The organism is Streptomyces sp. NPDC055962, assembly GCF_042270185.1.
Classification (GTDB): Bacteria; Actinomycetota; Actinomycetes; order Streptomycetales; family Streptomycetaceae; genus Streptomyces.
On sequence record NZ_JBHJYN010000002.1, the window covers coordinates 171,019 to 228,689 of the forward strand.

At 69.9% G+C, this 57,671-nt stretch carries 42 protein-coding genes and 2 pseudogenes (2 of these 44 only partly in view); 17 read left to right on the forward strand and 27 right to left on the reverse strand.

The features are described 5' to 3' along the window. The 3 genes from ACFC51_RS06130 to ACFC51_RS06140 all read right to left on the reverse strand — a co-directional run. Nucleotides 1-672 carry the 5' portion of a cellulase family glycosylhydrolase gene (locus ACFC51_RS06130; RefSeq protein WP_376527173.1) on the reverse strand. 1,008 nt of this gene lie to the left of the window's left edge, so only the first 672 of its 1,680 coding nucleotides appear in the window; its start codon is at nucleotides 670-672; the stop codon falls past the left edge of the window. A 223-nt stretch (nucleotides 673-895) separates the two neighbouring features. Then, nucleotides 896-1,588: a hypothetical protein gene (locus ACFC51_RS06135; RefSeq protein ID WP_376367292.1), complete on the reverse strand. Its 693-nt coding sequence runs from the start codon at nucleotides 1,586-1,588 to the stop codon at nucleotides 896-898. 339 nt (nucleotides 1,589-1,927) lie between these two features. Next, complete coding sequence (locus ACFC51_RS06140) at nucleotides 1,928-2,647, reverse strand: hypothetical protein (RefSeq protein ID WP_376527175.1); 720 nt, start codon at nucleotides 2,645-2,647, stop codon at nucleotides 1,928-1,930. A 165-nt stretch (nucleotides 2,648-2,812) separates the two neighbouring features. Here ACFC51_RS06140 and aac(3) point away from each other — a divergent pair, with 165 nt between their 5' ends. Beyond that, nucleotides 2,813-3,667: an aminoglycoside 3-N-acetyltransferase gene (aac(3), locus tag ACFC51_RS06145; protein ID WP_376527997.1), complete on the forward strand. Its 855-nt coding sequence runs from the start codon at nucleotides 2,813-2,815 to the stop codon at nucleotides 3,665-3,667. A 20-nt stretch (nucleotides 3,668-3,687) separates the two neighbouring features. Here the strand turns inward: aac(3) and ACFC51_RS06150 are convergent, their stop codons facing one another. After that, nucleotides 3,688-4,554: a GyrI-like domain-containing protein gene (locus tag ACFC51_RS06150; protein ID WP_376527177.1), complete on the reverse strand. Its 867-nt coding sequence runs from the start codon at nucleotides 4,552-4,554 to the stop codon at nucleotides 3,688-3,690. 330 nt (nucleotides 4,555-4,884) lie between these two features. Between ACFC51_RS06150 and ACFC51_RS06155 the strand changes: the two genes are divergently transcribed. Further along, nucleotides 4,885-6,024 carry an FAD-dependent oxidoreductase gene (locus ACFC51_RS06155; RefSeq protein WP_376527179.1) on the forward strand — a complete coding sequence of 380 codons (1,140 nt, stop codon included), beginning with the start codon at nucleotides 4,885-4,887 and terminating at the stop codon, nucleotides 6,022-6,024. Here the strand turns inward: ACFC51_RS06155 and ACFC51_RS06160 are convergent. Continuing rightward, nucleotides 6,021-7,160: a MerR family transcriptional regulator gene (locus ACFC51_RS06160; protein ID WP_376527180.1), complete on the reverse strand. Its 1,140-nt coding sequence runs from the start codon at nucleotides 7,158-7,160 to the stop codon at nucleotides 6,021-6,023. The two genes, ACFC51_RS06155 and ACFC51_RS06160, sit on opposite strands and share 4 nt — an antisense overlap. 6 nt (nucleotides 7,161-7,166) lie before the next feature. Then, the gene (locus ACFC51_RS06165; RefSeq protein ID WP_376367282.1) at nucleotides 7,167-7,835 is read right to left on the reverse strand and encodes a HEAT repeat domain-containing protein; all 669 of its coding nucleotides are present in this window, start codon (nucleotides 7,833-7,835) and stop codon (nucleotides 7,167-7,169) included. Between the two features lie 253 nt (nucleotides 7,836-8,088). Between ACFC51_RS06165 and ACFC51_RS06170 the strand changes: the two genes are divergently transcribed. Further along, nucleotides 8,089-9,162 (forward strand): tyrosine-protein phosphatase, encoded by a 1,074-nt coding sequence (locus tag ACFC51_RS06170; RefSeq protein WP_376527182.1) that lies wholly within the window; start codon nucleotides 8,089-8,091, stop codon nucleotides 9,160-9,162. 20 nt (nucleotides 9,163-9,182) lie between these two features. Here the strand turns inward: ACFC51_RS06170 and ACFC51_RS06175 are convergent. After that, nucleotides 9,183-10,200: pseudogene (locus ACFC51_RS06175) on the reverse strand (MarR family transcriptional regulator). Nucleotides 10,201-10,692: 492 nt separating this feature from the next. On the opposite strand from ACFC51_RS06175, the gene ACFC51_RS06180 reads away from it, so the two are divergent. Further along, a complete protein-coding gene (locus ACFC51_RS06180; protein WP_376527184.1) occupies nucleotides 10,693-11,355 on the forward strand; it encodes a M15 family metallopeptidase in 663 nt (220 codons plus the stop codon). Nucleotides 11,356-11,382: 27 nt separating this feature from the next. On the opposite strand, the gene ACFC51_RS06185 is transcribed toward ACFC51_RS06180, so the two are convergent. The 3 genes from ACFC51_RS06185 to ACFC51_RS06195 all read right to left on the reverse strand — a co-directional run bounded on the left by ACFC51_RS06185 (nucleotide 11,383) and on the right by ACFC51_RS06195 (nucleotide 16,029). Next, nucleotides 11,383-12,504 (reverse strand): IS630 family transposase, encoded by a 1,122-nt coding sequence (locus tag ACFC51_RS06185; protein WP_376527186.1) that lies wholly within the window; start codon nucleotides 12,502-12,504, stop codon nucleotides 11,383-11,385. Between the two features lie 90 nt (nucleotides 12,505-12,594). Next, nucleotides 12,595-15,516, reverse strand: a complete 2,922-nt coding sequence (locus ACFC51_RS06190; protein ID WP_376527188.1) for a M48 family metallopeptidase — start codon at nucleotides 15,514-15,516, stop codon at nucleotides 12,595-12,597. Next, nucleotides 15,517-16,029 (reverse strand): hypothetical protein, encoded by a 513-nt coding sequence (locus ACFC51_RS06195; RefSeq protein ID WP_376527190.1) that lies wholly within the window; start codon nucleotides 16,027-16,029, stop codon nucleotides 15,517-15,519. A 576-nt stretch (nucleotides 16,030-16,605) separates the two neighbouring features. Here ACFC51_RS06195 and ACFC51_RS06200 point away from each other — a divergent pair. Beyond that, nucleotides 16,606-17,352, forward strand: coding sequence for an SAM-dependent methyltransferase (locus tag ACFC51_RS06200; RefSeq protein ID WP_376527192.1), 747 nt, complete (start codon nucleotides 16,606-16,608; stop codon nucleotides 17,350-17,352). Between the two features lie 119 nt (nucleotides 17,353-17,471). On the opposite strand, the gene ACFC51_RS06205 is transcribed toward ACFC51_RS06200, so the two are convergent. The 3 genes from ACFC51_RS06205 to ACFC51_RS06215 form a co-directional block, all read right to left on the reverse strand. Next, complete coding sequence (locus ACFC51_RS06205; RefSeq protein WP_376528000.1) at nucleotides 17,472-19,685, reverse strand: HelD family protein; 2,214 nt, start codon at nucleotides 19,683-19,685, stop codon at nucleotides 17,472-17,474. A 198-nt stretch (nucleotides 19,686-19,883) separates the two neighbouring features. Next, a complete protein-coding gene (locus ACFC51_RS06210) occupies nucleotides 19,884-20,681 on the reverse strand; it encodes a VOC family protein (RefSeq protein ID WP_376527194.1) in 798 nt (265 codons plus the stop codon). A gap of 102 nt (nucleotides 20,682-20,783) precedes the next feature. Continuing rightward, the gene (locus ACFC51_RS06215; protein WP_376367265.1) at nucleotides 20,784-21,344 is read right to left on the reverse strand and encodes a TetR/AcrR family transcriptional regulator; all 561 of its coding nucleotides are present in this window, start codon (nucleotides 21,342-21,344) and stop codon (nucleotides 20,784-20,786) included. A 166-nt stretch (nucleotides 21,345-21,510) separates the two neighbouring features. Between ACFC51_RS06215 and ACFC51_RS06220 the strand changes: the two genes are divergently transcribed. Together ACFC51_RS06220 and ACFC51_RS06225 are read left to right on the forward strand one after the other, a co-directional pair. Next, complete coding sequence (locus ACFC51_RS06220; RefSeq protein WP_376367263.1) at nucleotides 21,511-22,752, forward strand: MFS transporter; 1,242 nt, start codon at nucleotides 21,511-21,513, stop codon at nucleotides 22,750-22,752. Between the two features lie 240 nt (nucleotides 22,753-22,992). Further along, on the forward strand, nucleotides 22,993-23,808 hold the full coding sequence (locus tag ACFC51_RS06225; protein ID WP_376527196.1) for a hypothetical protein: 816 nt from the start codon (nucleotides 22,993-22,995) through the stop codon (nucleotides 23,806-23,808). 312 nt (nucleotides 23,809-24,120) lie between these two features. Here the strand turns inward: ACFC51_RS06225 and ACFC51_RS06230 are convergent, their stop codons facing one another. Together ACFC51_RS06230 and ACFC51_RS06235 are read right to left on the reverse strand one after the other, a co-directional pair. Continuing rightward, nucleotides 24,121-24,780, reverse strand: a complete 660-nt coding sequence (locus ACFC51_RS06230) for an NUDIX domain-containing protein (RefSeq protein ID WP_376528001.1) — start codon at nucleotides 24,778-24,780, stop codon at nucleotides 24,121-24,123. 74 nt (nucleotides 24,781-24,854) lie between these two features. Next, nucleotides 24,855-25,238 (reverse strand): DUF4406 domain-containing protein, encoded by a 384-nt coding sequence (locus ACFC51_RS06235; protein WP_376527198.1) that lies wholly within the window; start codon nucleotides 25,236-25,238, stop codon nucleotides 24,855-24,857. A 50-nt stretch (nucleotides 25,239-25,288) separates the two neighbouring features. Between ACFC51_RS06235 and ACFC51_RS06240 the strand changes: the two genes are divergently transcribed. After that, on the forward strand, nucleotides 25,289-26,047 hold the full coding sequence (locus tag ACFC51_RS06240) for a DeoR/GlpR family DNA-binding transcription regulator (protein ID WP_376367257.1): 759 nt from the start codon (nucleotides 25,289-25,291) through the stop codon (nucleotides 26,045-26,047). A 115-nt stretch (nucleotides 26,048-26,162) separates the two neighbouring features. On the opposite strand, the gene ACFC51_RS06245 is transcribed toward ACFC51_RS06240, so the two are convergent. Continuing rightward, a complete protein-coding gene (locus ACFC51_RS06245; protein WP_376527199.1) occupies nucleotides 26,163-26,795 on the reverse strand; it encodes an NADPH-dependent F420 reductase in 633 nt (210 codons plus the stop codon). Nucleotides 26,796-27,175: 380 nt separating this feature from the next. Continuing rightward, nucleotides 27,176-27,379: pseudogene (locus ACFC51_RS06250) on the reverse strand (IS5/IS1182 family transposase); the annotation flags it as partial. 17 nt (nucleotides 27,380-27,396) lie between these two features. On the opposite strand from ACFC51_RS06250, the gene ACFC51_RS06255 reads away from it, so the two are divergent. The 3 genes from ACFC51_RS06255 to ACFC51_RS06265 all read left to right on the forward strand — a co-directional run bounded on the left by ACFC51_RS06255 (nucleotide 27,397) and on the right by ACFC51_RS06265 (nucleotide 29,231). Continuing rightward, the gene (locus tag ACFC51_RS06255) at nucleotides 27,397-27,813 is read left to right on the forward strand and encodes a hypothetical protein (protein WP_376527201.1); all 417 of its coding nucleotides are present in this window, start codon (nucleotides 27,397-27,399) and stop codon (nucleotides 27,811-27,813) included. Nucleotides 27,814-28,310: 497 nt separating this feature from the next. Then, a complete protein-coding gene (locus ACFC51_RS06260; protein WP_376527204.1) occupies nucleotides 28,311-28,859 on the forward strand; it encodes a DUF6313 family protein in 549 nt (182 codons plus the stop codon). 3 nt (nucleotides 28,860-28,862) lie between these two features. Then, nucleotides 28,863-29,231 (forward strand): hypothetical protein, encoded by a 369-nt coding sequence (locus ACFC51_RS06265; RefSeq protein ID WP_376367249.1) that lies wholly within the window; start codon nucleotides 28,863-28,865, stop codon nucleotides 29,229-29,231. 9 nt (nucleotides 29,232-29,240) lie between these two features. On the opposite strand, the gene ACFC51_RS06270 is transcribed toward ACFC51_RS06265, so the two are convergent. Further along, nucleotides 29,241-29,729 (reverse strand): ATP-binding protein, encoded by a 489-nt coding sequence (locus ACFC51_RS06270; RefSeq protein WP_376367247.1) that lies wholly within the window; start codon nucleotides 29,727-29,729, stop codon nucleotides 29,241-29,243. A gap of 201 nt (nucleotides 29,730-29,930) precedes the next feature. On the opposite strand from ACFC51_RS06270, the gene ACFC51_RS06275 reads away from it, so the two are divergent. Together ACFC51_RS06275 and ACFC51_RS06280 are read left to right on the forward strand one after the other, a co-directional pair. Beyond that, a complete protein-coding gene (locus tag ACFC51_RS06275; RefSeq protein WP_376527206.1) occupies nucleotides 29,931-30,791 on the forward strand; it encodes a helix-turn-helix domain-containing protein in 861 nt (286 codons plus the stop codon). After that, nucleotides 30,788-30,979, forward strand: a complete 192-nt coding sequence (locus tag ACFC51_RS06280; protein WP_376527208.1) for a DUF397 domain-containing protein — start codon at nucleotides 30,788-30,790, stop codon at nucleotides 30,977-30,979. Before ACFC51_RS06275 ends, ACFC51_RS06280 begins: the two co-directional genes overlap by 4 nt. 127 nt (nucleotides 30,980-31,106) lie before the next feature. Here the strand turns inward: ACFC51_RS06280 and drmB are convergent, their stop codons facing one another. From drmB to ACFC51_RS06300, 4 genes are read right to left on the reverse strand one after another with little or no spacing between them, the layout of a single operon-like run. After that, nucleotides 31,107-32,972, reverse strand: coding sequence for a DrmB family protein (gene drmB / locus ACFC51_RS06285; protein WP_376527211.1), 1,866 nt, complete (start codon nucleotides 32,970-32,972; stop codon nucleotides 31,107-31,109). Next, the gene (locus ACFC51_RS06290) at nucleotides 32,969-36,214 is read right to left on the reverse strand and encodes a helicase-related protein (protein WP_376527213.1); all 3,246 of its coding nucleotides are present in this window, start codon (nucleotides 36,212-36,214) and stop codon (nucleotides 32,969-32,971) included. Before ACFC51_RS06290 ends, drmB begins: the two co-directional genes overlap by 4 nt. Beyond that, on the reverse strand, nucleotides 36,211-38,115 hold the full coding sequence (locus tag ACFC51_RS06295; RefSeq protein ID WP_376527215.1) for a UvrD-helicase domain-containing protein: 1,905 nt from the start codon (nucleotides 38,113-38,115) through the stop codon (nucleotides 36,211-36,213). Before ACFC51_RS06295 ends, ACFC51_RS06290 begins: the two co-directional genes overlap by 4 nt. Further along, nucleotides 38,112-42,863 carry a DEAD/DEAH box helicase gene (locus tag ACFC51_RS06300; RefSeq protein WP_376527218.1) on the reverse strand — a complete coding sequence of 1,584 codons (4,752 nt, stop codon included), beginning with the start codon at nucleotides 42,861-42,863 and terminating at the stop codon, nucleotides 38,112-38,114. Before ACFC51_RS06300 ends, ACFC51_RS06295 begins: the two co-directional genes overlap by 4 nt. A 678-nt stretch (nucleotides 42,864-43,541) precedes the next feature. Between ACFC51_RS06300 and ACFC51_RS06305 the strand changes: the two genes are divergently transcribed. The 3 genes from ACFC51_RS06305 to ACFC51_RS06315 are packed head-to-tail and all read left to right on the forward strand — an operon-like array spanning nucleotide 43,542 to nucleotide 47,554. Further along, entirely contained in the window at nucleotides 43,542-45,680 is a 2,139-nt protein-coding gene (locus ACFC51_RS06305; protein ID WP_376527220.1) for a helix-turn-helix domain-containing protein, read from the forward strand. 3 nt (nucleotides 45,681-45,683) lie between these two features. Next, nucleotides 45,684-46,679, forward strand: coding sequence for a hypothetical protein (locus tag ACFC51_RS06310; protein WP_376527223.1), 996 nt, complete (start codon nucleotides 45,684-45,686; stop codon nucleotides 46,677-46,679). Continuing rightward, entirely contained in the window at nucleotides 46,676-47,554 is an 879-nt protein-coding gene (locus tag ACFC51_RS06315; protein WP_376527226.1) for a DUF6339 family protein, read from the forward strand. Before ACFC51_RS06310 ends, ACFC51_RS06315 begins: the two co-directional genes overlap by 4 nt. Before the next feature lie 9 nt (nucleotides 47,555-47,563). Here ACFC51_RS06315 and ACFC51_RS06320 read toward each other — a convergent pair whose 3' ends face one another. Genes ACFC51_RS06320 through ACFC51_RS06340 form a run of 5 tightly spaced genes read right to left on the reverse strand, consistent with a single transcriptional unit; the run spans nucleotide 47,564 to nucleotide 55,109 of the window. Then, on the reverse strand, nucleotides 47,564-49,102 hold the full coding sequence (locus ACFC51_RS06320) for a DNA cytosine methyltransferase (protein ID WP_376527229.1): 1,539 nt from the start codon (nucleotides 49,100-49,102) through the stop codon (nucleotides 47,564-47,566). Continuing rightward, the gene (locus ACFC51_RS06325; protein WP_376527231.1) at nucleotides 49,099-50,130 is read right to left on the reverse strand and encodes a DNA cytosine methyltransferase; all 1,032 of its coding nucleotides are present in this window, start codon (nucleotides 50,128-50,130) and stop codon (nucleotides 49,099-49,101) included. Before ACFC51_RS06325 ends, ACFC51_RS06320 begins: the two co-directional genes overlap by 4 nt. Further along, nucleotides 50,123-50,617, reverse strand: a complete 495-nt coding sequence (locus ACFC51_RS06330) for a very short patch repair endonuclease (protein ID WP_376527233.1) — start codon at nucleotides 50,615-50,617, stop codon at nucleotides 50,123-50,125. Before ACFC51_RS06330 ends, ACFC51_RS06325 begins: the two co-directional genes overlap by 8 nt. Nucleotides 50,618-50,631: 14 nt before the next feature. Then, nucleotides 50,632-53,538, reverse strand: a complete 2,907-nt coding sequence (locus ACFC51_RS06335; RefSeq protein ID WP_376527235.1) for a Z1 domain-containing protein — start codon at nucleotides 53,536-53,538, stop codon at nucleotides 50,632-50,634. A 41-nt stretch (nucleotides 53,539-53,579) separates the two neighbouring features. Continuing rightward, nucleotides 53,580-55,109, reverse strand: a complete 1,530-nt coding sequence (locus ACFC51_RS06340) for an ATP-binding protein (protein WP_376527238.1) — start codon at nucleotides 55,107-55,109, stop codon at nucleotides 53,580-53,582. 558 nt (nucleotides 55,110-55,667) lie between these two features. Between ACFC51_RS06340 and ACFC51_RS06345 the strand changes: the two genes are divergently transcribed. Continuing rightward, a protein-coding gene (locus ACFC51_RS06345; protein WP_376367240.1) for a SpoIIE family protein phosphatase crosses the window boundary here: on the forward strand, nucleotides 55,668-57,671 show its 5' portion. Its footprint extends 342 nt past the window's final position; only the first 2,004 of its 2,346 coding nucleotides appear in the window; the start codon lies at nucleotides 55,668-55,670; the stop codon falls past the right edge of the window.

Sequence of the window (57,671 nt, forward strand, 5' to 3'; positions counted from 1 at the left end):
GGCGTTGGCGCGCATGACGCCCTGCCAGTCCTGGCCCCAGTTGGGCGCGTCCACCATGATCGTGTGGGCGAAGCCGGCGCCGCGCAGCTTCTTGACCGCGGCGGTCGTGGGGGCGGTCCAGCCGGCCGGGTCGGTGTTGCCCCAGGGCTCGTTGCCGATGTTGATGATGACGTAGTCCTCCTGGCCCGCGAGGACGCCCTTGAGGCTGATCCAGTAGTCGGCGGCGTGGTCGAGCGTGCCCGCTGCCGCGTCCTCGCCGTAACCGGTGGTGTCGTGCACCTCCAGTACACAGATCAGCCGGTTCTTCTTGCAGTCGGCGATGATGCCCGCGACCTCGTCGGGGCCGTTCCGTGTCCAGCGGTGGCCGTCGGAGAGGACCACGCGGACGGTGTTGGCGCCGAAGGCCTTGATGTCGGCCAGCGACTGCGTCTCGCCCGGGTACCAGGTGTGCGCGTGGTTGACGCCGCGCATGACGAAGTCGTTGCCGTTGCCCTCCAGCAGACGGCCGTCGCTGATGTGCAGGCCGGTGGCGGCGGCCTCCGCCCGTACGGGACCGGCCTGCGCCGCGGCAGGGCCGAGCCCACCCAGCAGGACGACGCCGAGAAGGGTGGCGAGGCCCTTCAGCAGGACCGTTAAGGGGCTCTTTCGTGCCGTGCTCGTTGCTGATCTCACTGCGACTCCAGAAAGGTGGGTGCCGGTGAAGCAAACATCGGATGGCTGGATGGGAGCGCTCCCATAAAGCCATCTAGGCAGGGGCACGTCAAGACATCGCGCAGAGTTCGGCGCCGCGGCCGGGCGGCGTGCCGTGACGCGGGGCCCGCACCCGTGGGCGCGGGCCCGCCGTCGTCACGTCAGCCCTTCCGGGGCCCGGCCGGGCCCGGCGTGAAGGGCCGGGTCAGGCCTTGCTGGTGCAGATCGCGTCGTACGGACGCCCCGGGCTCGGGAACAGCTCGATCGGGTTGTCCGCGGCCGCCGGGCACTCCTCGGCGGTCTTGGCGAGGGCGAGGACCTTGTTGCCGCCGCTCGCGCAGGCGACCTCCTTCGCCTGGTCGTCCACGCAGTCGCCCACCACCAGCTGGCCGCCGCCCGCGCCCGCGTCGCCGGGGTGGTCGCCGGAGAGGTTGCGGCCGCAGATGGTCTTGCTGGGCAGGCCGGCGCTCGCGTCCCCGCCGAAGGACACCTTCACCGAGATGATCTCGTCGGTGCCGGCCGGGCACTCGACGGCACCGGCGAACATCTCGCCGTCCTTGACCTGGAGCGCCTTGATCGTCGCCTTCGGGTCGTCGCAGTCGAGGGGCTGGAAGCCGTCCTTGGACTCGCTCGTGTCAGGCCCGGCGCAGTCGCCGACCTTCCAGTCCTTCGCCTCGTGACTCCCGCCGCCGCCCGACGAGCCGCCGCCCCTCTTCGAGGACCCGCTGCCGCTGTCCGAGAACGGCCCGCACGCGGTGGTCGCCCCGAGCGCGAGCGTGAGGACCAGGACACCCTTCGCGCAGTTCCGAAGGGCCCTGCGAGTGCCGCGAGATGACGGGGAGGCGGCGGCGCCGCCCGTGCGGCTGTTCCGGGGTCTGGTGCTGCCGTGGACGGCCATGCTGCTCCTTGGATACCTGGCGTGTCCCGCGCGGCACCCGCTGTAGCCGTGCGGTTGTTCGGGCGTGAGGACGGCCGAATCACGCGGTGCGGTTCCCGGAGTCTGTGGAGTCTCTGTGAACGGCGGGGTGGCCGGAACTGGCCGTTGCCTGCGGGGCCCTGCCCTCCGGCGCGGGGCTCCGGGAGGGGCTGCCGGCGGCGAGGGAGCGGGAGGTCGGCGCCGACGGTGGCCGGTTCCGTGCGGTCCGGGCTGGACGTGGCCGGCCCGGTGGGGGCTTGTCCCGGGTGCTCGTCGCCGGTGGGGGTTTGTCCCCGGGTACCCGTCGCCGATGGGGGCCGGTTACGCAGGGTCCCCGCCGGTCGTGTCCGGCCGCGCGTGGGTGAGTTCGGTCCAGCGCCGCAGTTCGTCCGCGTGACCGCCGTCCGCCGTGGCCCCGGCGACGGCCGCGGCGTCCACCGCGCTCGGATCGCCCCGGCGGGAGAGCAGTGCCAGTGGCCAGGCCGGGGCGCTCGGCTGCCCGCCGTCGAAAGCGTGCCAGCACCAGGCCGCGTCGAAACGCCAGGCGCGCCCGTCCCCGTCGGCGACCTCGTCCCCCGGTTCGAGGAAGGCGTACGGCCGGAAGAGCAGCTCGATCCGTATCGGTTCCCCGCGGCCCGGGGAGATCGTGTGGCCCTGCTCCGGGAGCCGGGGGTCGTGGCTCTCGCCCTGCGGCAGGACCTCCACGTAGGACGCGGGCCGGGGCAGCATGCCGGTGACCAGTGGCGGGTCGAAGTGATGGACCGCCTGGACGTGCATCACGGTCGCCGGGATCCCGATCCTGCAGGTGTCCCCGGGCCGGAGCTCGGTGACCGGCGGGTGCGTACGGAACATGTCCCACTCGCGGGACTCGGGCGTGGGTAGCGCCCGTGCGCCGTTCCATCCGAAGCCCTCGGCCTGCGGGTCGACCGTCAGCCACGGGCATCGTACGGACACGTGGAACCGGTCGGCCCCGGTGACGACGGTCTCGGTGAACGGGCACTCCAGCGACAGCACGTCACCGGGGCGGTGGTCATGGTTCATGGGGGCATCTTCCCGGCCCGCCGAGGCGCGACCGCACCCCGGCCGCTGTCCCGGGGTGCCTGCCCCGCCAGGCCGGCGCGGAACGCGGAGCGGTGGAGGCCGTACCGCCGACCGCCTGACGCCCGGCCACGGGACCGATAGCGTCGTCCCATGGACGAACCGCCCTTGGACGAGGCCGCCCTGCTCGCGCGCTCCGGCGGTCCCGTCACCCGGGGCAGGCTCGTCCGGGACCTGGCCGCGCTCGGTCTCGCCGAGGGCGACACGGTGATGTTCCATACGCGGATGTCCGCCCTCGGCTACGTGGCCGGCGGCTCGCAGACCGTCATCGGTGCTCTCGCCGAGGCCGTGGGCGCGTCGGGGACCCTCATGGTGACCTGCGGCTGGAACGACGCCCTGCCGTACGGCTTCGCCCGCTGGCCGCAGCCCTGGCGGGACGCCGTACGCGCCGAACACCCGGCGTACGACCCGTTTCTGAGCGAGGCGGACCACGACAACGGCCGCCTTCCGGAGGCGCTCCGCCGGTGGCCGGGAGCCGTCCGCAGCCGGCACCCCGACGTGAGCCTCGCGGCGCTCGGGCCGGCGGCCGCCGAGCTGACGGCCGACCACCCGTGGGACGACCCGCACGGCCCCGGCAGCCCGCTCGCCCGGCTGGCCGCCCTGGGCGGGCGGGTGCTGATGCTGGGCGCGCCGCTGGAGACCCTCACGCTCCTGCACCACGCGGAAGCGCTCGCCGACGCGCCGGGCAAGCGGTTCGTGGAGTACGAGCAGCCGGTGCTGGAGGGCGGGCGGCGCGTCTGGCGCCGGTTCCGTGACATCGATTCGTCGAAGGGCGCCTTCGACTACTCCTCCGTCACACCTGCCGGCCAGGACCCGTTCGAGACGATCGGCCGGGACATGCTGGCCGCCGGGATCGGCCTCCGGGGCAGGGTGGGCGCCGCCGACAGCTGTCTCTTCGAGGCCGGCGAGGTCGTGGAGTTCGGTCTCGCCTGGATCCGCGAGAAGCTGGGCGGCGCCCCGTAACCGGTCTTCTCCGGTTCCGCTCAGACCGGGGACCGCTCCACGGGGATCCACAGCTCCGCGTCCGCCTGCGTCCCGCCCTCAGAGAGCCGCACGCTCAGGATCTCGGGGCCGGGGCGGCTTCCGTAGGGGTTCGAGGGGAACCACTGGGTGAAGACGTCCCGCCACAGGTGCTGGAGCGCCTGCGGGAACGGGCCGGAGTGGTCGAAGACGGCCCACAGGCCGGCCGGGACGTCCAGGGCGTCCATGTCGTCGGGCACCTCGGCACCCGTCACCACCCCGTGGTAGTAGTCGAGTTCGGTCCCCTCCGCCCGGCTCGGGTCGAGCTGGTCGCTGACTCCGACGATCCCCGCCGGCTCCTGGTCGCCCAGGGCGGCGATGCGCTCCACCGTGTCCTTCGGGAGGGACCGGATGAAGTCGGCGATCGCCGGATTCGCCCCCTGGTGGACGAGAGGTACGCGGGCCTTCCGGCCGACGACGCGGAACGCGTCCTTGTCCACGATCCTGTACCGCATGCTGCTGCTCCCTTCGATGACGAGACGGAAGGACATCCGGGGCTGGGAGTGCAGCACCGCACCGGTCCGCCTGGCCTCGCCCGGGCCCACCCCGTGCATGGCGCGGAACGCACGCGCGAACGCCTCGCCCGAGCCGTAGCCGTAGCGGGTCGCGACGTCCAGCAGCGTCCGCTCACCCGCGAGCACCTCGGCGCCCGCCACGGTGAGCCGTCTGCGCCGGACGTACTCCGACAGCGGGAGACCCGCCAGCGCCGAGAACATCCGCCGGAGGTGGTACTCCGACGTCATCGCGATGCGTGCCAGACCTGCCACGTCGATGGGCCGGTCGAGGTGGGACTCGATGTGCTCCATGGCCTGGTTCAGCCGGTCCAGCATCCCGGACTCCTTCCTGGTCGCGTCTCACGTTAGGAACCGCCCACCCTGCCGGACCCGACTTCCTGTGCCCGATCCGGTCGGGTGCCGAGTGACGGGCGCCTCGGTTTTGACACGACTGGAACGTTGTTCCAACATGATCGTGGAACGACGTTCCAAGATGTTCCGGGACCCCGGACCCCGGACCCCGGGACCCCGGACCCCGGGACCCCGGACCCCGGGACCCCGGACCCCGGGACCCCGGACCCCGGGACCCCGGACCCCGGGACCCCGGGCCCCGGGGCCGTTCCGGGATCGTTCCGGTTCCGTTCGGAACGTCGGAAAGGAAGCAGCATGACCACTCCAGTCACGATCGTCGGTGCGGGCCTCGGCGGCCTCACCCTCGCCCGCGTGCTCCACGTCCACGGCATCCCGGCGACCGTCTATGAGGCCGAGGCCTCGGCCACGGCCCGGACGCAGGGCGGCCAGCTCGACATCCACGCGCACGACGGCCAGGTGGCGCTCGAAGCTGCCGGCCTCACCGAGGAGTTCCGCGCGCTCATCCATGAGGGGGGCGAGGCCCTGCGCGTGCTCGACCTCCACGGCACGGTGCTGCACGAGGAGTCCGACGACGGCACGGGCGGACGTCCCGAGGTGCTCCGCGGTGACCTCCGCCGGATCCTGCTCGACTCCCTGCCCGACGGGACGGTCCGGTGGGGCCACAAGGTCGCCGGTGTCCGGTCCCTCGGCGACGGCCGGCACGAGCTGGCCTTCGCCGACGGGGCGACCGCGACGACCGGCCTCCTCGTCGGTGCCGACGGCGCCTGGTCGCGGATCCGCCCGTTGCTCTCCGACGCGAAGCCCGAGTACGTCGGCACCATGTTCGTGGAGACGTACCTGTACGACGCCGACGAGCGGCACCCCGCGGCCGCGGCGGCGGTCGGGGGCGGCTCGCTGTTCGCGCTCGCCCCGGGGCAGGCGATCGCCGCCCACCGGGAGGCCGGGGGCGTCCTCCACACGTACGTCCAGCTGAAGCGCCCCGCCGAGTGGATCGCCGGCATCGACTTCACGGACGCCCCCTCCGCGGCCGCCAGGGTCGCGGCCGAGTTCGAGGGGTGGGCGCCGGAGCTGACCGCGCTGATCACCGACGGTGAAACGGCACCGGTCCCGCGCGTGCTCCACGCGCTCCCGGACGGCCACCGGTGGGACCGCGTGCCGGGGGTGACGCTCCTCGGCGACGCCGCACACCTCGCGCCCCCGGCCGGGGAAGGTGCGAACCTGGCGATGTTCGACGGCGCCGAGCTCGGGAACGCGATCGCCGCACACCCGGGCGACGTCGAAGCGGCGCTGACCGCCTACGAGGCGGAGCTGTTCCCGCGCAGCCGGTCGTCCGCCGTGGACGCGCACGAGATCCTGGACCTCTGTCTGGGCGACCGCGCACCGTCCGGATTCGTCGACTTCCTCGCCGGCACATCGGCCGTCCAGGGGGACTAGGGGCGGCCGTCGTCCTGCCGGGCGCCCCGCAGCGTGAGGACGTACGCGGCGGTGAGCGCGACGGCGCGGTCCTCGTCGTGGGACAGCTCCGCCAGGGTCCGGTCCGCCGTGGCGCCCGGGATCTCAGCGAGTGCCTGCGTCAGCCGCCGGCGTACGGACGAGCCGGCCGCGCGACGGGCCAGGCGGTCGACGAGCGCGGTGGCGATCCGGTCCGCCGATGCGGGACCGTCCGCCCGCATGGGGCCGTTCGCAAGAGTGCGGAGCGCGTCGGCCGCGTCGACGTCGTTCGCCCCGTCGACGACCATGGCGACGAGCGTGGTGACCGCGTCGGCCACGCCCCGGGCACCGAGTGCCAGGGCCGCGCATCTGCGGACCACGATGTCGGAGTCCGTCAGGGCGCCCCGCAGCAGCGTGGTCGCCTTGCCGCCGGGGATCTCGGTGACGGATCGGACCGCACGTCTGCGCACGGCGGCCGCCGGTGAACGCAGGCCCTCCGCCAGCAGCACCAGCCCGTCGTCGCCCGACTGCGCCAGCGCCCATCGAAGAGCTCCGGCGACGTGCGGGTCCGTCTCGCTCAGCGCCGCCTCGACCAGGGCCTCCACCGGCACGGAGACCTCCTCGGCCGGGGGCGCCGACGACGCTGGGGGCGACGGGGACGACGGGGACGACGGGGGCGACGGGGACGACGGGGATGCCGGCGAGGCGGGGGACGGCGAGGACACCGAGGCCAGGGCCGCGCGCTGGCGCTTTCCCGCGCTCTCCGACCCCAGAGCCTGGAGCAGCGCGACGACATGGAGCACGTCCTCCCACCCGGCGGGCTCCGCGGCGTCGATCCGGCTCAGGCGCGTGAGCAGCGCCGTCTCGGCCGCGATGCGTTCGCGCGTCCGCCGGATGAGGTCGTCGACGAGCTTCGACGGGGCGAAGCCGGGATCGTCCAGGGCACGCCCGACCTCCTGCAACGACAGTCCCAGTGACCGCAGGCTCTCGACGTGGAAGATCCGTCGGATGTCGTCGTCGGAGTACTCGCGATAGCCGCCCCCGGTGCGTCCCGTCGGCCGCACCAGGCCGAGTGCGTCGTAGTGCCTGAGCATGCGGGCGCTGACCCCGGACCGTCGTGCCACCTCACCGATCAACACTGCCTGTCACTCCCGCCGGCCGTCCGTTCCCAGGGCCACGATGCGCTTCGCCTCCTCGATCGCGCACTCGAACCCGGCATCCGGGTCGCGAAGCAGCCGTTCCGTCGCCTCCGCGTGCAGGCGCACACCCGGGTCGGGGTTCGTCGCCGCAGCGCGCAGGAACTCCACGATCACCTCCCCGAGGGCGGTCAGCGCCCTGCTGAGGCTCAGCTGCGTCTCACGCCCGCCGCGCCCGAGCTGGGTCGCGAGCGCCTCGGCCAGTCCGGGCTCCTCGCCTTCGGGCACGAGCGCGACCGCTGCCCGCCAGGCGCTGCGCGCGACCTCGCCGTCGGCGTCGGTCAGAAGCGCCCGGGTGATCGCCGGCCACGCCTGCCGGTCCCCGATCTTGGACAGCGTGTGCAGCGCCTGGCTCCGCGCCTGTGCCCGCTCCGAGCCGAGCTCGGCGACGAGCGGCCGGACCGTCAGGGACGACGGGTGACGGGTGAGTGCCCAGGTGAGCAGCTCGCGCACCTGGAAGTCGGGCTCCACCGCGCACCGCCCGACGAGCGTGCCGACGAACCGGGGATCCGGCGACGTACCGACCGCCATCGCCGCCCGCAGCCGTACGGACGGGTCGCCGTCCTCCAGCGCGGTCATCGCCCGCGCAGCATCCGAGTCCAGTTCCGTCATGGTCATCGGGACCACCTCCTCGGCCACAGTGAAGACCTTGTCACGGTGTCAAGGTCAAGGAGCGGGGCCGCCGGACCACGCCCCGACCGCGATCCACGCCCCCGACCGCCGATCCACGCCCCCGACCGCGGAGCACGCCCCCGACCGCCGATCCACGCCCCCGACCGCGGAGCACGGTGTTCGGTTCGGCTTCCGGCGCTGTTCACCGGCCATTACGGCGGCCACCGCCAAGCCCTCAGAAGATCCGTGCATGACGCACATGACTCGTGTAAAGGCCTCCTCCTGCGCCCTGGCCGCCGCGCTCCTCGTCGGGATCACCGCGCCCGCGGTCTCGGCCCACGGCGCTCCCGCCTCCGCCGACCGCTCGTCCCACGCGCGCATCCCGTTCACGCAGGCCGAGGTGACCGCCCTGGACGACGGCTCGTACACGGTGGAGTGGGCGGCGCCCGGCGTGCGCCGCGTCGCCGTCAAGGCGGGCGGACGCACGGTGGCGTCCGGTGGGGCGACCGGCAAGGTCACCGTGCGCGGTCTGGGGCACGCCGACCGCCAGTGGTTCGACCTGGTGCCGGAGCGCGGCGGCTCCCTGCATCTTGCGGACCGGCTCATCGCCCTCGAAGGGTCCGTCAACTTCCGTGACGCGGGCGGCTACCGCACCACCGACGGCCACTGGGTGAAGATGGGCGAGATCTACCGCTCCGACGCCCTGGACAAGCTCACCCCCGCCGACCTGGCGAAGCTGAGGCGGCTGTCGATCCGCACGGTCTACGACCTGCGCATGGAGTCCGAGCGCTCGGCCGCTCCGGACCGCGTCCCGGCGGGCGCCACGCACGTCGTCGCCGACGTGCTGGCGGGCTCGCCCACCTTCACCGCCATGCCGACGACTCCCGACGAGGCCGTCGCGATGATGGTCGAGGGCGAGAAGTTCATGGTCAGCGGCGACACGGCCAAGGCCGCCTACCGCACCGTCTTCGGCGGGATCACCGACGACTCCTCGCGCGCCGTCGTCTTCCACTGCACGGCGGGCAAGGACCGTACGGGCTGGGCGAACGCGGCCCTGCTCTCGGCGCTCGGCGTCCCGCGCTCCACGGTCATGGCGGACTACCTGGCCTCCAACGACTACCGCGCCGAGGCCAACGCCGCCGCCCTCGCCTCGATGCCGGCGGCGCAGGCCGCCGTCTACAAGCCGCTGCTGGACGTGCGCCCCGAGTACCTGAACTCCGGCTACGAGGAGGTCGGGAGGAGCTTCGGCTCGTTCGGCGCGTACGAGAAGGAGGCGCTCGGCCTGGACGCCAGGGACCTCCGCGACCTGAAGCGGGACCTGCTGGTGGGCTGACGCGCTCAGTACGCCGCCGGTCAGGGGGACTTGAGCAAGGTTCTCAGTCCGGCGGTGAACGCGCGTACGTCCTCCTTGCCGGGCCGCCCCGCAGGAGCCTCCGGCGTCTCGTCCCCTCCGGGCAGGCGGCACGGGCGGCAGAGGCCGTCGGGAAGGGCTTCCGGGCGGCCCGGGGTACCGCACTTGGTGCACTCCAGCATCACGCGGTGTACGGGAGCACCCGGTGCGGGCGGCGTCGGGGCGATGTCGACGAGCGGCGGGATCTTGTCGGTGAGGCGGCGGCGTACGAGGCCGACGGGGGAGCCGACCCGGGTGGGGAGCCCGGCGGTGAGGGCCTGCGTGAGGTAGTCCGCGTCCACGCCGCGCGCGAACCACGCGGCGGCGAGGGGCTCCAGGGCCGCGCAGTCGGCGGCGGACAGGGCGAGGCGGGAGTCGACGCGGCCGAGCTGGGCGAGGGCGAGGTAGGCGGGGGAGGGCCCGGCGGGGATCGAAACCGGGGCCGGAACCGGCCGGAACCGCAGCCGGGGGCCGCTGCTGCGGTACTGCGGGCGCGGACCCGGCGGGCATGGGGGGATCGGCGGGCGCGGGCTCGGGTTCGGGTGCTGCCGTGACCGGGTCCTCCGTGGGGACCCGCGCAGATGCAGACGCGGTGGCGGGTCCGGGGGGCGGGGCAGCGGAGACCGACGGAGGGAGCGCCGCCGTGCTGACCTCGGTGGCGGCCCACCACTCGTTGTCGCGTGCGGTGCGCGACCAGAACGTCCGGGACACCCAGCGCACTTGGCCCAACTCGCCGACCAGGCACCGTACGCGCCGCGGATGTCCGGCGGCCGCCAGGGCCTTCAGGGCTGAGGCGACGGCCTGCTGGCCGTACAGCGGAAGCTGCTTGGCGAGGCTCTTGACGTCCATGGAGGCACCGTCGGGCAGGTGGTCGATGTACCCGGCGACGTAGCGCTCACGGGTCGGCAGCAGGGCGAAGTCCGACGCCCCGGCTGGCAGTTGACCGGGCATGGAGCGCTTGCCGTATCCGGGCTTGGCCATCGGGTACGGGCGCGAGGATGCAGGGGTGCGCAGGGCGGGGCTAGGGTGCTGGATAGCCACGAGATCGGGGGTCCTTCGATCTTGAGGTGAGACCCCGGCCTGGTGCTTCTACACCGCGTCGGGGTCGCTTGGTTCTCGCACCGTAGGCAGTCGCCACGCTGCGCCGCAAGTCGGTCACATTTAGTCATACTTGCTGGCCGTGGAGGGTCAGGGAGGGCGGGGAGGTTTCCTTGAACCCCCTTCCTTCCTCCCCGGTCAAAGGCATCGCTCGAATCCCGGCCCTCGGGTCCCGACGCCCGGGTCCCGAAGCTCAAGCGTCGGTCGGAACCCGTGATTCCGGGCCCCGAAAGGCTGAATCGCCGGGGTCGGCGCTCGGACCCCGGGACTCGGGACTCGGGCGCCGGCCAAGCCGTGCCGAGCAGGTACCGTCGGGCCTTCCAGTGCTGTGACCGCATAGGTTCGCCGGTGTGAGCCTTGCGGGATGATCGCCTCATGAGTGAGATCGTGTTGATGTCGGACCCGAAGGTCGCTGCCATACCCGTTGCGGAATGCGGGGAACCTCTCGTCGATGTCCGGCGTGGTGGCTCGTTGCTGGTCGATACGCGCAGGCAGGATCCAGTCCATGCCTTCGCGCACCTGCGGGAAGGTGTGCTGGAGCGGCTACTCAAGGCCCAGGCGATGCTTCCTCCGGGCTTGAGACTGCTGTTCGTCGAGGGGTACCGGCCTCCTGCCCTTCAGCGGGAGTACTTCGAGGAGTACGCCGGTCAGCTGCGGGCCGACCACCGTGAGTGGTCCGCCGCGCAGATCCACGCGGCGGCGAGCCGGTATGTGTCACCTCCCGAGATCGCTCCGCACAGCGCCGGGGCAGCCGTCGATCTCACCCTGGCCGACACCGACGGGCACGAGCTGGACTTGGGCACGCGGATGAACGCGGACCCCGAAGAGAGCGAGGGCGCCTGCTACACCGACGCCGGCAACATCAGCGAGGAGGCCCGCGCCAACCGGAAACGGCTGGACGCCGTGCTCACGGCTGCGGGCCTGGTGAACTACCCCACGGAGTGGTGGCACTGGTCCTTCGGGGACCGCTACTGGGCCCTGATCGCGGGGAAGGCCGCGGCCCTCTACGGCCCGAAAGAGATCGACTCGCACGGCTGACCGGCTCAGCCCTGCCGGACTGACCGGTCACACGACGGCGACGGCAGGGCGCCCGCCCCGGCGGACGCCTTTCTCGCTGCGGACCCGGGCACGTTCGCGTCGCTGGGCCGCCAAGACATCGGGGTGCCGGGCGTTCTGGTTGCGCCGGCGCAGGTAGCGGTGCAACTCACGCGTCTGAACGGTGTGGTTGGGGTGGTTCGAGTTGGCGAGGGTGAACTGTCGCAGCGGTCCGAAGTGCGCCTCGATCGGGTTCGCCCAGGAGGCATTCGTTGGGGTGAAGCACAGTTCAACCTGGCTCTTCGCCGCCCAGCGGCGGATCTTCGCGCCGGTGTGGGCGGAGAGGTTGTCCAGGATGACGTAGATGGGGGCGCCGTCCGGGCGCGTGGCCCGGATCGACTTCAGTGCCGCCAGGGTGTTGGCCGTGCCCTTGCGGCGCCGGTTGACACCCCACAGGGTGTCGTCGACGACCGAGTAGCAGCCGTGGAAGTAGGTGGTCCCGTGGGGGCGGTGGAAGGTCGCCGGCAGCCGATCCGGACGTCCCTTCCTGGCCCAGCAGGACCCGGCGGTCGGGCGGATACCGAGCGGCCCGAACTCGTCGAAGGCGAAGGTCAGGTCGGGCCGCTCGTTGATCGCGTACTCGAACCGGTCCAGCTTGGCGTCGAAGTCCGGGTCGGTGGACTCCTTCCACGTCTTGGTCCGCTGGAACGTCACGCCACGGCGCACGAGCAGGCAGCGCAGGGCCTTACGCCCGATCCGTATCGGACGGGCGATGTTGCGCCGCAGGTGGTCGGCGAGCTTACGGATCGACCAGCGGGTGAAGGGCTTGCCGAGCTTGGTGGGGCGGGTGGTGGCCGTCCGGATGACGAACTCCTCGTCGTCATCGCTGAGCAGGCGGGGACGGCCTCCCGCCCACCGAGGGTCCGGACAGGCCAGCCCGATCTCGTTGAACTTGTGGATCACGTCGCGGACGGTGTCCTCGTCCGCCCGCATGAGCCGGGCGATCATCGGGACGCTGGTCCCGCCCGCCGAAGCCAGCAGCATCATCGCCCGCCGGAACCGCACCGTACTGGTGCTGCCCCGGCGCACGATCCGTTGCAGCTTCTGCCCCTCCTGCTCGATCAGCCTGCGGACCCTGACCGGTTGCGCCACCGCGCCTCCCGCGCTGATCGGACGTGTCGTCACATCCAACGGGCCCGAGGACCACGAACACCACCCCGATGATCGTTTGCGGTCACAGCACTAGGTGTGGTCGCAGATGGCCGTGTGACCCGTCGCGGCCGGGCGTGAGGTGCCCCGATAGCCGCCCTCACGAAGGATCCCGTCGATCCTGGCGTTGGCAGATTCGGCACAGAAGGCCGCCGCTCTCAGGTCGCGCAGGGCGTTCAGCAGGGCGCTGTTGTCACGGGTGTCCAGCGCCTGGGCGCAGCGTTTGCTTCCTGCGTCCGCCAAGGAGGCCATCCGGTGCCAGTCGGCTCGTACGGCACCCTCGGCGGGCACGCGGAACCACAACGTCTCGAACCAGGCAGCCGTCTTCCAATCGCTGCAGACCGACGGAAGTTGCCGGTACAGAACGCCCCAACGGTCGTCGGCGGACTGCGCTGCGCGGAGGGCGGCGGTCAGCTGACGGTCGTACAGGATTGCTACGTCGATGAGCTCGTCACCACGGAGGCGATACCAGGCCCGGATCTGCCTGAGTCGGGTCTTCTCCGAGAGTCGCGGGTCCGGGAGGCCCCATGTCTGCACCAGATCGCGCTGGTACGTGAGGGCGTCGGTCGTGAAGCCGAGCTGGTACCTCCTGACTGCTCCGTCCGTGGCGGTGGCCACGACAGCCGTGGCGCACAGCAGCCCCACGGTGAGGAGCTGAGTGCGAGTCCTGAGGGTCCGTGCGTCCGCATGAGGGGTGACGGGTGCATTCGGTGCCCGTCGTCGGTGGAGAACACAGGCGATCAGTGCGGTGGCGACGGCGGCGAGCGCGGAGAGGACCAGAGCGTTGCTCAGGACATACGTGAACGGGAACAACGGCCGCCACCAGGCCGGCCGCCAGGCGCAGCTGTCCGACAGGACGTTGAGGGGAGTGATGCAGCCGTCCACGGACACGAGAAGGGTCGTGGCGGTGAGCCCTGCGAGAGCTGCTATCTGACCGGCTATCAGGCCACTCAGCAAGCGGTAGCGCCGGTCTGCGGCGCACGCCACGGCGGCGGCCATGGCTGCGGGCAGACACACTGCCGACAGCAGAAGCCAGGTGTACCTCAGGGCATACAGGCCACCCCGCGCCTCCGGTGCCGGTTGCCCGGTGTGGACGTACGCCTGGATGCCCACTACGGCCAGGCACGCGAGTGCCCCAGCCACCAGCCCGGGGCGTACGACTTTGCGCAGCGACGCCACGGGGGCTTCCGCAAGGGCGGCCCGGGTAGGCTCCCAGTCCGGGCTGCTCGCTGCCGGGCCCTTCGCCCAGGCGATCATTGGCAGGACCCACAGGAGCGTGACCGCGAGGGCGCTCATCGGCGTATCGGCAATGTTCCCCAACTGTGGGTGCACCGTGGCGATACCGGGAACCCTGGCCAGCTCACCGACCGCTTCTGTGGAGGGAAGCCAGCGGAGGATGCCGCGGGCGATCATCTCGGCGCTCGGGCTGTCCCTGTTCAGGCTCGTGACCCCGGCAAGCATCCACCAGGTGAGCCACGACATCATGGCGACGGACGAGACGGTGACGCAGAGCGCGAGAGCGGGGCGCAGAGTTTGGCCGCGCGAGGTGCCGATCCATAGACGCGCGCACTGCGTGACCCACCATCCGAAGGTCGCCCCCGCGGCCACGGGTACGAGCAGGACCAGAGGCCGCTCCGGCTGCCAGGACCAGCCCGCGCCGAAGCCGCTCATGACCAGGCCGACCGACATCCCGGCCCCCAGCCAACCTCCGGCCCGGGCTCCGGAGGGCACCCGGGAACCGGTCACCAGGGCGTACGCAACCGCCCGCCACAGGGCGACCACGATCACCCCGGCCACCAGCGCACCGGGGACGACGACGAGGATCGCCATCAGGTTGTTGGTGAAGTTGACGTGATAGAGCGCGATCTGCCGGATCACCTGCGGCACGGCCATGACGGGCACGACGCCGAGGAGGAAGAGCGGCAGGACTGCGGTCCGGAACAATGGCGCCGGGTCGGTGAGTGCTCCCTGACGCAGCCCCCAACGAGGGTGGGTGCGCCACAGGTCCAGGAACGAGTCGAAGGCGCTGCGAGCCGCACTCCGGTGCGGTGCGGCGGTTACCGACCAGCCGTGCGGGTCCGCGCCCCAGCGCACTGCGGTCAGATCTGCGTAGATCTCCCGGCTCCGCAGCGTGTCGGAGCGGGCGAGGTAAAGCAGCACGACCATGACGACGGCCAATGCCCCCGCCCGGTCCAGTTGCGGCACGCCGCCGTCCGCGGTCACCCCGTACATCACGTATCCCAGGCAGAGCACGTACGGCAGCAGCACCAGAGCGAGGAACACCCGCCAGAGGGCCACCGTGAGGTAGGTCAGCGTGATGTCGCGGTTGGCGACATGGGCGAGCTCATGCAGCAACACCGCACGGAAGCGCTTGGGATCGCTGCGGCGCAGAGCGAGCAAGCCGCCGCGCAGACAGATGACGGGACGGCGGGTGCTGCCGAACACCACCGCGCTGACCGAGGTGGACGCGGGGTCGACCACGACCCGGGGCAGTGGCGTCACACCCGTAGCAGCACCCAGCTCACGGAGCTGGGCAAGGACCTCACCCGCTGGATCGACCGATTCCAGCGAGACGGCACGGCTGCCACGGGCCTTCCACCGCGGGAGAACGGCGAAGAGCAGCCCGGCCACGACCATGAGCAGCAGAGGCCAGCAGGCCAGCTGCCACCACGTCGGCGCGGGTGCCCAGGTGGACATGCAGTAGCGGAAGGCTATGCCCTGGCCGGTGATGCTGAGTGATGTGTTCCAGTAGCCTCCGTCAGCAGGATCCACACCTGCCGCAAGGGTGCATCCGGTCACGTCCCCGTCGGCCATGACTCTGAAGACCTCCAGGATCATGGCACCGCCGGCGGTCAGCATCAGAAGCAACAGGGCAACGAACCGGGGGCCCGTACCAGCGCCCAGGACCTTCTCGTCGATCCGCAGCCGCCCATCCGAACCGAGCCCGGCGGACACCTAGTCCTGCCCGCCGACCGGATCCGTGGGCCCCGGCTCCGCCGGAGGATCAGGCGTGGGCGGAGCGGGCGTATCCGACTCGTCGGACAGGACCAGCCGAGCCACCACCGCGTCGGCGAGCTCCTCACCCCGCTCGGCCGGGAACCCGCGCTGCCGAGCCGCTGCCAGGACCTGCGCCCTGACGCGGGCCATCTGCTCCCGCGTCAGCTCCGTGACAACGGCCGGTGGGGCCGACCGTCGTGTCAGCCGCCGCATCCTGCCCGTCACCCTCTCTGTGAGGGTGTTCGTCGCGCTGGTCGCGATCTGCTGCGCCATCCCGTCGAGCACCAGCCACACGATCGGAGTCACCAGCGCGGCGACCTCTCCTATGCCGAATCCCAGCGGCTCGCGACGTGCGTCCTTGCGGCTCAGCCGTCGCGTCACGGTCGCGTCGTCGAAGCGGCAGAGTCCCTCCACGAGCGGCAGCTCATCCGGTGCGACAGCCCTCACGACCGAGCGCACCAGATCGCGCACCGGGTACACCTGTCCATTGCCGGGCCTGTTGGTTCCGGAATCCACTCGTCCCCCAGAAGTCTGCGCGCCCCGGCCCCATCAGAACCGGGTCTGACACGATTCACTGTGGCACGCGAAGTGACGGCCCGACAGGACAATCAGAGACGAGGAGTGCTGTAGCAGAGGCAGTTGTGCTCGGGGCACCGGGCAGGGCGGGCCCCGAGGTTGCCGGAGGCCGAGAGCCCCCTGTGAGCGTCCCTCAGAGCCGCGTCTCCGGCATCTCCTTCTGGTGAACGATGCCGAGGCGCTGCGTCGCGCGGGTCAGCACGTTCATGCCGCTGGTCCCGGACCGGCCGGGCCGCGTGGCCGACGCGTGGCCGACGCGTGGCCGGGTTCGCCCCCGAGTGCCGGGTGTCGAACCCGACGCGTCGGATAAATCGGTGGAGACCCCGGCCGGGACGGCCTAGGGTCGCCGGGTTCGAGATCCACGCGTAGAGGACGAGGTGCTTTTGATGACGGTCCGGGCCACGGCTGCCGACTCCGGTCGGCTGCTCTCCGCAGACGCCATGACCTCATCGAACCGAAGGAACACCTCCCGTGGATCTTCCACGCATTTTCACCATCCGTGAATCCAGCCACCGCATCCACAACCCGTTCACCCCCGGCAAGCTCGCCGCCCTGGGCCAGGCGCTGCACCTGGCGCCCGGTACCCGTGCGCTCGACCTCGCCAGCGGGTCGGGCGAGATGCTGTGCACCTGGGCCCGTGACCACGGGGTCACCGGGACCGGGGTGGACATCAGCACGGTGTTCACCGGGAAGGCGCGCGCCCGCGCCGCCGAACTCGGTGTCGCCGACCGGGTCGCCTTCGTCCACGGCGACGCCTCCGGCCACGTCTCGGACGAGCCGGTCGACCTCGCCGCGTGCGTCGGCGCCACCTGGATCGGGAACGGCGTCGCGGGCACCGTCGAGCTGCTGGCCCGCAGTCTCCGCCCCGGCGGCCTGATGCTGATCGGCGAGCCGTACTGGCGCCGGGACGTGCCGGACGAGGAAACCGCCGTGGCCTGCCACGCGGGCTCCAAGGACGACTTCCTGGTCCTGCCGGAGCTGATCGAGCAGTTCGGCGGCCTCGGGTACGACGTCGTGGAAATGATGCTGGCCGACCAGGACAGCTGGGACCGCTACCGAGCGGCGCAATGGCTCAACCTCCGCCGCTGGCTCGACGGCCATCCCGATGACGAACTGGCCGCGCAGGTACGGGCCGAGCTCACCACCGGGCCGGCCGACTACGCGCGTTACCAGCGTGAACACCTCGGCTGGGGTGTCTTCGCACTGATGGCCCGCTGACGGTCCGGTCGGCGCGGGTCCGGGGAGCAGCTGCCACCCGGGCCCGCGCCGACCGCACGGGGCTCCACGCAGGGCTCCGTACACGGGCTCCGTACGGGATTTCCTTCCGTCGGCACGCCTCAGCGCAGCGACTCCGGCAGCTTCTCCCGGTGCACGATGCCCAGGCGCTGCGTCGCGCGGGTCAGTGCCACGTACAGGTCGCTGGTCCCGAACCGGCCGGGCTCCACGACCAGGACGTCGTCGAATTCGAGCCCTTTCGCCTCACGCGGGCCGAGCAGCACCACCGTGCGGGTCAGATCGGGTTCGTCGCCCGCCGTGATCCCGTCGAGCGGAGCCGCGATCTCCTCGTGCAGTTCGCGCGGTGCGATCACCGCGAGGCGCCCCTCCTCGGGAGTCAGCTCCTCGACGGCCCGCGCCACCGCACCCGCCAGGTCGTCGCCCGAGTCCCGCGTCCACGGAGCCTCGCCCGTCGACCGCACCGAACCGGGCGGCTCGAAGGAGGGGTCCTCCGCCTGTACGACCTTGGCCGCCAGCTCCATGATCTCTGCGGGCGTACGGTAGTTGACCCCCAGCCGCACATGCTCGAAGCGGTCACCGACGTACGGCTCCAGGATCCTCTCCCACGAGCCGACGCCCGCCTCCTCCGAGGTCTGCGCCGGGTCGCCGACCAGGGTCAGCGAGCGGGTCGGCGACCTGCGCATCAGCAGCCGCCACGCCATCGGCGACAGCTCCTGCGCCTCGTCGACGATGATGTGCCCGAACGCCCAGGTCCGGTCGGCGGCGGCCCGCTCGGCCGCACTGCGGTGATCGGCCTCCTCGTGCCGCTCGGCCATGCGCTCGGCGTCGATGATGTCGTGGGCGGCGAGGATCTCCGACTCCTCCTCGTCCTCGAACTCGTACGTCTCCGAGCCCCGGGACAGCTCCAGGACGCCCTGCGCGTAGGCCACCCGCTCCTGGCGCTCGGCCTCGGCGGCGGCCCGCTCGGCACTGTCGTCGGAGCCGAGCAGCTCGGCGGCCTCGTCGAGGAGCGGCACATCGGCCGGGGTCCAGCCGCCCTCGCCGGGAGCCCGCCGGATGGCCTCGGCGTCCTCGTCGGGGACGTACACCGGCTCGGCCAGGTAGTCGGCGAGGAAGCCCTGCGGGGTGAGCAGCGGCCACAGTTCTCCGATCGCGGCGTGCACCTCCTCGCTCGTGGCGACGCTCTTGCCGAGCTGGGCGACATCGTCCGCGCCCAGGAAGTTGGGGCCTCCGTACGGGTCCGCGCCGATGCGCTCGGTGAGCTGCGCGGTGAGGGCGTCGATGACGTGGAAGGTGAAGTACGGACGCGCCAGGTTGTGGGGCAGCCGCGTCTCGCGGGCCGCCTGCCGCGCCTCGTAGGCGATCTCCCAGTCCAGGACGAGGTCACCGTCGTCGTGCGGGACGATCACGGGCGCCCCCGGTTCCGGCAGCGCCTGGCGGTCGCGTACGGCGAGGGCGAGCGCCTCGGCCATCGCGGCCCCGCCCTTGACGGCCGCCGCGCGGGCGGAGTCGGTGTCCCGGGCGTGGACCCCGGGGAACAGCTCGGCCTGCGTGGCGAGCATGACCCCGGTCTCGCCGAGGGCGGGCAGCACCTCGCCGATGTAGCGCAGGAAGGCCGGGTTGGGGCCCACGACCAGGACCGCGCGCTTGGCCAGGAGCTCGCGGTGCTCGTAGAGGAGGAAGGCCGCACGGTGCAGCGCGACCGCCGTCTTGCCCGTGCCGGGGCCGCCCTCGACGACGAGGACACCACGGTGCGGGGCGCGGATGATCCGGTCCTGCTCCGCCTGGATCGTCCGCACGATGTCGCCCATGCGGCCCGTACGCGCGGAGCTGAGCGCGGCGAGCAGCACGGCGTCACCGGTCGGGTCCTCGAAGCCGCTGCGTTCGTCGTCGCCCAGGTCGAGGATCTCGTCGTGCAGCTCGGTCACCGTGCGGCCCTCGGTGGTGAGGTGTCTGCGCCGGCGCAGCCCCATGGGCGTGTGCCCGGTGGCGAGATAGAAGGGCCGGGCGACAGGTGCCCGCCAGTCGATCAGAAGGGGCGTGTGTGCGGTGTCGTCCTCACGAATTCCGATACGGCCGATATGGTGCGCGGCACCGTCCCGGAGGTCGATTCGGCCGAAGCACAGCGAGCCGTCCACCGCATTCAGGGCGGCCAGCAGACCCGAGCGCTCGGAGACGAGGACATCGCGCTCCAGCCTGGCCTGCAGGCCGTTCCCCACCGGCGTCAACGCCTCCTCGACGCGCCGCGCGGTGGTCCCGCGCAGCTCGTCGACACGGTCGTAGACCCGGTCGATGAATTCCTGCTCCTTCTGCAATTCGACGTTTTCGCGAGTTGACAAAATCGCTCCCAGCCGGATATGGTGTTTCTAGTGGCCCCCGGTGAGGGGCCTTTTCTGTGGGCGCACAGAATCACTCAATATACGTGAGGAAATCCCCGGTCCGCAATTGCGGTCGGGGATTTCCCGTGTCCGGGCGGGAGAAGCCCGTGCCGTCGCGCCGCAGGCCCGTCGGGTTCAGCTCCGGGCCGGGGTGAGCACCACGAACTCCGCTCCCCACGGGTCGAGGCAGACAGCCAGCCGGCCGACCCCCTCCGCGTCCTCGGGTCCCATCTGCAGGCTGCCCCCGTTGCCGGTGACCTCGGCGGCCGCGGCATCGCAGTCGGCGACGGCGAACACCGGGTGCCAGTACGGCTTTCCGCCCGTCCGGGTGAGGTGCTGCTCGGAGAGCTGCATGAGGCCGCCGTGCATGCGGTCCTCGGGGAGCCCGGAGGGCGTGACGAGGGTGTACGCGCCACCCCCGCCCGGCATCTCCATCTCACCGAACTGCCAGCCGAGGACCGTGCCGTAGAACTCCTTCGCCGCGTTGACGTCGGTCGTGTACAGCTCCGTCCACGACAGCGAGCCCGGCGCGTCCACCAGGTCCACACCCTTGGTGCTCCCGGGCTGCCATACGGCGAACTGGGCCCCCTGCGGGTCGGTGTACTGGGCCATGCGACCCCACTCGTCGAGGTCCCTCGGAGCCAGCCGTACCGTGCCGTTCCCGGCTTCCACCGCCCGGGTGGTGCTCTCGGCGTCGGCGACGCTGTAGTAGATCATCCAGGCGGAGCGGGCGCCTTCCTCGGTGAGCTTCCCCAGCCCGGCGACGATGCTGCCGTCCTTCCGGAACATGCCGCCCTCAGGTTCGTCGGGCGAGCCCATCGACTCGAAGCTCCAGCCGAGGACCGTGCCGTAGAACGCGGCTGCGGCCCGGACGTCGGGCGTCCCGAGGTCCAGCCAGCAGGGCGAACCGGGGACGAAATCGGTGGTGATCACAGCGCTTTCCTTCCGAAGATCCAGGGCTTTCAGCGTGGCACCGCCCGGCGGGCACCGCCTGTCGAGCGCGGCCTGTCCCCCCGGGGCCTGTCGTCCGGAAGGTCAGGCCCCTGCCGCGGAGGCGAGGGCGTCGACGACGGCGGCGACGTCCTCGCGGCTCATCGGGTCGGCGTCCATGGAGTTGTGGATGGTGAGCCCCTCCACCAGTGCGTCCAGGGCGCGGGCCGTCCTGGGGTCGAAGTGCGTGCTCAGCGAGGTGCGGCTGGCGCGCATCCAGGACCGGGTGACCTCCAGCAGTGCCGGGTTGCGCGAGGCGAAGGCGTACAGCTCGTAGCAGAGGAGGAGCTCACGGGTGCTTCCCCGCTCCGGGCCGCAGATGATCTCCACGACCGCGGCGCGCGCCTCCCGGGCCGTGGTCGCGGCGTCCAGCTGCGCGCGGTACCGCGTGGACATCGACTCGGCGAGGCGGGTGAAGGCCTCGACGAGCAGCTGCTGCATGCCGTCGAAGTAGTACGTCATCGATCCCAGCGGGACGCCGGCGGTCTCCGCGATGCGCCGGTGCGTGGCACCCGTGACGCCGCGCTCGGCGATCACCTCCAGCGTCGCGTCGATGATCCGGTCGCGGCGGCCCGGGTCGTTCGGGCCGCGAGAGCTCCCCGTCACAGTCGTCCTCTTCCTCTGCTCGGCGCAGGAGTGTACGTTTGTACATACTCATCCGGGGGTGGCGTCCGCCCGGCCGTGTGCGCGTCCTCGTGCGCGCCTCGTACGCGTTCCGCACTCCGCTCGCGCACCCTGCTCGCACTCCGCTTCCGAAAGAGCACGTCAACTGATGGACCTGGCCACGCGTCGCCGCCGAGCGGCATTGTTCCTCTTCTTTCTCATACCCGGCCTGTCGATCTCCTCCTGGGTGACGCGGACCCCTGACATCAGGGATCAACTGGGCGCGTCGACGGCGCAGATGGGGCTCATCCTCTTCGGCCTGTCCGTCGGCTCGATGCTCGGCATTCTCACCTCCGGGGCGCTGGTGGCACGGTTCGGCACCAGGCCGGTGATGGGCGTCGGCACGGTGCTGATCATCGTCAGCATGGCCGTCATCGCCTGCGGCGCCCTGCTCTCCTCCGCGCCCGCCGTCACGGCCGGGCTGTTCCTCTTCGGCGCCGGTATGGGAGGCGGAGAGGTCGCGGTCAACATCGACGGCGCCGAGGTCGAGCGGATCACCGCCCGGACGGTGCTGCCCACCCTGCACGGCTTCTTCAGCCTCGGCACCGTCGTGGGTGCCACCCTCGGCATCCTGTGCACCGCCGTCGAATTCCCCGTGCAGTGGCACCTGGCCGCCATGGCCGTCGTCACCGCCGGCATGTTCGTGTACGCCTTCCGCGCCATCCCCGCGGGGGTCGGGAGGACCAAGGGCGCGGGGGCGGCCGACAGCGGTGCGGCGCCGGTGAAGGCGGAGGTCTGGAAGGACCGGCGGCTGCTGCTGATCGGCGGCGTCATCCTCGCCATGGCCCTGGCCGAGGGCGCCGCCAACGACTGGCTGCCCCTGCTCATGGTCGACGGCCACGGTGTGGACCCCGCACTGGGATCGGCGGTCTACGCGGGCTTCGCCGCCGCCATGACGCTCGGCCGCTTCTGCGGCGGCTTCTTCATCGACCGCTTCGGCCGGGCCCCCGTCGTCCGTGCCAGCGCACTGTCCGCGGCCCTCGGGCTCGCCCTCGTCATCTTCGCGGACTCGCCGGTCCTGGCCGGGGCCGCCGTGCTCTTCTGGGGCCTGGGCGCCTCGCTCGGCTTCCCCGTCGCCCTCTCCGCGGCCGGCGACTCTGGCCCCGACCCGGCGGCCCGCGTCAGCCTCGTGGCGATGATCGGCTACATCGCGTTCCTCGTGGGGCCGCCGGGCCTCGGCTTCCTCGGCGACCACTACGGGCTGCGCTCCGCCATGATCCTCGTCCTCGGGTTCGTCGCCGTCGCCGTCTTCCTCGCCCCGGCGATCGGCCCGCGGCGTACGGCTGTCGCTGACCACGCGGCCCCGGCCAAGGACCGTACGGTGAACGAGCGGCGTCCCACGGACAGGTAGCCGATTCCTCCCAGAAGAGCCGGTCGGTGCGCACGGCCGCGTGGGTCCACGAACCGTACGCACGCCCACGCGCGGCCCTGGACGCCGATCACCGCCGCCGAGCGTCCACGCGACACCGTGCTTCGGCCACCACGGGGAGGCCGCTGCCGGCGGGGCGGTCGATACCCTCTTGACCTGGGAAAATCGCAAGCCCCACACTGACCCGGCCCCCGCGCGGGGGAGGAGCGAGGGGGGACCCACATGATGACGGCCGAGACCTGTCAGAGCCGCTGCGAGCAGTTGTTCCTGGCCGGGGGGCACGCAGCTGTGCGGCGTGCCGCGCAGGAGGGGCTGGACGAGCTCGGCCCCCAGGCCGATCTCTACTGCTGGCTGGCTCTCGGGCACGCCGTGGAGGACGACGACGACCACGATGACCGGGCGGAGGAGGCGTTCCGGGCCGGACTCGCTCTCGACGCCGACCACCTCGGGCTCCTCGCCGGGTACGCCGAACTGTGCCTGCGCGCCGACTCCTTCGAGCATCCCGGGCGCGCCGCCCGGGCCGTGGACCTCTCCCGCAGGCTCAAGGAGCTGGCACCGCGGTCCGCCGAGGCGGAACAGCTCGCCGCCGCCGAGCGCTGGGCACGGCGTGGCTACTGGGAGGACATCAGGATGAAGGCGGCGGTTCGTGCGGTCGCGGGGCGCGACACCGAGGCGCAGGCCCGTGCGCTGGCCCAGGACCTCGCGCAAGGGGGCGGGGCCATGACGTCGGACGCCGGCATCGCCGACCGTGACGCCACCGTCCGCGCCGCGACGATTGCTGCGCTGTCCGGTCCGTGGAACGCCCCGGTACGTGTCCTCGGCCGGCACCGCACGGTTGCCTGGTCGCTCTGCTTCGTCCTCTGTTTCCTCACCAACACGCTGTTGCGGCAGACGGGTGTGGTGACGTCCTTCAGCGTGTGGGGCTGGATCTGGCTGGCACCTCTCCTGGTCGTCGACCGGCGCTTCGCCGCCGTCCGGAAGGAAGCGGAGGCCGATCACGTCGCCCGCCTCGAAGCCGAACTTGCCGAACGCCACTGACCGATCCCGTCCGCACGACAGCCCGGTGTGCCCCACGGAAGGTCCAGGTGCACCTGGTTCCCGGACCGCGAGTACTTCATGAGCGGCGCCAGCGGTCCCTGGGCCTACGACTCCGAGTGGAAGGACGGCGACGCCGGCCTCTTTGGGAAAGGCCTGCGGCCGCCTGCCTACGGGGTCGTGCGGCATGGGCAGAGGCCACTCGTGCGCGGGACGACTCTGCGGGCGGAGGAAAGCCCGCGCAGCAGCTGTGCGGGCGGAGGAAAGCCCGCACAGCTGCTGCGCGGCAACGAAGGGCCTAGGCCTCCGACGCGCTCAGTGGGCACCGGCCGCCGGGGCGAACGGGCCTTCCAGCGCAGCCCATTGCAGCAGCATGATGGTCTTGCCGTCGCAGATCCGTCCGTCGCGCGTCATGGCGAGGGCCTCCGGGAAGGGCAGTTCGAGGACCTCGATGTCCTCCCCCTCCTCCTCGACCCCGCCGCCCGCACCGGTCATGTCTGCCGGTGTGTAGGGGGCGGCGAAGAAATGGAGGCGCTCGGTGACGGAACCGGGGCTCATGTAGGCGTCCAGGACGTGGGTGAGCGGTCCGAGATCGACCCCGAGTTCCTCCGCACTCTCCCGCCGGACGGCGGTCATGGGGTCGTCCGCGTCGAGAAGTCCCGCCGCGGCCTCGATGAGCATGCCGTCTGGATGGTCGTTGACGTACGCCGGGTAGCGGAACTGGCGGGTGAGCAGGACGCGTCCGCGTTCGGTGTCGTACGGCAGGACGACGGCGCCGTTGCCCCGGTCGTAGGTCTCGCGCTGCTGGGTGACCCGGCGCCCGTCGCGGCGGCGGAAGTCGAAGGTGGTGCGCCGCAGCACGTGCCAGCCCTGCGAGGTGAGTTCGACGTCGCGGACGATGACGTCGGGGTTGCGGTCCAGCCCGCGCCCGGCACGGTCGAGGCCAGTGCGTCCGCGGTGGTCGGGGGTGTCGATGCCGGGACCGGCGCGGTGGTCGTGGGGGGCGAGGTCGCCGTGCCCGCGATGACCGAAAGCGTCGGAGCGGGTGTTCACGCGGCCTCCTGCGGGGTGCGGGTCGGGATCTGCGCCACGTCGTCGTAGACGGGCAGGCCCAGGCGACGGGCGGTGGCGACATCCTGGTCGGCTCCGGCGGAGTCGCCGGGCAGGCGCAACACGGCGTCGCAGTGGGTGAGCAGGCGCTGGGCGGTGGGATAGAGCACCTGGTCGGCGAGGGGGTCGGTGGGGCCGGCGCCCGCCGAGTGCAGGACGGGCAGCGCGATCCACTCGCCGATCACGGGGAGGTGGCCGGCGGCGAAGACCGGCCACGCGGCTGCTTCGAGTCGTGCGAGGTTGTCGGCCATGGCCTGAGGATTGCCGTCGGTGCCGGACCGGTAGGGCCCGGCGATGAGGATGAGCATGGGCTTGTCGGTCATGACGCGCTACCATACATGCAGAAACGTGCAACAACGGGAGAGAGTGCGAAATGCTGGCTGCTGAACGGCGCGACCACCTGCTGGGTCTGCTCGCCCGCGAGGGCAAGATCGTGGCCAAGGATGTCGCCTCCGAGCTGGGGATCTCCGAGGACAGCGTGCGGCGCGACCTCCGGGACCTCGCGGGCGAGGGGCTGTGCCAACGGGTCTACGGCGGCGCACTGCCGGCGTCCCCCGCCGTGGTGAACTACAAGGCCCGGCAGACCGTGGCCCCCGACGGCAAGCGCAAGGTGGCAGCGACGGCCGCCGGGCTGGTGAGGCCGGGCGGCACGCTGATCCTCGACGGCGGAACCACCGCCCTCGCCGTCGTCCACGCCCTCCCGCGCGAGCTGGAGTGCACCGTGATCACGCACAGCCCGACGATCGCCGCGGCCCTGATCGACCATCCCCGCGCGGAGGTCTTCCTGCTCGGCGGCCGGATCTTCAAGCACTCGGCGGTCGCCTGCGGCGCGGCGGCGGTCGAAGCGGCACAGAACGTCTCCGCAGATCTCTGCCTCCTCGGCGTCACCGGCGTGCACCCCGAAGCGGGACTGACCACCGGTGACGCCGACGAGGCGGCGATGAAGCGCGCCCTGGCCGCGCGGGCGGCGGACACGTACGTCCTCGCCTCCTCCGAGAAGATCGGCACCGCGTCGCGGTTCCGTGTCCTGCCCTGGGAGGAGATCAGCGGACTGATCACCGACGCCGGCCCGCACGACCCGGTGATCGGGCAGCTCACGGAACGCGGCGTCGAGATCCTGACGACGGGCTGACGGGCTGACGGGCTGACGGGTTGACGGGTTGACGGGCTGACGGGTTGAGAGGCCGATGGGCTGAGAGGTCGACGGGCTGAGAGGCCGACGGGCCGACAGGCTGGTCGGGGCCTGCCTACGAGGTCTGTGCGGGACGGGGCACCACGCTGATGTTGAACGTGTGGGATCCCAGGCCGTTCGCGATGCCCATGAAGAGCAGGGCGAAGTGCTCCTGGCCGCGTGCGGTGGTGATGCCACCGAGGTCCAGCTGGGACGACGAGGGCCAGCCGAGGTCGGCGAGCAGCCGGCCTGTGGTGCGCTTGGCCTCGGGGTCGTCGCCGGAGAGGAAGACGGTGCTCGGACCGGCGAGTCCGTCCGGGGCGGTCATCACGGTGGAGTCCATGGTGCACAGCGTCTTGACGACGGGGGTCAGAGGGAAGGCCTCCTGGATCTGTTCGCCCAGGCTGCTGTTGGGGTGCGAGAGCTCGGTGAAGTCGTCGGAGAGGCCGACCCCGACATCGATCAGCAGGGTGCCGGCCAGCGCCGGTGCCCCGATGGAGCGCAGCAGCTCCACGGAGACCGCTCCCGGGGTGGCGTTGACCAGTACTTCCGCGTGGGCCGCCGTCTCAGGGAGTCCTGCCACCGGAAGGTCTGACTCCTTCCGTTCCTCGGGGTGGCGGGAGCCGAGGAGTACGTCATGTCCAGCGGCGTTCCAGCCTTGGGCGAGTGCTTGGGCGACGTTGCCTGTGCCGAGAAGTCCGATACGCATGGAGTGACGCTAACTCCGCCCAAGGGCAACGGAATCGGGCTTCGGACCCAGCGGGGACCGGCACCTTGGGCGTAGTCCTGTGGGCCCCGCATCCTCACGGGATACGCGGTGTCCGCGGGGCGGCTGAGTACGCGTACCCACTCCGCGCGGGGTGGCCGGGCCCATCCGCGGCACTCCTCACCGGCCTGACGTCCCCGTATGACCTAGAGAGCCGCGACAACCACCCCTGCACCGACCGGGTATCGCACCGGCGCCATCGTCCGCTGGGCCCTCGGAGGCGTCGCACTCGTCGGTGTCGCTGCCGCGAACTCGCCGATGGTCCGCTTCGAGGTGCGAGGTCATCCGGACATGTCAGATGGCGCCTGGGGCTGTCCGGGCGATCACGTGCGGAGCCAGATGACGAGAGCGGCGGCGGTTGCGGTGCCGAGGCCGACGTAGCCGCGCTTGTCGTAGCGTGTGGCGACCGCCCGGAACTGTTTCAGGCGGTTGATCGATCGCTCGACGGTGTTGCGCATTCTGTAGCGGCCCTCGTCGAAGCCGGGTGCACGCCCGCCGCGTGAGCCTTTGCGTAGGCGGGCGGCCTGGCTGTCAGAATCAGCGGATGGTGCTTGTAGGAGAGTTCTTTCTCGCTGAAGGCGACAAGTCAGCAGTGCGGGTAGGACCGCGCAAGAGCCATGATTTTCCTGCTGTGCTGTGTGACGGCATCTATCCGGATGACGCAGTTCCGAGGTGGGAAGCTCTGTTGACGGGGGCGGAAAGTCCGCTCCGGTACGTGGTGCCCATGGCCAACGATGGCTTCACTGTCTTCGCTGTTCCGCAGGCGCTCTCGACGGCCTTGGCCGGTGCAAGAGCGGATCAGCTCAGAACTACCGCTCTCACGTGGGCCAAGACCGTCTCCGCGATGGGCGATGAGATCAGGCCGAGCAGTGCCGTCGACCTGCTTGAGCGTCTGTCAGCCCTCGCCATCAGTCGTGCGGAGAGAGGCCCGAGCCTGTATTGCTGGTACTTCGCGCCCTGACCTCATCCCGCTGACATTCCTGTAGTCGTGATTCCAGCCCTCACTGGGACAGCACGAGCGGCTACTCGCCCCGGCGCACCTGGAGTGATCGGCCGGACAGGTCCTGGAAGCGCACTTCTGCCAGGCTTCGGGCCCGGCCGTACCGGGGCGAGGGCGGAGACCACCACGCCATGGCCGCGGTGCGGCTGGGCTGTGCCGAAGGAAGGGGACGCGGCGATGCCCGCTCGGTCGCGGAAGGGCCTCTCCGCGAGGACCGGCGAGGGGCGATGAACCGCTTATCCTGACCTTCGCCTGGTGATGCCGATTGCGGCAGCCGGGGAGCGTGATGCGCGCAGTGGCGGTAACCGTCACTTCGACCCGCCGGGGGGCGACAGTTGGTGCACGGTCCTGTTCCTGTCCCGAGTCACTTGCACCTGCCGCCAGGCGGGGCCGGACTCACAGCGCGACTGCGCCGCGCCTGGAGATCGCGAAAAGCGCTGAAGGGCGTCACGCAGTGGGTGCTGGAGTGGGGTGTCACCACCGCCCTCGCCCTGCTGACGCTGTACTTCTTCGCTGCCAGAGCCGGCAGTCCCAGCCAGGTGTACAAGGTCTTCACACTCATCGATGCGCCCGAGCACACCCTGCTCTGGGCACTGTCTCTGCTCGGTTGGCTCCTGGTCCCGGCCATCATCGGTGGCTTCACCGGACATGTGATCACGACGCGTATCGGCAGCGTGAAGTCGATCTCCGCCAACTCGCTTTTCCGGCAGCGCACATGGGGGCAGCGACTGAGGCCGCCCGGGCTGATCGACGACCTCAGGCCCTACTTTCACGGAAGCCACGCCCGGCAGCAGTTCGTCGACGCCTGGGTCCGGGTCGCCCACCGCAACGACTGGAAGCGGGCGCAGGACCACTGGGAGGTCTACGTCCGGGACATCATGTCCACCCCGCAGTACGCCCACCTCGACCGGCGCGAGTGCCTGCGCCAGGCCCAGAACACGAGCAAGATGGGATTGCTCTTCACTGCCCTTGTCGGACTCTGCATCGTCTGCGAAAGGAGGCGGTAGACCGTGCGTGGAGAGGACGCCGTCGAGATCGTGAAGGTCTCCCTCGCCCTGGCTTTTCCCACAGCCAGCGTGGAGGGACTCGCCCGGGCAGCCGAGACAGTGGTCCGATGGGGAGCCGAGGACGCCGCCGATTATCTGGACGAGCCCCTTACGCAGCGCATGCTCCTGGATCTGCTGCAGGTCGCCGGCCTCACCGAGGACAGCTACACGCCGGCCGACCCGTATTGGCCGAACGCAGACATCCCTCCGGCGGACTACCGGACCTGGTCCCGTACGGAACTGATGGACGAAGAGATCAACTTCCTTCCCCGGCCGCCGGACGAACCGCCACCTCGCGGGCCCACGCCTGGCCCCGGTCCTGGGGCGGGGTGACGACAGGCCCTACGGTGACGCGTGGCCGAGCGCATGGTGCTCGCCACGCCGTACCCGATGGGCCCGTCTGGGGAGGGCGTACTCCACCCAGACCGTCTTGCCAGGGCCTACGCGGTCATGGACGCCCCAGCGGGTGGCGAGGGCATCGACGAGGACCAGCCCCCGGCCGCGGTCCTCGTCGGAGCCCGGCACGACGAGGACGGGCCTGGCCGGGTGGGTGTCGGACACCTCGATACGGATGACGCGCCGGTCGTCGTCGTGCCGGATGAGCAGGGCGAAATCCCTGCCGGGGACGCGGCCGTGCAGTACGGCGTTCGCAGCGAGCTCGGCGACCACGAGCGTGACCGCGTCATGGTGATCCGTCCCGCGCGGATGCCCCCACTCGACGAGCTGGAGCCCGGCGAGCAGGCGCGCGAGGCGCGCCCCGCGCCGGGTGGCGGAGAAGCGCTGGATGAACACGCGCGTGGTGACGGGGGGATGGGCGTGAGGGGCTGGCATGGGACCCAGCCTGGCGCGGAGGCGGGGCCTCGCGGCAGGCACGGCACCGATACAGATCTACTTGTACTGGTGTACCCGCTGGACTGGGGGAGTCACGTTACGTAACCATGAACGCGGCCATGCGTGGCGCAGCGCGGACGTCGCAGGTACGGCACGGGTGGGCTCCGCGGGCGGGCCCGGCATGGGGAGATACGAGCGCGAATGGCTACGGACAACGGCGGTGGCACGGGCGGCGGCGCGGGCGGGGGCGAGCCTGAGCTGTCCGACAGCCTCAAGACGTTCGGGGCGGTACTCAAGGCCCTGCGGGACGAAGCCGGTCTGACGCAGGAGCAGTTCGCACGCCAGGTGAAGTACTCGGCGGCGTACATCGCCAAGATCGAGCAGGGCAAGCGATTCCCTCCGAGGGAGCTGCTGGACCGCTCGGAGGAGGCCCTGGGGGCGACGGCGGCACGGGTGCTGGTGGCGGCGGCGAAGAGCCTGACACGGAAGGTGGGGCTGGCGTCGTGGTTCTTGCAGTGGGCGGCGATCGAGGAGGACGCGGTCACGCTGTACGCGTACGAGTGCCGGGCGATCCCGGGGCTGTTGCAGCCCGAGGCATACATCCGTGCCATCTTCGATCGACGGCTGCCACCTCTGTCGGGCGAGCAGATCGAGCACCAGGTGATCGCTCGGCTGGAACGCCAGCAGCTCCTGACCGACAGGCCGAACACCGCGTTCAGTTTCATCATCGAGCAGGCCCTCCTGGAGCGGCGTATGGGTGGCCCCGGCGTCACCCGCCAATTGCTGGATCACCTGCTGGAACAGGGAAGGCGGCGGAACATCGAGATCCAGGTGATGCCTCTGTGCCAGTACGACCACGCGGGTATCGACGGTCTGATGTACCTCGCTGAGACTCCGCGGCACGCATGGGTCGGCTACTCGGAGGGCCAGCAGTCGAGCATTCTCATCACGTCACCGGCAGACGTGAGTGCCATGCTCCAGCGCTATGGCAAGCTGCGCTCGCAGGCCCTCGGCCGCGAAGCCACAGTAAGCCTGCTGGAGCAGATGCGAGGAGCACTATGAGCACCACAGAGCCGGCGTGGTTCAGGAGCAGCTACAGCGGCAGCTCAGGAGACAACTGCATCGAGGTCGCAGTACGCCCCGGGGCTGTGCTGGTCCGGGACTCGAAGGACACGCGGAGGACAGGGCTGGCGGTCTCCTTCTCTGCGTGGTCCGCGTTCACCGTTCTTGCCGCAGGGTTGTGCGACTGAGGAGTCGGTGGGAGGGCGGCTACTCTCCGACCGCGCGGTACTTGCCGGCCATGCTCCTGGAAGCGCAGTTGAGTAGAGGGTCGGCGGTCCGTGACCGAGCGCCGACCCTCCGGGGCACGTCGAGGTGTCAGGGCCGTAGGGCCTCGATGAAGAACCCTGTGGTGGGGTCTTCGGGTGTGCCCGTCAACAATGCCCTGTCCAGCAGTTCGTTGTTGTGTTCACAGCTCGTCTCCGGCAGCAGAACGCATGCGTGGCACGCTGCGAGATTGATGCCTCCTACGCCGCTGCCCTCGGACTCGACGCAGAGGGGATCCGCAGAGCACCACTGGGCTCGGCGTACGGCCGAGCGAACCGAACGGTCGAGACGGTTCGGTTCGCCCTGGGCAACGAGGCCGCCGAGGCTGCCTGCGGAGTCGCTCGTCGCCGTGTAGACGAGAACCCCGGCCATGTCGTCGGCAGCGTACAGACGCTCGCGCAGGGATGCGGCCGCATAGCCCGCCTCCAGACTCCATTCGTCGATGAGGACATGGGCCAGGGTGTGCAGCAGGACCATCCGTGGAGTGGCCGGCGACGGGGTGACTGCGGTCGGGTCGTCGGCTCGCTGCTCCAGCACCCGCTGATGGGCGCTACGCATCCTCTCGACCCGGGCCGCCACCGCCGCACTCCTCTCCCAGGTTTCGAGCCGCTCCTCGTCCAGTCGGAGGAACACCCCCTCGCCCCAGACCTCCATCGCCGGAAGCCAGCGCAGGGGACGTTCGGAGAGTGGCATCTCCGAGGCCTCGGTCGTCGACCCGGCGTCGACGAGCCGGGTGAACGCCTTCAGGGCGCGCACCTCGCGGAGCTTCTTGACCAACATCGGGCCGGTGACCCCGAGGGGGGCGAGCACGCTCCGATCCCCCAGAGGGGTCTCGCAGACGAACTGCTCGTCGCGGGAGCGTTCGCCCTCCTCGTTGCCCGAGCGCAGACGCTCGTACTCCTTGTTGCGCAAAGCGCGGTAGCGGTGGTCGAAGGCGGGATTCGCCTCTCCGTCGGGATCTTCCTCGCGCTCGGCGGCCAGCAGCGCCATGACCTCGTCCAGGGAGACGGGCCACTCGTCGTCGAAGACGGCGTCGAGGTAGATGGCGACGGCCGCCCGGGTGTCGTACTTCCTGAGCTTCTCCCAGTGGCCGTCGAGGGGATCCTCTCGACGGTTGCTCCACGGCGGGATGGACAGCGCCGACTTCAGCACGGGCTGCCACACCGAGGAGGATCCGCGCTGGAGCGTGCGCAGGGACAGACCGCACCCCTGAACGGGGACGGACGTACCGAGCCACGGTCGGGAGCCCTGGCACTTGAGACCCAGGTCACCCAAGGCGCTCCTGCGGAAGGAGCCCTCCATCGATACCTCCCGGGCTTGCCCGCAGGTGCACGAGACAAGGATCGAGCGGAGCGAGGAGGTGCGCCCGGACGAGCGCAGCTGGAGAGTCCCCCCGCATGTCCCGATCGACGCGGAGCCACGGTCGGTGGAGCGGTGCACCCACTGCCAGTAGGGGAACTCGCCGAGGTGTCCGGCCTCGCATGCGACCACGAAACGAGAGGGGATGAGGTCGGCGTCGCAGGTGCCGCAGACACTGCGACCGGCGGGCGGGTTGAAGTTGCCGTGCAGTCGGAGTTCGTTGCACTCCGAGCAGGAATGCATCAACGGGAAGCGTCGGACCCTGAGGCCGTCCTTGCTGGCGTCATCGGACGCCGGCGGCAGACGGAAGTGGTCGACGCCGAGCAGCCGAGCGAGACGTCGTTCGCTGATCCGCGGGGATTCGTCGGTGTTCCAGCTCCGGTCCGCATCGTCCAGGCCGGAGACGATGAACGACTCCTGGTCCATCGCGATGAGGGAACCGACGCCGTACGTGGTGATCGCCTGGGCACGGCGGACGGTGCCACGCTTCGGAAGACTGTGAGCGGGTGTGCCGCCTCCAGCAGCGGTCCGGCGCCTACGGGCGGGGGGCGGGGTCATCGGGTTCCCTCCATGAACAGGGCGGTCTCGGCGTCGACATCGCGCAGGCTCCACAGCGTGGACCACGCACCGGCGGCCCCGGACTCGTCGTCGTACGCCTTCAGGAGTGACGGGGCACGGCTGCCCCGCTTCGGTTCGAACAGCAGGCCGCTGTGGTTGCTGGCTTCCTTCCGCCACCACTCGACGAACTCGTCGAAACCGTGGGACACGGCCTCGCTCTCCTCCGGGGTGACCGCGTCCACACGGCTCATGAGGACCGGTTTGATTCGGCTTTCGAGGACGTCCACGTAGGACTCGACCTTGCCGGCGCTCTCGTTGGGGCGGGCCGAGGGGATCATGATGCGGGCGAGAGCCACGACCACCGCATGCAGGCCCCGTTCGCGGGCCCGGACCGAGAACGGGGTCACGGAGGTCGACTCGACTTCTCGGTACAGGGCCGAGTGGAAGTGCTGGAAGCCTTCGTAGTGCGAACGGTCCCGGGAACGCGATGCGTTGAGCATGACCGTCACCAGCCCGGGGTGTGCACGACCGACACGGCTGGTTGCCTGGATGTACTCGGCGGTCGTCTGCGGCTGACCCATCACTGCCATGAGCCCCAAGCGGTCCACGTCCACTCCCACCGCGATCATGTTCGTGGCGAGCATGACGTCCACGGTGTCCTCGTCGGGGAGTCTCCTCTCGATTCCCTTGAGCCGGGTGGGGATCTCGCTGGCGTCGATGCGACTGGTGAGCTCCGAGTAGTTGGTCACCGTACGGACCGTGACTTCCTCACGTTCGGCGAGCAACTCCAGATAGGCCACCACGTCGTCGCGGACCTGGAGCTCTGCCGCGGAGAGCAGTCGCAGGCTGTTGAAGTAGCCGACGAGACTCCAGTACGCGTCGCGTACCCCGTCCGACGTACCCGCGTGCTTGGCTCGGTGCAGGAGCGTGGCGTACGTGCGGATCAACAGGGTGGACTGGCTCGTACCCGGAGCCAGGAGACCGACGTAGCGGCGGCTTGCCTTCTCCTCCCTCGGTGTCTCCACGGCGAACCAGGAGTCGCGGGAGTCCAGACCGGCGGGAGGGAACTGTCTCACGTGCCGGGCGAACAGACGGCGGCCCTGTTCGGCGGCGCGCCGGATCGTCGCGGTGGAGGCGATCACCTTGGGGCTGTCTGCGAGCGCGTCCACCGCGGTCTCGTACAGACCGGTGAGCGTCCCGAGCGGACCCGAGATCAGATGCAGCTCGTCCTGGACGATCAACTCCGGAGGAGGGGTGTGGTCGTCCGGATCGTCGAGGTTGAAGAGCGCCGAGGTCGCAGGCCGCCACGGCATCGAGGCGAACTTGTCCACGGTGGCGATGACGAGCGTCGGTCGGGCGTCGTACACCGTGTCGTCGATCAGGTGGACGGGCAAGCCGTCGGTGAATTCGCAACCCGCGCCGGTACAGCGGACGTGCATGCGGATGGCCTGCTCGTCGACCTCGTAGTTCCGCGCGTCGAGGCGGGTCCCGCACCACGGGCAGGCGTGCAACTGGACAGGGTTCTCGGTGGCGAGGCTCTTGTCGAGGTTCGCGCGCAGTTCTTCGAGCTTGGCACCGGCCACGGCAAGGGTGTTGGGGGTGGCGGAGCGCCCCACCCACATGCCGACCGAGAATTCCTCGTCGCCGAGTTCAGGAGTGTGACGGCGAACCTGTTCCATGGCACAGAGAAGGGTTGCCGCGCGCTCGAACTGTTGGAGGGTGAGCAGTCGGAGCGTGTAGCGCATGAGCACGGTGACACCGCCGCCGTCCGCTCCCCGGCGGATGCGCCGCAGGAAGGACGTCAGGGCGATCAGCCCGAGATAGGCCTCCGTCTTGCCACCACCGGTGGGGAACCACAGAAGATCTGAGATCTTGCGGTCGGGGTGCTTGCGATCGTCGATACCGGCCAGACAGAGCAACATGAAAGCGATCTGGAACGGACGCCATTCGCCGGCCGTCGGGTCGGGAGCACCGACGCGCCCTTCCTTGATCCATTTGCTGCGGGCGCGCTGGTCGGCCATGGCCCGGTTTGCCAGCCGGAAGGCGTGCATCAGGTCGGACTTCGCGCGCAGCAGCCCTATGCCCTCGCGGATACGGTCGAGCGCCTCGCGGCAGACCTCGACCTGGCCCCGGGCCGGCTCGACGTGGGTGTCATGCGTCAGAGCGTCGACCTCGGCCGACTTCCGATCGATCCAGTGTTCGTACCCCCTCGCGAGTTCTTCCAGAGCGTCGAGGACTTCGACATCGGGCTTCTCGGCCAGTCCCAGCATGGCCAGGGACGAACTGTCGATCTCCGGGTTGGAGTCCGTGAGAAGCACCTCCACGCTGGGCACGAATTCGCTCCTCACCTCCGTCACGGCGGCTTTGACGGTGTCGGTCACGCCGACCGGCGGCGGAGTCCAGTCCCATGCGGCGGAGCAGCCGTGCCCGACCGCGAAGGTCGGTGCGTGACGATGGAGGAGACGGCTCGTGGCGATCTCCGGATCGTGGGCGGCGAACGGTGCAGGACGCTCGACGAACGCGGTGGAGCCGTCGGCGGCCCGGACCGTCAATCCGCACTGGAAGAGCGAGAAGGCGTCCTGGAGATCCCGCTCACCGATCTTCTGCTTGTTGATCAACGTGACCGTGACCGTGACCGTGTCGTTCCTCCGGTCGGGGCGTCGGACGATGACGTGAAGTGCGACCTTCCCGGCGAGGAGTTCGACGGGTCCTGTCGTTGCTGGGGTGGTCACATCGATGGGCAGGTCCGGGAGCTGCAACTCCCTGCGTCGCCAGTGCTCGTGCTGCTGGGCGGTGGTGCGGGCCTCGGCCCGACGGGCGGGAGTCGCTTGGCCGTCCGCGTCCGTGGGCTCGTAGACGGCAGCGCGGGACGAGATGACGATCGACCGGCTTATTGCCGGATCGACCGCGAACGTCAGGCCCATGGAGGAGGGGCGCCTGTCCCCGGACGCGCCGACATCCTGCTCGGCGTCGGAGTCCTCGGCGAAACCGCGGGAAGTCACGGGTGTGGTGTCCGGCCCTTCCTGTTCTGCGGCGATCTCGGCCTTCCTCTCCTTGGAGGCCCGCGGGTACAGCACACCGGTCAGATAGCGGTCGATCGGTGCGTCCTGGGTGAGGACTTCGGCCCGGTCGTCCGGCGGGGCGTCGTGGGCGGGACCGAGGAGTTCCCGGCGGAGCCCCGCCAGGAGTTCCTCGTCCCGGACCCGGTAGTGCTCGGAGTGCCGGTCTTCCACGTGCGTCATGCTCCCTGCTCCCTGTCGTCGTCGGCCCGCCGGAACCGCCCGATACCGGCGATCCTGGGGGCGATCCACACACCTCGGTCGCCGAGGCCGCTGTTGGCACCCGCAGCGGCACTGCCGGACACGGTCTCAAGGGTGTCGATCCGTGCGCCGTGGATCTCCTCGGGCCACCACGGATCCCATGTCCGACTCACCTTCTGCACCTGGAACAACTCCTTGCGAAACTGCTCCGAGGCCTCACCGATCTCCCGCCCGTCGTGCATCAGCGCGTACGGCGGGCTCTGGAACTCGCCCATCGGCAGTTCGTGCCGTCGGTGCCACACCACCTCGTGCCCCGGCCGGACCTTCTCCAGGAGATAGGTCTGCGTCGCCACGGCGTCGGTCCCGTGTCCGGGTGGGTTGTCCCGGGAGACGTCACGGGCCTCGGCGACGACGCCGTACCTGTCGTACGACCGCCACCCACCGACGTAACGGCGGCTGCCGCTTCTGCCTCCTGCTCGCCTCAGGATCGGCAGCTCGGGGGAGCCCGTGTGGTAGAGGTCCTGGCGAGCGCGTGTCATCGCCACGTACAGGGCTCGGACCTCGGCCGGGACGTCCACCTCTGCCTTGTACCGCTTGTGGAGTTCGGCGACGGACGGCGGGGTCAGGACGATCACTCGATCGAACTCCAGACCTTTGGCGCGATGGACGGTGGAGACGACGATCCGCGCGACCTCCGGATCGGCCGCTTCGTCGGGGAAGCGGCCGCCGACGACGGAGCGCCGCAGCCGGTCGAGATCGAGCACATTCCGTCCGGGCCCGCGCGCGGCCCGACGGAGAACGGTCCACAGGGCGGTCGCGTTCGGCTCGTACGACAGCGGGATCTCGGCGAGCAGTGAGCGGAACCGGTCCTCGGCGAGACCGGTCGCGTGCGTGCGTCGAAGCAGCTCGGCCACCCAGTAGGGCACCGGACGTTCTTCCAGAGGGCGCCGCAGCCGATGGTCGATGCCGCGCGCGTGCAACAGACCGGAGACCACGAGCGCCTCCCGGTTGTCCCGGGTGAGGATGGCACACGTGTCTTCGAGGTCGCGAAGACCGTCCAGCGTGAAGCTGTCGGCGAGGTCACCCAGCGCGTTCGCCGGGTCCAGAAGCAGAGTGCGCAGTTCGGTGTAGAGCGCTCCTGCCTCGTCCGAATCGCTGAGTTGCTGGAGACGAGGGCCGAGCGCCAACCCGATCCGGGCCTCGGCGGTCGTGGCGCGGAAGTTCCGGGTGAGATGCAGTTCCACCAGATCATCCGGGTACGAACAGCGCAGCCAGTCGAAGAAGCGGTGGGTCTCGGCGGCACGTTCGGCCGGGTCCTCGATCTGGAAGCCGTAGACGGACTGGGCGGCGTCGCCGACCAGGGTGAAGCCGCAACTGTCCTGGTAACGGTCGAGCAGCGCCTCCACCAGTTCTCGTCGATCGCCCAACAGATCCTGCACCTCGTCGATCACCACATGGGTGGGCGGTACGGCGTCGCCGGCCTCCAAGGCCCCCTTCTCGATCGCGTCGGTCGCGGCTCTGATCCGCTCGTCGAAGCCTGACGCACCCCACTCACCGTCCGGATACGCCTGGACCAGCACCCCGTACGCCCATGCGTCGAAGGTCTGAGCACGCACCCGGCGGGCCCGCTCGCCGTGTCGGGCGATTCGTTCGCGCAGCTCGCGTGCGGCGGCCCGCGAGAAGGTGAGTACGAGGATGTCTGCGGCATCCAACGACTCCTCCGGGTCCTCGTGCCCGCACAGTGCGTCGAGTCGACGCACCAGGGTGTGCGTCTTTCCGGCCCCTGCCCCGGCCGTGACCAGCACACGGGCGTCCCAGGGCTGCTCGACCACGGCCCTTTGCTCGTCGGTCAGCGGAGGGCTGTCGAGGTAGGCGTCGATCACTTCCTGCTCCAGAGGTGTTCGAACTGGGTGAAGGCCAGCGTGGTGTCGAAGTTCGCGATGTTGTCGCTGACGTTGAGGATCAGGCACGTGTCCTTGCCCCCGTTGAGCGGACCTCGCAGGCCACGACCGATCATCTGCTGGTAGACGTTGGTGCTGTACACAGGCCGGGCGACGACCACGACCCGTGTCGCGGGAGCGTCGAACCCCTGTGTCAGAACGCCGTAGTTGGTGAGGACCCGGATTCGGCCCGCGCGGAAGTCCTCGATCCGCCGACGACGATCCTGGGTGGTGGAGGTCGAGTCGACGGCTGCAGCCGGGATCCCGCGGTCGTTGAGCATGGCCGCCAGATACTTGGCGTGATCCACGGAGGTGGCGAAGAGCAGCGTCGGCCAGTCCTCCGGGAGGCCGGCCACCTCGTCGACGATGCGGCGACTACGCGCGTGGTCGTCGGCGAGTCGCTGCTCGGCGGCGCGGGAGAGCGTCGCCATCCGGTCGGCCTGAGCCTTCTCCTCGGGCTTCAGCTCGATCTGCCCCCCTTCCAAGGTGCGATGCTCCACCTGCGCGAGCATGCCCCAGTCCTGGAGGTCCCGATACGGCTCACCGGACGGAAAGACGCCCTGGTCGAGGCGCCGGTTGCCGAACCTGTTGACCAGTCGGCGCGTTTCGTCCTCGTTGGTGTTGCGGAACGGGGTGGCGGTCAGGCCGAGCAGGTGCCGTCCGGTCTCGTACTGGGTGAGTCCCAGCCGAGCCAGGATCTCCGTGTACCGCTTGGAGATCGCGGTGTGGGCCTCGTCGACGATCACGAGGGAGGCCTGCCGGAGCCAGGCGTACTGATCGGTACCCAGGCATCGTTCCAGCTTGGCATCCGTGGCCACCACCAGATGCGGGTGCTCGACGACGTTCCCCACCTCATGGGTGTTCCACAGTCGACTGATGGTGAGGGGCCGCTCCGCGCCCACCTTGCTCCAGACGAACTTCCAGCTCTGCACGGCCTGTTCGCACAGCTCCTCGGTCTGTGCGATCCACAGCAGCGGGCCTCCCAGGTCACCCACCCGCTTCACCCAGCGGATCACGGCCTCGGATGCCACTCGTGTCTTGCCTGCGCCGGTCGGCAGCGAGAGCATGGCGCGCTGGGGAGCCAGCCGGTCGAGAAGGGTGGTGATGTTGCGGACGAGGTCCTCCTGGTACTCGTGGAGGTGGGGGAAGTCGCGGGGGCCGTCCACCGTCTCGAAGGCGGGAAGCGATGGTGCCCTGGTGCCGGCGAAGGCCGCCGGTAGCTTCAGGTCCGAAACGAAGGCGACGGCCGTCGAGGAACCTCCGTAAGCCACAGGTGCGTGGGGGAATCTGGCCTGGATGTCCCGGGCATGTTGCTGGAGCACTCCGTCGCCGTGCGAGTTGAAGGCCATCTGTGCGATCCGATGGCCGGAGGGCTCCGCGCCTTCGGACGCGTGCAACTCGGCATCCATCAGCCCGTCGGGCAGCCCCGTGCGCAGGGCTTCCGCACCGATCAGCAGGCTGATCTTGGCGACCACGTCGTCGGTGTCGCGTACGGCTTTGAGCGCCGCCTGCTTCTCGTTGTCCCGCGCCATGCGTTCCTGGTGTTCCAACACCGCACGGCAACCTGCGGTGCCGAGCCCGAGCTTCAGCTCGCGGTCGATCAGCCGCAGCATGGGTTCGACGGCCAGGGGCACGCCGACCTTGATCGTGTCGCCCCGGCGTACGGCGTCGAGGGGGTGGGCCTTCGTACCGTTCTCGGTCCGGGTCACCACTTCCAGTTCGGTGCACCGTTGAACGACCGTGTTCCGGTTCCCGCTGTTCAGTCTCTGGCGCAGCGCGGGGAACAGCTCCACGAGCGGGACCGGTTCGCCGTCCGGAACTTCGCGGGTCTCTCGGGTGATGGCGTCGGCACAGCGCTTCATGCCCCACTTCTGGACCATCAGCTCGGCGTCATCGGGCGACGTCACGAGCAGGGCAGGGAGCAGTTCCGCGCGCAAGGCGCGGTACTCGCTCGGACCGACCGCGACGGTGATCTCCTCGTCGGCACGGGTGTCCCAGGAGTCTCCGATCCGACAGCGGGTCAGGGAGCCCTCGGGGAAGTCCGCACCGAATCGGGTGAGCATCACGTAGGTGTTGCCCACGAAGAGGTCGTCCTCGCTCCGAGTCACCTCGGAGAGGAGCTTCTCCCAGCGTTCGGCGGGAACGTCGTCGACCGTGGTGGGAAGGCGTAGCTTGCGTGCCTTCTCGGGGGAGATGTCGGCGACCGGCAGTACGTCGCGGTACGCGGCGAGCTGGGGCCCGACCGCCTCGCCCAGGGACTTGATCCCCTGGGAGGTGGAGACGGTGCCGTACTTCCTGAGCATCCAACGGATGGGCGACATCACGGCTTGCCGGGTGCTCGACTGTGCACCGATCTGACGCGTCCAGTTGTCCAGGACCGCGTCGTCCGCGAGCGCCTTCAGGAAGGCAGCGCGGGACTCTTCGGAGAGCGACCGGAAGAGGTGCAGGGGGCCACCGATCGCGGGTCCCTCCAACTTCATCCGGTTGATGGTGGGCCGGGGAGCTCGCTGATCCAGGCTCCGCAGATAGGACGCGTGGACCGCCTCCCGGTACTGCTCGAACCAGTCCTCGCCCTCCGGACGCACCGCACTCGACGGACGCTCACGCAAGCCGATTTCTCGGAAGAAGGCGAGGTCGTCGGAGTGGTACGCCGTGTCGACAGCGATGCTCGGGTCGCGTTCCGCGTCGACCACCGCGCCGGGCAGCATGCAGTCGCGCACCGGGCGGAACCTACCGTCCGCCGTTCGCACGCGAAGTGTCTCGCGGGCGTTCGGCAGGTGCTTGAGCATGGTGTGGGTCAACCGTCGTCCGCCGGCCTGGCGGAAGAGGTTCCAGAAGTGCTCCCATTCGGCACCTCCATAGCCCTTGAAGCCTTGGTCGAGCACGCTGATGAACCGACCCTCGGCATCGGCCTCGCGGACGCCGAGAAGGTCGAGCGCGGTGGCGAGTTCGGAGTCACGCGCGATCTCGCCGGCCACGTACACCAAGGACTCGCGCAGTCCGTCCTCGTCGGCGCGGCGGAACACCTGGCCGGGGACAGGGGGGACGAGTCCGTGCTCCTCGGTGAGCACGATCTTCGCCCTGCGGGCCTCCGTGGCGCAGGACGAGCCGGCCTTGACCATGTCGGCGAGGATGCGGATCGCTGTCGCGGACGCCTCCGCCGTTCCGCACCCCACCAGGGCCTCCAACCAGGAGCGCACGTCGGACCGCTCGTGGCCCGCCGCACCGAGAATGTGCTCGACCTTGCCGGTACGCAACGTGTCGGCCTCGGCCTTCGGGTGCAACCAGTCCGAGGGACGACCGGATGCCTCGTGCCACATCCGCATCCAACCCGCGTGACGGTCCTTGTCGAGGCGAGGCGGGACGCGCAGCTCGGTCGGGACGCGCAGAACACCCTCCTGGTCGGGCAGCGAGGGGCGGACGGCTGACCGCTGCCAGATCTCCTTGGTCAGGAACTCGTCGGCCCAGCTGATGGCTTCCTTCACACGGCCGGGCAGCAGTGGAAGGTATGCGGCGGGGTCCTCGGCGGGAGCCAGCCCTGGGAGGGAGTCGATCACCAGGGTCGCGGAGACCCTGATCATCTCTTCGTTGAAGGCGGACGAGTCGAGCAGATTCTGTCGGTCCTCGTTGGTCTTCCAGGCGCCGTTGAGGATGCCGCTCAGAGACATCTCGTACTTGGTGGGGAAGAAGGACCAGAAGCGTCCGCGCCCTCGCGCCTGCGAACTGACGTGGAGTCCTGACTTCGCGTCCCTCTGTAGCGCAGGTACCGCCCAGGCGAGGTCCAGAGTGAGACGGTCGTGCAGCTCACCGGCGTCGGAGCGGGCAGCAGGACCGGGTTCGTGCGAGGACGAGAAGACTCTCCAACCGGCGCCGGCAGTCGGTCTACCCGTCCGCTCCTCCACCACCGTGTGCAGGTTCCCGGACCGTTCGGTGGTCAGCACACGGCGGACGGCGGGCAGCGGCCGGCGGTCCTCGAGGACGACCTTCGCCACGTGGGGGGAGAGGAGCTGGAAGCCCAGGGGGAATTCCTCGCGTGCAGCCCCCGCAGCTGTACGTCCGCCGTGCATGTCCAGTGCCAACTTGGCTGCGGCGCCGGGGAGTAGACGTAGTCGGACGACTGTGGTGGCCCAGCCGAGCAACTCGTCCAGTATCGGGTCTTCGGCACGTTCGACGGCCGAGTCGAGGGGGCGCGCCATGCGCAGGACCGGTGCCTCGAACCTCTCGCCCAACTGCTCCCGCACGCCGGGAACCGAACGGATCTTCCGTAGGGACCATTCGCGGTCGAAACCGAATGACCCGGTTTCGCTGAAGAACTGTGGAGCGTCGGTGACGACCAGGACGGATTTGACGCCTACACCGAAGCGGCCGATCTGGCCGCCGCGCTTGCGCGACATGCTCATACGAAGAATTGTTTCGGCACCTTCAGGAGTGACCGGCGAACCTTCGTTGGCACAGTACAAGTGGGTCTGGGTGAGAACGACGTGCGCGGTCCCTCCCGGGGCGTCGGCGATTTCATCGGCGGCATTCTGTACCAGCTCGAACAATTGGCGGTCACCGTATCCACCCTTGGTGATGCGGCGCTCTCCGTTCGCATGCTCGGGAATGAGGCCGGGGTCGACTTCGTAGGTCTGCAGAACACGGGAGGACTGTTCGAGGACTGTGCGAATGACCGGAGATTCGAAATCGGACACAGTTTTCACGACTCCTGCGGTGGGCAGCTGGACGGAGTGCGGCAGAAAGGGGCTGAACTGGGGTGATGTGGCTTCACATGCCTGTGAGGCGTCGAGTCGGGAAGTCCGTCCGCACAGGGTCGGTCGGGGGCTTCTGCTGCATCGGAGCCTGAGGGTGCATCGAATTCTTCGACGGTCATGCGGGCCGCTTGGAGAAGCTGATTTCGCTTCATTTCGCGCAACAGGAAATGAGCAAGAATTTATCTCGCCGGGAAGCTTCGTGCCCTCCGTGTTGTTTCCGGTGGCTCAGCGTCGTGGAGTTGGGTGGACGTGAAAGGGCATAACTCACCTGTAGTGACGGAGGAGTTCCTGAGTGAAACGGGGATCCCGCCGCCATGGACGCTATCAGAGTTCACCCGGTCGGGCTACGGCCATTCCCGATCGGCATTCGGAGTGAATCTTTCCGCTTTTCCGGATGTCGGTAGGAGGGATTTCGGTCACGGAGGGAGTGGCGGCGCCGTGCAGGGGGTGTTGTGACCACGTCCGCACATCGATGCATCTGGTGCGATCGGAGTCGTTCGCTCACTCCATGGCACCCTCGCGGGCCGGTCAAGCGTTGGTTGACGTGTGTGCAGACGTCAAATTAGCCTGTCCATGACCGTGAGCACAACGGCAGGAGGGCAAGGGGTGGGAGACCACATGGATGCCGGCGAGGACTTCGGGCCATGGTTGGCTCGACAGCTCAAGATCGCGAACAAGAGTCAGGCGGATCTGGCGCAGGAGCTGAACCTGACGCGAGCGGCGGTCTCGGCCTGGATCACCAAGCGTTCGGTGCCCCGCCCCACCGTCATGGTGCAGATCGCCAAGGCGCTCGGCACGGACCTGGGCACCGTGCACGCGCGTACCACCGACACCCAGGCCGGCCTTCCCGTCACCTGGTACCACAGGCCCGGTTACCGGGACGGCGGGCGTGACGGCGGCAACGCCGCGGCCTTCGCCTTCGACGCGGACGTTCAGGTGCTCGCCCGCGAGACCTGCCAGAACAGTCTCGACGAGCGGCTCGTCGAGAACGGTCGCCCGGTGCGGGTCCGTTACACGATCCATGAACTCACCGGCGAGAAGCTTGAGGCGTTCCGTGCCGCCGTCCTCTGGGACGAGCTGCACGCTCACTACGCCGCGGTCTCCGAGTCCGCCGCCGACCAGAAGGTCGGCCGTGTCGTGGATGCCGGGGTACGCGACATGTTCGAGAAGGGGCGCCTGATCCTTCTGCGAGTCGACGACTACAACGCATCCGGCCTCACCGGCGACGACTACGGCGACGGCAAGTTCGCGGCCGTGGTCCGTCGGCAGTTGGAGAGCCTCAAGTCGGGACGGGGTGCGGGCGGCTCCTACGGACTCGGTAAAGCGACGCTCTGGGCGACCAGCGCGTTGGGCATGGTGTTGATCAACTCCACGCTCTCCGCGCCGCACGAAGGGCGCACCGAGCGCCGTGTCATCGGGCGCTTGGAGCTGCCGTGGCGTTCCGTCGACGGCCGGTCCTGGGCCGGTCCCGCATGGTTGGGGCGCCCTGACCCCGAGACGCACAACGCGGAGGTGGTTCGCTCCTGGTGGGCGGACGAGGAGACGGTCGAACGTCTTCATCTCACCCGGGACAGCGACGAGCCCGGCACCTCCTTCCTCATCGTCGGCGCGCACGATGTGGCGAGCCTGGACCAGGCCACGTCGGACGTTGAGGAGGAGAGCGGGAACGATGACGGGACCCACGACATCCGCGTCATGCACCGACGCCTGGTCGAGGCCTTGAGCCGCGATTTCTGGGCGGCCATGACCGGGGGCGGCGCCCGACTCCCGCTCCTGGAGACCTCGGTACGCACATTGCGTAACGATCAAGTCGTCATCGAGGAGGAGAAGGTCGACCCCACCGACACCCAGCCTTCGCGGACCCGGGCGCTGCGCGCCTTCTACGAAGGCAGGACAGTGGACCGGCTCACCGAGTCGGGGCAGGTCGCCCTTCGCACGATCCCGCTCCGGCTGCCGCTCTCCGGAGGACGCCGTGGCACGCTCGGCACGCACCAAGGGGTTCTCCTGGTGACGGAGGCCGAGGACAAGGACGGTCCGCCGAACCAGGTCCACTCGTTGCGCGGTAACCGGATGACGATCAGGAAGTCAGGAGTCTTCGGACTGCCGTTGGGCGTCACTCAATTTCAGGGGGTGCTTTTGCTGGGGCAGGCCGCCGGGGAGTCGGCGGCTTTCGCCGAGGACGCCGAGGAGTTCCTGCGGGCCGCAGAGCCTCCCGAGCACGATCGTTGGGGACAGACCGAGGAACTGACTCTTCGCTGGTCACACAGTGCGCACCATCGCATTGCCGGACTGACCACCGAGGTCAACGCCGCGGTGAAGGAACTGGTCGTCCGTAAGAAGCGTCCCGGGTCCCAGGAAAGCGCCAAACTGCGCAAGAAGCTCACCGTCCCGGCCAGGGGCGGCGCGCCCAAGCGTGTCGCCGGCGGGAAGGCCCTGCCGGCCTTGGACGAGCTCAACGCCGAGATCGGTGAGAACCGGGAGTGGCGGATCACCGCCGAGGTGAAACTTCCGCGCGCCGACGAACTGCCCGCAATGACCCCGGTGGTGCTGGTGGACGTCCGCTCGGGCGGCGGCCCCAGGCTCGATTGGGCCGAACTCGTCGCGGTGGAGGGCTGTGAGGTCACGGACGGCACACTCCACTTCACGCCGGGTGCCCGAAAGGCCGTCTTCCGGGGCGCCACCGATCCCACCAGTCATCCGGTCCGCACCGAACTCACGCGGCTCGTTCTCGAACTCCGTGCCGGCACAGGGGAGTGAGGCATGAAGTTCTATCCGTACAAGCGACTCAACCGCCCGGTCACTCTGCGGGTGACCTCGGCCTCCCTCAAATTGCTCGACGGCAGCCGTGATCTCCTCGACACATCGGCGTACTCGACCCCTCAGCGGACGGTGGCCCTTGGGGTCGCCCAGCACGAGGACTGGGTGTCGGCAAGGATCGGGCTGTCCGCGACCCTTCCGCCCGGGGCCACCGACCCGGACGCCCCGTGGAGTGACCTCCAGGTCCTGGCGGTGCTCACCGACGGCGACACCAACGTGCGTACCACCGCCGGCCTGAGTCAGGACGCGCCGGACAGCAAGGAGTGGTCCGGCGAGATCGAGGTTCTTCGCGACGACCATGTGGGTCGTGCCGAGCTGATCGTCCACGCCGTGGCCACGGTCGATGGCGTGCGAGGCAGAGCCATCACCGAGACGGACATCAACTGGACGGTCGATGTCTCCGCCGAGGAGCCGCTCGGAGGCCTGCGACTCGACGTCAAGCAGGCAAGCTTCTCCAGGAGCGCGCGTGAATGGCTGCGTCCCTACGCCGACGCTCCCTGGGTCGTGGACGCCTCGGGCCGCCTTCCCCTCGTGATGGTCAACACCGATGTGGAGGGCTTCGCCGATCTCCTCGGTGGCGAGGCCGGAGGGATGGAGAACAAGGTCCACGAGTTGTTGGTGTCCCAGATGGCCACCGACGTGTGGACGGCCGTGTTCCACAGCGCCGTGGGCGACCTGGAGGTCGAGCCCGACGGCTCGCCCGTCTTTCCCGTCGACTGGCGGGGGGAGGTGCTGCGGGAAATGCTTCCCGACGTGGTGCCGGGGCTGAGCCCCGAGGAGGCGCTGCGCCAGGTCCACCGTCGTCGGACCAGCGACACGGGATGGGCGGAACTTCAGACCCGTGTCCACTTCGCCGCCGTGCGCCGTGCAGGCGTGCGCCAGGCACTCGCCCACGTCCTGCGTGCGCTCCAGCAGAACAACCAGGAGGACACTCCGTGATCGAGAAGCCGTACCACCTTCCCGAGCGGCTGGGGCTGCTCTCCGCGACGGCTGCCGATCCCTTCCTCACCGAGGACCTCCTCAAGGGGATCCAGGGACACGGAGGTGTCGACCTCGCCAAGGTCGTCGAGCCTCTTCCGGACGACGACGCCCGCTGGCGCGCCGAGCCTGTCCGAGAACTTGTCGACGACGCGTTGCACCAGTTCAAGGGCAACCGCACGGACGCCGACGGCTGGCTGGCACCGCGGCTGCATGCCGCTCTGCGACTGACCCGGCGGGAGGCTGCCGACAGGCGGATCTGGAACCATCTCGCGCTGGCCGTCGCCCCGGACTACGTGGCGTGGCGACACTCACCGCAGGCCGCGCCGGGGCGGTCCGAGGCCCGCATCAACCCGGCCCGCTTCAAGGGGTCCCCGGACCGGCAGTGTTTCTCCCGGCTGTGGTGGGCGGCGGAGATGTTCCGCAACGGGGCCGACTACGGGCCGGTTGTCACAGCCTGCACCAACCAGGACCTGATCCACTACGCGCTGCGCGTGGAACTGGTCGACCACCGCCCCACCGCACAGGCTCTGGTCCAGGTCATGGAACGAGGCGTCGTGGGCACCGGTCGTGAGATCAACGGACTCATCGTGGCTGTGAGGGCTGCCGGTGCCACCTTGGTCTACGACGTCCTGGCCCCGGACGAGCCACGTGATCCCGAGGTCCTCCGCAGGTGGATCGCGGAGGCGGAGACGGCGCCGCCCGTGCCCCGGCACAGCCTGCCCGGCGGACCGGACGAGGAGCCCGTACCGGAGAAGTCCGTGACCGCGCTCACCGAGTACTTCACGGAACTCTTCGAGACCGCTCCCGTCAGGGGCCGGGCACCTCAGGCATGAACGGAGGGGTCACCTGCCGGTGAGCGGGTGGCCCTCCCACTGTCCGTGGCTGCGCACCACCACCGGCTCGCCGGGCTGCCAGTTCTCCAGATCGTTGATGGCCTGTTCCAGTCTGGTGCGTGCCTCCTCGGCACTCAGCTCCGGTTCGAGGACATGCCGCAACACGTGCAGGGCGAGCCGGGGTGGTACGGCGTTGCCGATCTGCTGAGGCTGATCCTTGCCTCTCCAGGGGTACGCGACGGGGAAGGTCTGGAGAACTCCTGCCTCGGCGAAGGTGAAGCGTCCGAAGCCGTCAGGGAGGTCCGTGCTCGTGCCCTTGTGAACCACGCGGTTCCGGGACACCTTCCCGGTGATCGTGGCGGATGGAGCGTCGTGATCGCGTGTGCCGCGCGCTCCGGGGTCGCCGCCGGTCCCGTAGTTCGAAACGACGGTGAAGGCGGGGCGGTCCGGCAGATCGGGCGCGATACCCCGTGCGCTCTTGAGAGCTGTCTCCATGGACACCCAAGCCTCCTTCGGTGTCCTGTCGGAGCTCTCCCCCTCCATGTCCCAGGGGAGTGTGTTCGCCTGGTCCGTCGCCGTCGACCTGGCGGGAACGGTCCGGGGACGGTAGCGCTCGTGGGTCTCCGTCACCTCGGGGATGTCGGTCCCGCCGAGCCGGGCCATGAGCACCGCTCGCTTGCGGGTCTGCGGGACCCCGAACGCCTCGGTGTGCAGCAGCTGTGTCCGGGCCCGGTAGCCCAGGGTGCGAAGCACCTCGGCGTACTTCTCCCACACCAGCAGCACGGCGGGAACCTGCTCGAGGACGACGGCTTCGTAGGGCTCCAGCTCGGGGCGTCGGCTCCGCTCGATCACCCACCACAACGGCTGGAGCACCAGTCCTGTCCGTTCGTCTCCCAGCTCCTCCAGCCGGTCCTTGAGACTCTTCAGCCTGGTCCCGAGGGCGCTGTAATCCTCGAACAGATGCTTGAGGTTCGTATCCTCGAGATCGATTTCCTTCGACGCCCTGAGCGTCTTCAGAATGTGCTTGATCTCTTCGGTGGAGCTGCCGTGCTCCTGGAGGCTCTTCTTGATCGCCTTGCGTTCCACGGAACGGAGGGCCTCGACCTCGCGCTTCTCGGCCTTGACCTTCTCCGCTTCGACGGCCTTCTCAGCCAGTTCCTCGGAGATTCCCTGCCAGGTGAGGACGATGTCCTCCCACTTCGCTCCTTCTCTGCGTACGGCGGTGTGCAGGCGCTCGATGTACCGCAGCACATCGTCCAGCGCCCTGCGACCGGCGCCGTGCCCGGCCACGGTGAAGGTCTGGCAGGGAGGCCCGCCGGTCAGCACCTGGGCATGAGGGAAGAGCGCCGCGCTGTAGTCCCTCACATCGCCCTGGAAGGTGTCCATCCCTGCGGCTGCGCGGGTCTTGCACGCGTCCTCGTCCCACTCGATGCCGGTGATCCGGTATCCCAGGACATCGGCCGCCACATCCAGCCCCCCCGGCCCTGCGAACAGGTCGAGGATACGGATAACCGCAGGTGAGGGGGGTGGGGTCTTGGCGTGGCTCATGTGCGTGAAGTGTAGCCGGCGTTTTGGTGTGTCATGGGCGGCCTTGGGGAAGCGGGCGACCGCAGCGCGGTTGCGATCGCTTCTCCGAGCGCCCGGCCGACCGGCGGAGGGGTGGCGTGTCCGATCTGCCGGTACCGGGCCGTCTTCTGTCCCGTGATGGTCCACTCGGGCGGGAAGGACTGAAGGACAGCAGCTTGATCCACTGTCATCTTCGGCATCCCCGCCATGTCGTCCGAGCGCGCCCACACGTAATCGGGCCCGGGTACCTCGTCGGCGAATGCGGTGCCGTTCACCCCCATCCGCGCGAAAGCCTTCTTCGTGCCTGTAGGACCGACATCCGGCCCGCCCCGGTTGTCCGAGCCCCCGACGAGGGTCGGAGCCACGGCCGACGCCTGGTCCGCCCAGGCGTCGGCCTCCGGCCAGCCCCGCGCGCCCATCGAGTGGCGCAGCGCACTGCCGAGGGAGACGTGCTCGCCTGTCGTCGGCACGGGTGGGACGAAGGAATCGAACCACGGCTCTTTGATCGCCACGAGGACACCCTGCATCCGATCCTGCGGCACCCCGAAATCTGCGGCGTTCAGCACGAGCCAGCTGTACCGGTAGCCGAGGTGCGTCAGTTCCTCCTTGATGAACTCGCGCGTCTCCGCATAGACAGGGGAGTCGCCGAGGGCGGGCAGGTTCTCCAGCAACAGGGCGCGCGGCTGGATCGCATGCAGAAGAAGGACGGCCGCCTCGACGAGGCGCAGTTCCGGTTCACTGTCCGAACGTGCTTTTGCGGCAGCGGACTTCACCCGCGGTAAGCCCGCCGAGAGCAGCTCGACGTCGAAACTCTCCGGGTGGTCGTCGGGAAGGAAGTCGAGAAGGTCCTCGCACACGACGTTCCACTGCGGCCGGTTGTACCGGATCGTCTCGCACGCCTGCGCCTTGTTGTCGAGCAGGAGCACCGGCGAGAAACCCGCGCTCTCCAGACCTGATGCCAATCCGCCTGCGCCGGAGCAGACGTCCACGAAAGCAAGTCGGTCAGTCAACCGTTCCTCCTTGGTCGATAGTCGGTTCTTCTTGCGCGCGTTCCGCCCGGGAGGAGCGTCCCTGTCGTTCACGTCCCGCCTTGTCCACCGCACCCCGCACCGCCTCGGCGACCTCGTCCGCCGCTGTGTGTTCCCAGAACCTGAGTACGGTCCAGCCCTGCGCGGCGAGGTGCTCCGTGGTCTCCCGATCACGCGCCATGTTCCGGTCCAGCTTGTTCCGCCACCACTCTGCGTTCGACTTCGGTTGCGTGGCGTGCAAGGGGCAGCCGTGCCAGAAACACCCGTCGATCATCACCGCCACCTTGGCCCGGGTGAAGGCGATGTCGATGGTGCGCCGGGACATGCCCGGCACGCGCTCGTTGAGGCGGTAGCGGTAACCGGAGGCATGTAGCAGCTTCCTGACCGCCACCTCCGGGGCCGTGTCGCGGCGAGCCTGGCGGCTCATCCGGGCGGAGACGTCGGGAGAGGAAGGCTTGGCGGTGCTCATCACTGCCAAGTTTCCTACGCGCCGCCCTCTGCGCGATCAATGACGGCCCTGTCGCTCCTGCTCGAATCGATGGCGCGGAAGCGCACCAAGGGCTGTTGCCCGGTGTTCCGTGAGGCCGGGGCGACCAGCGAGAAGGCGATGACCACGGCCCCAGGATCAATGGCACCGTCCGAGGTGAGCCGAGGCTCCTGCTCGATCACCGGGTACAGGACAAGCACGCCACGGCGCTCTCGTACGAGCGACTCGACGAAGGGGTTTTCGGAGTCGTCGATGGCGCCGGCCACCCGGAGGGCGACCCCGCGGTGTTTCGGTTCACTGATCGCGCCGAACAGATCGCCTCGGCGACGGGTACGGCTCGCCAGCGAGAGGGGGCGTGAGCCGAGAATGCTCGCCTCGACCCTGCGCACCGCCGTCTGCTGCGGAACGATCACCAGCCAGTCGTCTATGGGGCTGCCGGTTTCCCCTGCCGAGACAAGGGATTCGAGGTGCGGTGAGAACGCGGTCGGGGTGGACCACTTCAGGTCGCACAGGACGCCGATCAACGCGCGGTGATCCAGGCTGCCGAGTAGGGCCTCGTAACTGTCGGCACGGCACCCCAGCGTGACAGGGGAGGGCTCCAGCGCATCGAGTACGGGCCGCCACACCTCCGCGTTGTGCCGCAGGTCCGCCGCGTTCGTCGGGTAGGCCGTCGGTTCCACCCACTGCCCCGGCGACCGGATCTCCACCAGTTCCGCGTTGAACATCTTGTTGCGGGCCGCCGGCTTCAGCCAGGACAGGTGCTGCGAGACCAGCGGAGGGATCTGGGCCGGCGTGACCTGGGGCTTGCCGTCCACCAGGGCCGCGTAGCGGGTGAGCTGGGCGCGGAAGGTCTCCTCGTCGCGGCAGATCGCCTCGAAGGCTTCGTACAGGTCGACGGTCTTCTTCTTGCCCATCGGCTCCTCGCGGCCGATGAAGAGGCGCACCAGGTCGCGGTAGCCGGGGCGGAAGCCGAACCAGCGGCCCATCTGCATCATGGTGTCGGCTTGCTGCGTGGTGCGACGGTAGTAGGTGACGGTGAGGCCCTCCACCGTGAAGCCGCGGGCGAGCTTCGTGCCGCCGACCAGGATCTTCCACACGTGCGGGGTGCGGTCGAAGTCCAGCTCGGGCTGGTCGTAGTCGCGTTCGGTGGCACCGTTGACGATGATCACCGGCTCGCCGCCCGAGTTGATCAGCTGGCGGGACCGGGAGACGTAGGGCTTCAGGTCGTCGTACGAGGTGGGGACGGGCAGGTCCTCGGCCGCGTACTTCTGGAAGTCGGCGTCCAGAAGTGCCGCGAGGCGGCCGTGGCCTTCCTGGCCGGTGTAGGCGGAGCGGTGCCACATCGAGTTGATGCGCAGGGCGAGGGCCGCGTGTTCCCGTTGCTGTACGGATTCGTGGACGAGCATCGTGTGGTGGCGGAACGGCCCTTCGGGCACACCGCGATCCGCTCGGTACAGCTTCAGTGCGCCGGTGAGGACGAAGGAGTCCAGTGCCTCCTGGAGACGGTCGCCGGTGTCCTCGTAGATCCCGCGTACGTGGGTCTCCTCGGCCGTCCCCTCGGACTCCAGGTCGTGGAAGTCCTGCACGCCCATGTAGCCGGACGGCCGGGGGAGGGAGATCAGGAAGTCACGGGGGAAGATGTCCTCCTCGTCCCCCGGATCGACGAAGACGTTGGCGAAGGGTGTCGCGGTGTAGCCGACGTACTGGGCGCGGGGAAGAAGGCCGAGGAGCTGCGAGATCAGGCCGTTGATGGCCTTGCGCTCGACCTTGCCGTCCTCCCACTTCTTCGGATCCGTCGTGTTGACCGAGGCCTGGTCCGACTCGTCGTCGATGATCAGCGTCGGGATCTCCGAGAGGATCGGACCGATCTTCTTGAGGTCCTTGATCAGTCCCTCCAGCCGGGACTTGTTCTTCTTCACCACCATCAGGCGCGCGGCGGCATGGTGCAGGTTGGCCGGGTCGTGGAGAGGCTGGGTGCGGACCTGCTTCTCGAACTCGAGCGCGCGGATACCGCTCTGCAGGCCGCGGTAGTCGCTTTCGCGCGTGGTGAGACGCTCGATGTCGAAGAATCCGAGCGTGGACGGCCTGCCGCCGTGGCTGACGAACTTCTCCGGCCACTCCTCGTCGTCCTGGTAGTCGACGCCGACGAGAGCGTCCGTGTCCGCCGGGTCGGCGCCGCGCAGGATGTTCTCGCGGCCGATCAGTTCCATGTCCAGGCGGCGCTGGGTCTGGCCCCGGAGGAGGTTCAGGGTGCCGCCGAGAATGATGACCAGGCGGTAGCCGGCGTCCATGGCCTTGGCCGTGACGCCCGTGAAGTTGGCGGTCTTGCCGGACTGTACGTAACCGACCACCAGGCCCCGGGCCCCGTAGGCCTCGGCGCGGGTGGGATCCGAGAGGCGCTCGACCACGGCGTGGCCGGCCTCGTCCAGGCTCGCCACGGCCGCGTCCGACCAGCCCTTGCGGCGGAGCATCTGTTCGTAGGCGTTCCAGTAGAAGGAACGGGCTGCCGCTGCGTCCCTGGAGTACCAGGAGGTGAATTCCTTGCTGATGACCGTCGCCCCGGGTTCCTTGAAGACCGGTACCGCCTCGTCGAGGGCCTTGCGCAGGTCGGCGCCGAAGCCGAGGCGGTCGTACACGTCCGAGCGCCGGGCGTCCGTGCGAGCCGGGGCGGTGGACCAGTCGGCCTGCTCGGCGAGGTCCCAGGTGGTCAGGGTGCGATGCCAGAGTGCGGTGAGTTCGTCCCCGGGGCCCGCCCCGACGATCCGGTCGCGGAAGTGTCCGACGTACGTGTCGGCGGGCTCATCGGCGTCGGAGAGGGCGAAGGCCAGCTTCGCGAAGGCCTTCGGGCCCCGGCGCATGGCGGCGAGGACGTCGCCGTGGAGGTTGTACAGGTGGTCGGTCATGGCGGTACGGCTTCCTCGGGAAGGGCGGAGGGCGGTGGGTGTCAGCGCGTCATTTCGCAGCGAGCCGCTGTCACCAGGACGCTGTTCCACAAGGCGATCTTGTCCGCGCGTCTGGCCCGGACCTGTGACTTCTGGAAGATCTCCTCGACCATGAGGTAGAGCATGCTCTTCACGACCGGGGCGTCGTTGAGCCCGCCCCGGCGCCCGCCGTTGAATGCCGACCGGTACATCTTGTTGAGCCTGATCTCCCGGACGTCACGGTCCAGCTCGAAGAACAGGTCCGACGCCAGGGACGTCCAGCGGAAAGTGATGGGCTCCTCACCCGACAGCTCCGGAAGCTCGTCCCGCAGGACCCGGCGGAGTTTCGGGTCGAGGCCCTTGCCCGCCGGAATCACGGCTTCCCGTGTCACCTCCGTGACTCTCCTGGCCGCCTCCCGGTACGTCGTCTGGGCCTCCTGGACGTACTCGGCGAAGGTGCTGCCCGATCCGTCCGTGGCCTGTTCGAGCCCTCGGGCGAAGGCCGGGGTGACCGTCACGCCGTCCTTCTTGACGGTGAGGCTGAAGACGTCGTTCGCCTGGGCGGGCAGGTCGATGGCGATACGGGCCAGGGCGAGGTGCCCCTCGGGACTGCGGGTGCTGTTCCAGCCGCCGGCCTGCACGAGCCTGTTGTTGCGGTAGATGTAGAAGCCCTGGCGCTCGGCGAGCGGCCCGATGCCCCGGAAGCTGACCAGCGGGGACTTCGGCTGCCAGATGTGTGCCGTCAGCGCCACGTCACCGACGCCCTCGACGGGTGCCGTGTACGTACGCGGGTAGCCGGCCCGGCCGGGGACCCGGTAGCCGAAGGGGTCGATCGGTTCTACGCCCCGGTGATCCAGTTCCTCCTTCGTCGTGACGTCCTCGACCACGATGTCGACGTTGAAGGAGTCGTCCGCCAGGAAACGGTGCAGATGGAGCCCGAGATGGGTCTCCAGCTTCTCGATCGCGTCGTCCAGGTAGCGGTCCGCCTGCCCGGCGGTGACCGTGTCGAAGGCGCGGACCTTGTCCCAGCGGACGATCGTGCCGTGCCACTCGATCAGGCCGTCGTAGCGGTCGACGAGATCCTGACAGTATCCAGGGTCCACGATGTCGCAGGTGAAATCGGCCTGTGCGCGGGCCGTCAGCCACCGGCGGCCGGTGGACGGGCTGCGCTTGGTGCGGCTGATCACCGTGAGCGAGTCGGCGTGCGAGAGGGATGCGGCCTTGAGGCCCGCGCCGAAGTGGCCGAGCGCGTTCTCCCCGTACTCCTGCCGGCCGCCCACCGTCATCGCGGTGTCGAGGGTCTCGTCGTTCATGCCCCGGCCGTCGTCGACGACCAGAAGGCTGACCAGGCGGTCCTCGTCACGCAGGAAGCTGATGACGACGTTGCGCGCGCCCGCGTCGATGGAGTTGTCGACGAGGTCGGCTATCGCCGCCTCGAACCCGTATCCCTGGTGCGTCAGCGACTCGACGTAACGCGCGGCGGGCGGCAGCCGCTTGCTGCCCGTCGTAGGGATCTCGTACTGCCAGTCCGCGGACGGCTGATAGGGCGGCATGGGCTTCCTCGCACGGACGGAACGGGGCCTGCGTGGGGGGTGAGTTGGCCCGGGGACTGATTGTTGAATGTGATCGTATTGCAAAGGTGCGACAAGGGAGCGATTCCCGGCCGAATTCGGTCCAGGGCTGTGACAGACCCGGAACGGTCCGGTTCCGTGCATCGGATCCGACTCTCCTCGGAGGCGGTGAACCCCGAGGAGCGGTCGTCGGCCAGGGCGGCCTCCATCGGGCTGTAGCCGTCCGCCAGGACCCGGAGGAAGTCGGGGAGGCTGCCGGCCACCACGCCGCACTCGCCCTCCGAGTCCAGGAACACGCCCGGCTGGTCGGCGAGGGGGTGGCCGGTCCGGGCCCGGCGGATCATGGCGTCGGCCAGGGCGGCCGGGAAGCGGCGGTCGGCCTCCGTCGTGTGATCCATGGACGCAGGCCAGGCGCCCCCGCCGACAGCAGGCCCCTCCGGTAGCGGGCCACCGGCAGGGGCCCGATGCTGGTTGCGTACGTGTCGTCGTGGGCGGAGGCTCGGTCGCGGGTCGCCGCGAGGGGGCGAAGGAGCTGGGCTCATGGCTGATGCGCCGCTGATGGTCGTCGACAGCGACGGGGTGGTCACCGGGTGGAGCCGGGACGCCGAGCAGCGTTACGGGCAGGCGACCGCGCAAGCACTGGGCCTGCGCATGATGGACGTGCTGGCGGCCGACCCCCGGCAGCCCGCCGACGGCGGGCGCACCCTGTCGGGGCTGCGCCTGGAGCCCCTCGCGGGAGGGGGCTGGGCCGTCTGGTCGACCGAGGCGGCCGGCTCCGGGGGCAACAGCCCCGACGCCGTGGGGGCGGCGCTGTTGAACGTGATGTTCACGCAGGTACGCGTACGGGTCCATGTGCTCGACACCGAACTCCGCCTCGTACGGATCAGCGACCCCGCGACGGCGGCCGAGACGGACGAGACCGAGCGGCTGCGCGGCCGGCCCTTCCGAGAGGTGTGCGGCTTCGAGGAGCCGGAGCGGGTGGAAGCCTACGTGCGTGAGGTCCTGCGCACCGGCGTACCCGGCTTCGAGCGGCCGTTCCGGGCCCGCCTCAGCCGCGCGCCCGGCGTACGGCGCACCCTCTCCCTGACCGCGTTCCGGCTCCAGGAGGGGCAGGCGGCGGACGACGGCCACCAGGGGGCCGTCCTCGGGGTCGCCGTCGCCGTCGCCGACGTCACCGAACAGGTGCGGCGCCGGGTCCGGGACGCGACGCTCGCGGCGGTGCGCGACGCCGTGGGCAAGACCTTGGACGTCGAGGCCACCTGCCGCGACCTGACCGATGCGCTCGTCCCGCTCTACGCCGATGTCGGCGTCATCGAGATCGTCGACGCGGTCCTGCGCGGCGAGACTCCCGAGCCGGGGCCGCTCGGCCGGGAGGTGCCGCTGCGCCGGGCCGCGTACAGCGGCACCGAGCCCGCCCATCCGGTCGGAGACGTACGGGCCGTTCCGCCCGGCACCCCCTTCCAGCGGAGCCTCTCCGACCTGCGGCCCCGCATCGTGCCGCTGGAGAACGCGCCGTGGGCCGACGCCGACCCCGCCCGCTCCCGTTCCATCCGGGAACTCGGCGCGCACACGCTCCTGCTGGCGCCGCTGACGCTGCGCGGTGCGGTCCTCGGGCTGGTGAGCCTCTACCGCTGCGGCGACTCCGAGCCCTTCACCGAGGAGGACATCTCCGTGGTGAGTTCGATCGCCTCCCGCGTCGCTCTCGGCATCGACAACGCCCGCCGCTACGTGCACGAATACACCATCGCCAGCGCCCTCCAGCGCCGGCTGCTGCCGCAGCGCCCCGCGCCCCAGCCCGCGGTCGAGACGGACCACCTGCTGCTGCCCGGCGGGGGTCCGGGCTGCTGGTTCGACACGATCGCGCTGTCCGGGGCCCGCACCGCTCTCGTGATCGGGGAGGTGGCCGAGCGGGGCATCCACGCGGCCACCACCATGGGGCAGTTGCGCACCGTCGTCCACGCCTTCGCGGCGCTCGACCTGGAACCCGACGAACTGCTCGCGCGCCTGTACGACGCCGCGGCGCGGCTGGCGGAGGAGCGCGCGCAACTGCCGGCGAGCGACCCCCTGCACCGTGAGCCACTGGCCGCGACCTGCGCGTACGCCGTGTACGACCCGTTCACCGAGACCTGCACCGTCGCTTCGGCCGGCCACTCCGCGCCCCTGGTCATCGGCCCGGACGGCACCGCCGCCACGGTCGGCGTGCCCCAGGGGCCGCCGCTCGGCTCATCGGAACGGGCACCTGTCGCCGCGATCTCCTTCCCGCTCCGGGAAGGCAGCCTGCTCGCGCTCCACAGCAGTGCGCTGGGAAGCCACTCCGACCCGTCGACGGGCGCGCTGTGCAAGGCGCTCACCCCGCCGGAACGGCCACTGCGGGACCTGTGCGACGCGGTCGCCTACGCCCTGCCCGACACCCAGGGCCTCCAGGGGGCCGCCCTGCTCCTGGCCCGTACCCACGCCATGCCCGCCGACCGGTACGCCGCCTGGGAGCTCCCGTACGACAAGACGGCCCCGGCGACCGCGCGCCGCCTCACCGCCGAGACGCTG

Excerpts from the sequence above, each read along its gene's own strand:
- ACFC51_RS06135 (WP_376367292.1), bottom strand. The coding sequence starts at position 1,588 with ATGGCCGTCCACGGCAGCACCAGACCCCGGAACAGCCGCACGGGCGGC.
- ACFC51_RS06140 (WP_376527175.1), bottom strand. The coding sequence starts at position 2,647 with ATGAACCATGACCACCGCCCCGGTGACGTGCTGTCGCTGGAGTGCCCG.
- ACFC51_RS06150 (WP_376527177.1), bottom strand. The coding sequence starts at position 4,554 with ATGCTGGACCGGCTGAACCAGGCCATGGAGCACATCGAGTCCCACCTC.
- ACFC51_RS06155 (WP_376527179.1), top strand. The coding sequence starts at position 4,885 with ATGACCACTCCAGTCACGATCGTCGGTGCGGGCCTCGGCGGCCTCACC.
- ACFC51_RS06165 (WP_376367282.1), bottom strand. The coding sequence starts at position 7,835 with ATGACCATGACGGAACTGGACTCGGATGCTGCGCGGGCGATGACCGCG.
- ACFC51_RS06170 (WP_376527182.1), top strand. The coding sequence starts at position 8,089 with ATGACTCGTGTAAAGGCCTCCTCCTGCGCCCTGGCCGCCGCGCTCCTC.
- ACFC51_RS06180 (WP_376527184.1), top strand. The coding sequence starts at position 10,693 with ATGAGTGAGATCGTGTTGATGTCGGACCCGAAGGTCGCTGCCATACCC.
- ACFC51_RS06220 (WP_376367263.1), top strand. The coding sequence starts at position 21,511 with ATGGACCTGGCCACGCGTCGCCGCCGAGCGGCATTGTTCCTCTTCTTT.
- ACFC51_RS06225 (WP_376527196.1), top strand. The coding sequence starts at position 22,993 with ATGATGACGGCCGAGACCTGTCAGAGCCGCTGCGAGCAGTTGTTCCTG.
- ACFC51_RS06235 (WP_376527198.1), bottom strand. The coding sequence starts at position 25,238 with ATGACCGACAAGCCCATGCTCATCCTCATCGCCGGGCCCTACCGGTCC.
- ACFC51_RS06240 (WP_376367257.1), top strand. The coding sequence starts at position 25,289 with ATGCTGGCTGCTGAACGGCGCGACCACCTGCTGGGTCTGCTCGCCCGC.
- ACFC51_RS06245 (WP_376527199.1), bottom strand. The coding sequence starts at position 26,795 with ATGCGTATCGGACTTCTCGGCACAGGCAACGTCGCCCAAGCACTCGCC.
- ACFC51_RS06255 (WP_376527201.1), top strand. The coding sequence starts at position 27,397 with ATGGTGCTTGTAGGAGAGTTCTTTCTCGCTGAAGGCGACAAGTCAGCA.
- ACFC51_RS06270 (WP_376367247.1), bottom strand. The coding sequence starts at position 29,729 with ATGCCAGCCCCTCACGCCCATCCCCCCGTCACCACGCGCGTGTTCATC.
- ACFC51_RS06275 (WP_376527206.1), top strand. The coding sequence starts at position 29,931 with ATGGCTACGGACAACGGCGGTGGCACGGGCGGCGGCGCGGGCGGGGGC.
- ACFC51_RS06280 (WP_376527208.1), top strand. The coding sequence starts at position 30,788 with ATGAGCACCACAGAGCCGGCGTGGTTCAGGAGCAGCTACAGCGGCAGC.
- drmB (WP_376527211.1), bottom strand. The coding sequence starts at position 32,972 with ATGACCCCGCCCCCCGCCCGTAGGCGCCGGACCGCTGCTGGAGGCGGC.
- ACFC51_RS06290 (WP_376527213.1), bottom strand. The coding sequence starts at position 36,214 with ATGACGCACGTGGAAGACCGGCACTCCGAGCACTACCGGGTCCGGGAC.
- ACFC51_RS06305 (WP_376527220.1), top strand. The coding sequence starts at position 43,542 with ATGGATGCCGGCGAGGACTTCGGGCCATGGTTGGCTCGACAGCTCAAG.
- ACFC51_RS06310 (WP_376527223.1), top strand. The coding sequence starts at position 45,684 with ATGAAGTTCTATCCGTACAAGCGACTCAACCGCCCGGTCACTCTGCGG.
- ACFC51_RS06320 (WP_376527229.1), bottom strand. The coding sequence starts at position 49,102 with ATGAGCCACGCCAAGACCCCACCCCCCTCACCTGCGGTTATCCGTATC.
- ACFC51_RS06330 (WP_376527233.1), bottom strand. The coding sequence starts at position 50,617 with ATGAGCACCGCCAAGCCTTCCTCTCCCGACGTCTCCGCCCGGATGAGC.
- ACFC51_RS06335 (WP_376527235.1), bottom strand. The coding sequence starts at position 53,538 with ATGACCGACCACCTGTACAACCTCCACGGCGACGTCCTCGCCGCCATG.
- ACFC51_RS06340 (WP_376527238.1), bottom strand. The coding sequence starts at position 55,109 with ATGCCGCCCTATCAGCCGTCCGCGGACTGGCAGTACGAGATCCCTACG.